Here is a 57,156-nt window from a genome sequence, read left to right as displayed (position 1 = left end):
GACGATCCTGGTCGACAACGCGTCCGACCAGGAGCTGCCCGCCCTGCCCGGCGTCGACGTGGTCCGCCTGGACGCGAACCGCGGCGCGGCCGCCCGCAACGTGGGCGTGGAACGGGCCCGCACCCGTTATGTGGCTTTCGCCGACGACGACTCGTACTGGACGCCCGGCTCCCTCGCCCGCGCCGCCGCCATCATGGACGCCCATCCCCGGGTGGCCCTGCTGGCGGCGCGGGTGCTGGTCGGGCCGGAGGGCCGGCTCGACCCGGTGTCGGCCGAGATGGCCGCGAGCCCGCTCGGGCGGGGGAGCGCCGGGCCGTCCGTCCTCGGCTTCCTCGCCTGCTCGGTGATCGTGCGGCGGGACGCTTTCCTGGCCGCCGGCGGCTTCGAGCCGAGACTCTTCGTGTACGGCGAGGAGGCGCTGCTGGCCATGGACCTCGCCGCCGCCGGGTACGAGCTGTCGTACGCCGCCGAGCTCACCGTGCGGCATCTGCCACAACCGGCGGGCCGGGACAACGGCGCGCGGGCCCGGCGGGAGACGCGCAACCGGATGTTGACCGCGGTGCTGCGCCGCCCGCTTCCCGTGGTCGGGCGGACGCTGCTCACCGCCGTACGGCAAAGCCCTCGATCGGTCTTGGACGTGACCCGGGACCTGCCCTGGGCGCTCAACCACCGAAGGCCGCTCCCGCCGGAGGTGGAAGCGGCCTTGCGGAAGCTGTAGCTACCAGCCCGACGGCGGCGCCTCGATGTGCACCGCCTTGGTCGCCGTCATCTCGTCGAGCAGCTCCGGGCCGTAGCCGAAGCCCTGCCCGCTCCCGCGCCGGGGATGCGCGGCGCCGCCCGGAGCCCCGCCGAAGACCGCGTTGACCTTGACCGTGCCGGCCGGCAGCGTGCGCCAGGCCTGCTGGGCGTGGCTCATCGAGCTGGTCAGCACGGTGGCCGCCAGGCCGTAGGGGGAGTCGGCGGCGCGGCGCAGCCCCTCGTCGAACGAGTCGACGACCATGACCGGCGCCACCGGGCCGAACGTCTCCTCGCGCATCACCGCCATGTCGTCGGTGCAGTCGGCGAGCACGGTCGGTGGGTAGTAGGCGCCGGGGCCGGCGGGGACGGCGCCTCCGCGTACGGCCCGGGCCCCGTCCTTGACCGCCTGTTGCACCTGCTCGTCGACCGCGTCGCGCATCCGGCGGTCGACCATGGGCCCGATCCGGGTGGCCCACGAGTCGGCCTCGGTGGCCAGGCAGTCGAGGAAGGCGGAGGCGACGTCGCGGTGCGCGTAGACGCGTTCGACGGCCACGCAGATCTGGCCCGAGTTGACGAAGGCGCCCAGCGCGACCTGCTGCGCCGCCCAGGCCGGGTCGACGTCGGCGTCCACGATCACCGGGTCCTTGCCGCCGTTCTCCAGCAGCGCCTTGGCGCCGGTGCGGGCGCAGGCGGCGGCGATCGACCGGCCGGTGGCGGTCGAGCCGACCTGGGCCACGACGTCCACACCGGAGGCGGCCAGGGCGGCGCCGACCGAGCCGTCGCCGTTGACCAGGTTGAGCACGCCGGGCGGGAAGTGCGGGGCCAGCAGCTGGACCACCCGCCAGCCGGTGGCCGGGGTCCGCTCGCTGGGCTTGTGCACCACGGTGTTGCCGGTGACCAGGGCCGCGCCGAGCAGGCCGCAGGCGACCGCCACCGGGTCGTTCCACGGGGTGATCACCGCGACCACGCCGCGCGGGCCGTACGCCATCAGGTCGATCGCGCCGTCGTCGCCGGCCAGCGTGCGGCCGCGGTGGGTGGGGCCGAGCTCGGCGTACTGCCGCAGGGTGCCGACCCCGGCGCCGATCGACTCCCGGGCGCCGTCCACCGGCTTGCCCATCTCGGCGCTCATGATCTCGGCGAGCTCGTCCGCGCCCGACTCGAGGGCGGTCGCGGCGGCGTGCAGCGCGGCCGCGCGGGCCGCCGGAGCGGTGCTCGCCCAGCCTGGCGCGGCGTCGCGCGCGGCCTGCACGGCGGCCGTCACATCGCCTGGCGAACTGAGCGGGACGACGGTCACCGCGGTGCCGTCGGCGGGGTTCACGACGGTCAGCTTGTGGCCCGAACTGCCCGGTCCCCAGCTGCCCGCGACGTACTGCTCCACGTCATACATGAGCGGGCGTTTGCCCAGGTGCAACGGTCTCAAACCTCGTATCAGTGCAGGTGGGAGGCCACTTTTTATTTTTTGGAGAAGTCAATGATCATGGGAGTACTTCTCCCGAGCCGGGGTATCCGGCGCCACATGCGTGTCCTGGGAATCAACGCCATCTTCCACGATCCGGCCGCCGCGCTGATCGTCGACGGCCGCGTCGTGGCCGCCGCCGAGGAGGAGCGGTTCAGCCGGCGCAAGCACGGTAAGAGGCCCGTCCCGTTCGCCGCCTGGGAACTGCCCGAACTGGCCGCGGCCTGGTGTCTCGAGGAGGCCGGGCTGCGCCCGGACGACCTGGACGTCGTCGCCTACTCGTTCGACCCCGCACTGACCCGCGACCTCTCGTCGCTCGGCGTGAGCGACCCGTCCGACGCGATGCGCGTCGACTACGCCCGCCGGGCGCCGCAGTTCCTCGCCACCGCGCTGCCCGGCCTCGACCCCTCGCAGGTGACCTTCGTTGCGCACCACGTGGCCCACGCCGCCTCGGCCGGGCTGTCCGTGCCCGAGGACAGCGCGGTGCTCGTGCTGGACGGCCGCGGCGAGGTCGCCAGCCACCTGGCCGGCGCCTATCGCGGCGGCGAGCTGGAAATCCTCAAGAGCCAGGAGTTGCCCCACTCGCTCGGTCTGCTCTATGAGGACCTGACCCGCCACCTCGGGTTCCTGCACTCCAGCGACGAGTACAAGGTGATGGCGCTCGCCTCGTACGGGCGCCCCAAGTTCCTCGGTCTGCTCCGCGACCTCGTGCACGCCAACGACGACGGGGGCTTCACCGTCGAGCGCATCGACTGGGACGCGCTGGCCAAGGCGCGCACCGCCGACGGCGAGATGACCGAGGCCCACGCCGACCTGGCCTCCAGCGTCCAGACCAGGCTCGAGGAGGTCATGCTCGACCTGGCCAGATGGACGTACGAGGCGGCGGGCGGCCCGAAAACCCTGACCATGGCCGGCGGCACGGCGCTGAACTGCGTCGCGAACGCCCGGATCGCCGCCGAGGGCCCGTACGAGCGGGTGTGGGTGCAGCCGGCCGCCGGCGACTCCGGCACGGCGCTGGGCGCGGCTCTCGCCGTCGGCAAGAAGAACATCCCGTTCGGCTCGGCCGCGCTGGGCCGGGGCTGGAGCGACGAGGAGCTGGAGGCGGAGCTCAAGCGGGCCGCTCTGCCGTACACCCGGCCCGACTCGATCGCCGCCGAGGCCGCCCGCGTGCTGGCCGGCAACGGCATCGTCGCCTGGTACCAGGGCCGCAGCGAGTACGGCCCGCGCGCGCTCGGCCACCGCTCGCTGATCGCCCACCCCGGCGACAAGGACACCCAGACCCGGATGAACGACGTCAAGGGCCGCGAGCAGTTCCGGCCGATCGCGCCGATGGTCCGGGCCGAACGCTTCGCCGAGATCTTCGAGGGCGTCTACCCGAGCCCGTACATGCTCTTCGTCCACAAGGTGAAGCCGGAGTGGAAGGACCGCATCCCCGCGGTCACCCACGTCGACGGCACGGCCCGCGTGCAGACCGTCCACACCGACACCGAGCCGCTGGTGGCGTCGCTGCTGGCGGAGTTCGAAGAGCTCACGGGCCTGCCCGTGGTGGTGAACACGTCGCTCAACACGGCCGGCCGCCCGATGGTCGACACGCCGCGCGAGGCGATGGAGCTGTTCGGCTCGGCCCCGGTCGACCTGCTCGCGCTGGGCCCGTTCGCCGTGCACCGGGCGAAGGCGTTCGGCGCGTGATCTCCATAGTCGTGCCCACACTGGGCCGCCCCAGCCTGGCCGCCCTGCTCGCGGCCCTCGGGCCACTGCCGCCGGAGGTGGAGCTGGTCGTCGTCGACGACCGGCCCGCACCGCATCCGCCGCTGGCCGTGGACTTCCTGGACGCGAAGGTGGTAGCCGGACCCGCGCGCGGCCCGGCGGCCGCCCGCAACGCGGGTGTCCGCGCCGCCCACGGCGACTGGATCGCCTTCCTCGATGACGACGTATTGCCCGATTCGGACTGGATTATTCGCCTGCGTGAGGATCTGGAGGCGGCCGGCTCGGAGGTCGGGGGAGTGCAGGGCACGCTGCGCGTGCCGCTGCCGCCCGACCGCCGCCCGACGGACTGGGAGCGGGTCACGGCGGGCCTGGCCGACGGCGCTTGGATCACGGCCGACATGGCTTACCGGCGCGCCGCGCTGGCCGGGGCCGGCGGATTCGACGAGCGTCTGCCGCGAGCTTTCCGGGAGGACGCGGACCTCGCTTTCCGCGTACGCCGTGACGGCTGGACCCTGACCCGCGGCAACCGCCGGGTGACCCACCCGGTACGCCCGGAGAGCCCCTGGGTCAGCATCCGCACCCAGCGCGGTAACGCCGACGACGCCCTGCTTCGCCGCCTCTACGGCCCGGAGTGGCGCTCGCTGCTGGAGATCCCGCCGGGCCGCCGCTCCCGCCACGCCGCGGTGACCCTCGCGGGCACGGTCGCCCTGTCCGCCGCCGCGGCGGCCCTGCTCGGTTCCGGCCGCCCGTCGTGGGGGCGGGGAGTCTGGGCCGCTGCCGCGATCGGGGCGGGGCTGGGCTGGGCGGCGGGAACCGCGGAGTTCGCCGCCGCGCGGATCGCGCCCGGGCCGCGGACGCCGCGTGAGGTGGGGACGATGCTGGTGACCAGCGTGGTCATCCCGCCGGTGGCCGTCGTGCACTGGCTGCGCGGGGCGTGGCGGTGGCGGAAGGCGGAGCCACTTGTGCCGGCCGCGGCGCCTGTGGGGGCGAGCCGGTGACCGAGCTGTTCGACGCTGTGCTGTTCGACCGGGACGGCACGCTCGTCGTGGACGTGCCCTACAACGGCGATCCGTCACTGGTGGAGCCCATGCCGGGCGCCCGGGAGGCGGTCGACCGGCTGCGCGCGGCGGGCCTGCGCCTGGGCGTGGTCACCAACCAGTCGGGCCTGGCCCGGGGCCGGTTCACCGCCGGCCAGCTGGCCGCCGTGAACCGGCGGATCGACGAGCTCTTCGGTGGCTTCGACACCTGGCAGATCTGCCCGCACGACGACACCGCCGGCTGCGACTGCCGCAAGCCCGCTCCCGGCCTGGTCGTCGCGGCCGCCGAGGCGCTGGGCACGACCCCGGCCCGCTGCGTGGTCGTCGGCGACATCGGCCGGGACATGGGCGCCGCCCTGGCCGCCGGCGCCGCCGGCGTCCTGGTGCCGACCCCGGTCACCCTGCCGCCCGAGGTGGCCGCCGCTCCCGCGGTCGCCTCGACCCTTGGGGAAGCGGCCGAGCTGATCCTGAGCCGCGAAGCTCTGGTCACCCCGGCTCCGCGTTCCACGCCGGCCGGGACCGTGCTGGTCGTTCGCTCCGACTCCGCTGGGGATGTGCTGGTCACCGGGCCCGCGGTTCGGGCCGTGGCGCACGGGGCCCGGCGGGTCGTGATGCTCTGTGGGCCGCGGGGGCGGGCGGCCGCTGAACTGCTCCCGGGCGTGGATGAGATCGTCGAGTGGCGGCTGCCGTGGATCGACGCCGAGCCGCCGGCGGTCGAGGCCGAACAGATGGCCGCGCTCACCGCGCGGCTGCGGGACATCGGTGCGGACGAGGCGGTCGTCTTCACGTCGTTCCATCAGTCGGCGCTGCCGCTCGCGCTGTTGTTGCGGGTCGCCGGGGTCGGGCGGATCACGGCGATCAGCGACGACTACCCGGGATCCCTGCTCGACGTCCGGCACCGCGTGCCGCCGGGGATCCCCGAGGCCGAGCGGGCCCGCAGCGTCGCCGCGGCGGCCGGCTTCGGGCTGCCGCCGGGCGACGACGGCCGTCTGCGGGTGACCGGGGCCCGTCACCAGGACGGCGGCGAGTACGTCGTGGTCCACCCGGGAGCGAGCTGCGAGGCCCGGTCCGGCCCGCCCGAGACCCTGCGGCGGATCGTGGCCGCGCTGGCCGCCGACGGGCACCGCGTGCTGGTGACCGGTGGCTCCGGCGAGCGCGCGCTGGCCTCGTACGTCAGTGGGGGTGTGGGGGTTGAGGTAGGGCGGACCACCTTCCGGGAGATGGCCGATCTGCTGGCCCGGGCGAGCTGCCTGGTCGTCGGCAACACCGGGCCGGCGCATCTCGCGGCCGCGGTCGGTACGCCGGTGGTCAGCCTCTACGCGCCGACCGTCCCCTACGGACAGTGGGGGCCCTACCGGGTTCCGAACGTGCGGCTCGGCGACGCCGGTGCGCCCTGCCGCGACTCCCGGGCCACCGTCTGCCCGGTCGCCGGCCATCCCTGCCTGTCCGACATCGAGCCTCAGCAGGTGGTGGCGGCCGTCCGGCTGCTCGCCTCCGGGGCTCACGAGCGCACCGAGGTAGCAGCGTGAACATTCTGCTCTGGCACGTGCACGGATCCTGGACGACCTCGTTCGTCCACGGCAAACACCGCTACCTGATCCCGGTCAACGAGGCCCGCGACGCGATGGGCCGTGGCCGGGCACAGACCTTCGACTGGCCGGCCACCGTTCAGGAGCTGCCGCTGGAGGAGATCCGCGACGTCGACGTGGCGATCGTGCAGCGGCCCGAGGAACTCCAGTTCGTTCCGCGCGGGGTGCCGGTGATCTACGTGGAGCACAACACGCCCAAGGGCGACGTGCCGAACAGCCGGCATCCGATGGCCGACCGGGACGACCTCGTCGTCGCCCACGTCACCGACTTCAACGAGTTGTTCTGGGACACCGGGGGTACCCGGACCACGGTGATCGAGCACGGCATCGTCGAGCCGTCACCACGCTGGTCGGGCGAGGTCGAGCACCTGGCGATCGTGACCAACGAGCCGATCCGGCGGAACCGGGTCACCGGCACCGACCTGTTCCCGCGGTTCGCCGCGGTGGCGCCGCTGGACGTGTTCGGGATGGGCGTCGAGGGCCTGCGCGGGCCCCGGATCACCCCCTACGACGATCCGCCGCAGCACGTCATGCACGCGGAAGTCGCCCGACGGCGGATTTATCTACATCTCACTCGCTGGACGTCGCTGGGGCTCAGCCTCATCGAGGCCATGCAGATGGGCATGCCGGTCGTCGGGCTGGCCACCACCGAGGCGGTCGCCGCGGTGCCACCCGACGCCGGGGTGCTCGACACCCGCGTCAGCACGCTTGTCGAGGCCACGCACTGGCTGCTCGAGGACGCCGAGGCCGCCCGAAGCCTCGGAGCCCGGGCCCGCCAGGTCGCGCTGGCCCGCTACGGCCTGGACCGGTTCCTCGCGGACTGGGACCGGCTGCTGGAGGAGGAAACATGCGCATCGCGATGATCTCGGAGCACGCCAGTCCGCTCGCCGCCCTCGGCGGCATCGACGCCGGCGGGCAGAACGCGCACGTGGCCGAGCTCGCCGGCGCGCTCGCGGCCGACGGGCACGAGGTACGCGTCTACACCCGGCGCGACAGTCCCGACCTGCCCGCCGTGGTGCCGGTGGGCTCGCTGTTCGAGGTCGTGCACGTGCCGGCCGGCCCGGCCACCGCGCTGCCCAAGGACGAGCTGCTGCCGTACATGGGACAGTTCGCCGAACGGCTCGCCGCCGACTGGCGCGACGAGTGGCGGCCCGACGTGGCCCACGCGCACTTCTGGATGAGCGGGCTGGCCGCCGTCACCGCGGGGCGGGCCACCGATGTGCCGGTCGTGCAGACGTACCACGCGCTCGGCTCGGTCAAGCGGCGCCACCAGGGCGCGGCCGACACCAGCCCGCCCCGGCGGATCGCCTACGAGCGGGAGCTCGGCCGCGCGGTCGACCGGGTGATCGTGCAGTGCCAGGACGAGGTGCGGGAGCTGATCAGGCTCGGCGTGCCGCGGGCACGGATGTCGCTCGTGCCCTCGGGCGTCAACACCGACCGGTTCCGCCCGAACGGGCCGGCGATGCCGCGCGGCAAACGGCCGCGCATCCTCACCGTGGCCCGGCTGGTCGAGCGCAAGGGCGTCGAGGACCTGATCCGCGCGCTGCCCGGCGTGCCGCGGGCCGAACTCGTCGTGGTGGGCGGGCCCGCGCTGGACGAGCTCGACGCCGACCCGTACGCCCAAAAGCTGTTGACCCTGGCCGAGGACTGCCGGGTCGGTGACCGCGTGCGGCTGGCCGGCGCGGTCGCCGCCCACGAGATGCCGGCCTGGTACCGCTCGGCCGACGTGGTCGCGGCGACGCCCTGGTACGAGCCGTTCGGGCTGACCGTGCTGGAGGCGATGGCCTGCGGCGTGCCGGTGGTCGGCTCGGCCGTCGGCGGGCTCACCGACACCGTGGTCGACGGCGTCACCGGCGACCTGGTGCCGCCCCGCGACCCGGCCGGCCTCGCGGTCGCGCTGCGCAAACTGCTCGCCGACGACGTCCGGCGCATCTCCTACGCGGCGGCCTCGGTCGACCGCGCCGTGCACTCCTACGCCTGGCCCCGGATCGCCGGACGGCTCGCCGCCGTCTACGCGGACGCGGCCGGTGTCACCCCCGAAACCACCCGTGAGGCGGTTGCCTGATGACCCACGATCTCTCCCCGATCGACGCTCACCTGACCGCGCTGGCCACCTCGATCGTGCCCTTCCGGGCGGTCGCGGGCCGCCTGGCGCGGTGGGGCGGCCAGCTCGCCTGGCACCTCGGCCAGGGCGGCCGCCTGCTGGTCGCCGGCAACGGCGGCAGCGCGGCCGAGGCCCAGCACCTCGCGGCCGAACTGGTCGGCCGGCTCCGCGACGAGCGGATGCCGCTGTCGGCGATCGCCCTGACCCCGGACTCGTCGGCGGTCACCGCGATCGGCAACGACTACGGCTTCGAGGAGGTCTTCGCCCGGCAGGTCCGCGCCCACGGCCGCCCCGGCGACGTGCTGATCGCGATGTCGACCAGCGGCCGCAGCCCGAATCTGATCGCGGCGGTGCGGGCGGCCAAGGAGTGCGGCATGCGCACCTGGGCGATGACCGGCGAGGGCCCGAACCCGCTCGCCGACGCCAGCGACGAGGCGCTGCGCTGCCCGTCGCCGGACAGCCAGGTGGTCCAGGAGCTGCACCTGCTCTCGGTCCACCTGATGTGCGAGTACATCGACGCGACTCTGCCGGCGGTGGTACGCCCTTTCGCCGACACCCCGGAGATCATCGGCGAGCAGATGCGGGTGGGCGTATGAGCCCGCTGCTGGTCATCATCGGCGACACCCTGCTCGACAAGGACGTCGAGGGCAGCGTGACCCGGATCGCGCCGGACGCGCCGGCTCCCGTCCTGGACGAGCGCGAGGTCAGCGACCGCCCGGGCGGGGCGGGCCTGGCGGCTCTGCTGGCGGCCCGGCAGGGGCACGAGGTCGCGCTGGTCACGGCCCTCGCGGACGACGAGGGCGGCGCGCGGTTGAGCCGGCTTCTGGCCGAGGCCGGGGTACGGGTGTACGCGCTGCCGCTGCCCGGCGCGACACCGGAGAAGGTACGGCTGAGGGCCGACGGGCAGGTGCTGCTGCGCCTCGACCGGGGCGGCTCGCCGCAGGAGCCGGGGGAGGCGCCGGCGGCGGCGCTGGAGGTGCTCGGCTCGGCGGCGGCGATCCTGGTCAGCGACTACGGCCGCGGCATGGCCCGGCACCCGGCGATCCGGCGCGCCCTCGGCGAGGTGAAGGCGCCGATCGTGTGGGATCCGCATCCGAACGGCCCGGCCCCGGTGCCCAACGTCCGCCTGGTCACCCCCAATGCTTCCGAGGTACGCCGGATGAGCGGCGACGCCGGAGGCGGTTCCACCCTGACCGTCGCCCAGCGCGGCGGCCATCACCTGCGGCAGCTCTGGCGGGCCGGCGCGGTAGTGGTCACCTGCGGCGGCGACGGCGCCGTCCTGTGCCACTCGGGTCCGACACCGCTGGTCGTCCCGGCCCCGGAGGTGTCCGACGGCGACACGTGCGGCGCCGGCGACCGCTTCGCCGCCACCGCCGCCCTGGCGCTGGCCTCGGGCGCCCTGGTATCGGAGGCGGTACAGGAGGCGGTGGCCGCTGCTTCCTCGTATGTGGCCGGTGGAGGGGTCACCGCAGCGCTCGCGCCTACCCCCGAGTTGGTCGACAAGTCGGAAATGCCGGATAGGGTGGGCGCGGCGGAGGCCGGAAAGCTCATCGCCGCGGTGCGCGAACGAGGGGGCACGGTCGTGGCGACCGGGGGCTGCTTCGATCTGCTGCACATCGGTCACCTGGCCACGCTTCAGGCCGCGCGCAAGCTCGGTGACTGCCTGATCGTCTGCCTGAACAGCGACGACTCGGTACGGCGGCTCAAGGGGCCGGAGCGTCCGCTGACCAACGAGCGCGACCGCGGCCGGCTGCTCGCCGCCCTGGACTGTGTGGACGCCGTCGTCGTGTTCGACGAGCCGACGCCCGAGTCCGTGCTGTCGTGGCTGCGGCCCGACGTCTGGGTCAAGGGCGGCGACTACGCCGACGGCGGGCCCGAGCTTCCCGAGGCCGAACTGGTCAAGCGGTGGGGCGGCCAGACCGTCATCGTCCCCTATCTGGACGGTCGTTCCACCACCCGAACCATCGCCGCGGCCCGGTCCGCGACGTCACAGAGATGAGGAGACACATGGACGCCGTAATCGTCACGGGTGGATCGAGTGGGCTCGGCGCGGCGGTGGTCGACGCCGTGCTGAAGGCGGGCGGCCGCCCGTACGTCATCGACCGGCAGAAGCCCGCGGTGGACGTGCCGTGGATCGACTGCGACCTGGCCGACACCCGCGCCGCCGAGGCCGCCACCCGGCAGGCGATCGCCGAGGCCGGCGGGTCGCTCGACGGCGTGGTGACAGCGGCCGGGATGGACGTGCCGGGCGCCCTGGCCGACATCCCGGGCGAGGTCTGGGACCGGATCGTCACCATCGACCTGCTGTCCACGGCCGCCGTGATCCGGGCCGCGATCCCGGCGCTGAAGCAGTCGCACGGCGGCGTCGTCACCGTCTCGTCCACGCTGGGCGTCAAGGCGGTGAGCGACGCGACCGCGTACTGTGCCGCGAAGTTCGGCGTCGTCGGCTTCACCCGTGCCCTCTCGGCCGAACTGGCCGGGCAGGTGAACGTCACCCTGGTCATTCCGGGCGGCATGCGGACCAAGTTCTTCGACGAGCGCGACGAACAGTACAAGCCCGGCCCGGACGCGATCCTGAACGACCCGGCCAACGTCGCCAACGCGATCTTGTTCGCCCTGTCGCAGCCGGCCGGGTGCGCGGTGCGGGAACTGGTCATCGCCGCCGAGCAGGAGAGCTCGTACCCGTGATCCTCGCCCTGCGCGCCCTCGGCGTCGGCGACCTGGCGACCGCGGTGCCCGCCCTGCGCGGGCTCCGCGGCGCCTTCGGCGGGCGTCCGCTGGCGCTCGCCGCCCCCACCTGGCTGACCCCGTTGATCGAGCTGACCGGGGTGGTGGACGAGGTGATCCCGGCCGACGGCCTGGCCCCGTGGCGGTGGGAGCGCGACGCGCCCGAGGTCGCGGTCAACCTGCACGGCAGCGGCCCGGAATCGCACCGGCTGCTGCACATGACACAACCGGCCAAGCTGTGGGCGTTTGCCAGCGCCCCGGCCGGGCATCTCGACGGTCCCACCTGGAACGAGGAGGACCACGAGGTGCATCGCTGGTGCCGGCTGCTGCGCCACTACGGCGTGCCCGCCGACGAGACCGACCTGTCGCTCCGCGTGCCCGGCGCCGGCGTGGCCGGCGGCGCGACGATCATCCATCCGGGCGCGAAGTCGCCGTCCCGTCGCTGGCCGGCCGAGCGGTTCGCGGCGGTCGCGTCGGCGCTGACCGCGGCCGGTCACCGGGTGGTCGTCACCGGCTCCGAGTCCGAGCGTCCCCTGTGCGAACAGGTGGCGGAACGGGCCGGGCTCGGCGCGGCGGCGGTGCCGCGGACCGGGCTGGCCGAGCTGGCCGGGCTCGTGGCCAAAGCCCGGCTGCTGATCAGCGGCGACACCGGGATCGCGCATCTGGCGTCGGCCTACCGGACGCCGTCGGTGGTGCTGTTCGGGCCGATGTCGCCGAAACGCTGGGGGCCGCCCGACCGCCCGTACCACCGAAGCATCTGGCACGGTACGAGGAGCGAACCGGGCGACAGCATGAAACCGGGCGTGCATCCCGCCCTGCTCGCGGTGACACCGGCCGAGGTGCTCGATGCGGCTGCGGCGTTCTGACCTGAGCCGGCCCGGCTACGGGCGGCGGCGTGCGGGAAAGGGCTTCACGTACCTCGACACCGAGGGCGCGGTCCTGAAGGACGAGGACGAGATCGCGCGGATCAAGGCGCTGGTCATCCCGCCGGCCTGGAAGGACGTGTGGATCTCGCCGGACGCGCGCGGGCACATCCAGGCGACCGGGATCGACGCGGCCGGGCGCAAGCAGTACCGGTACCACGACGACTGGCGCACGGCCCGGGACGAGAAGAAGTTCGACCACGCGCTCGAGGTCGCGGCCCGGCTCCCGAAGATCAGGGACCGGCTGCGGTCCGACCTGACCGCGGGGCGCGGGCTGTGCCGGTCGCGGGTGCTGGCGACGATCGTGCGGCTGCTCGACATGAACATGTTCCGGATCGGGAGCGACCAGTACGCCGTACGGGAAGAGGATCCGTCCTTCGGGTTGTCCACCCTGAGGCCGGAGCACATCCGGACGAGCGGTGGCTGTGTGCTGATGGAGTTCACCGGCAAGTCGGGGGTCGAACACTCGGGCTCGGTGGACGACGGTGAAGTCTGCACGGTGCTGAAGGACCTCAAGCGCCGCCGCCGCGGTTCCGATCGCCTTTTCGCCTATTGGGAGGGCCGCAAGTGGCACGAGGTGCACGCTGACGAGATCAACGAGTACCTCCGCGAGATCAGTGGCGACCAGATGTCGGCGAAGGATTTCCGTACGTGGCACGGCACGGTCAAGGCGGCGGCCGAGCTGGCCGAGGTGGGGCCGCAGCCGACCGAGGCCAAGCGCAAGAAGGCCGTCTCGCACGCCATGAAGGAGGTGGCCGAGCTGCTGGGCAACACCCCCGCCGTGGCCCGCGCCTCCTACGTCGACCCGCGCGTGATCGAGGCCTACGAGGAGGGCGAGGTCGTCGACGCCCCCACCGAGGGCGAGGTCCGCAAGCTGCTCAGCTGAGCTTCGCCGTTTCCTCGGCGCCGGCCTCGGCCGTCCGGCGCAGGAAACCGGCGATGACCTCGAGCTGCTCCGGGCTGTAGGACCGGCAGATCTGCGGGGAAGAGCCTTCGGTGGGAGCATCGACGCTATGACCGTTATCGCCACGTTGACTGTGGAGCGGCCCGCCGGGGCGTGGCTCGACCGGGCCCGGGCCTTTCAGATCGTCGTCGACGGGGAGGTCAAGGGGGCCGTGCGCTGCGGGCGGGAGATCTCCCTGGCCCTGCCGCCGGGGACGCACACCGTGCGGGCACAGCTCGACTGGACCGGCAGTCCGGACTTTCCGGTCCATCTCGGACCGGGTGCGACCGTGCGGCTGCGGGTCGAGCCCCGTGGTGCTCGTCACGCCGTGGGGCGGAACTACCTGCGTCTGACCCGGGTGGCTTGATGAACTTTCGATGACCGTGTCGGAGTTCGGGCGCCGCCCGGCGTACGCTCGCCGTCGGGTTGGGGAGGGTGCCGATGACGGACGCGCCGGTGGTCGGCGATCTTGCCACGCCGGTGACGGTTGTCGACGCGGACGCCGAGGTCGGGGTGATCGAGGCGCTGCTGCGCGCCGACCCGGACTCCCTCGGTGTCGTCGCCTCCGACGCGGGGCGGCTGTACGTCCTCGAGCGGGCCTATCTCGAGACCGTCCTGGCCGGGCGGCTCGGCTACGGCCGTGCCCTGCTGTTCCGCCGCCGGGTGCGCCGGCTGCTCAAGGAGCCCGCCCTCGTCGTTCCCGCCGCCACCGCTCTGGACGACGCCGCCCGCGCCTGCCTGGCCCGGCCCGGCGCCGAGAAGGCCGGGCCGGTCGTCGTCGGCCTCCCGGACGGCGGCGTCGGCCTCGCCCCGGCCGGGCCGCTCATCGAGCATCTGAGCCGGCGCTACGAGACGCTGGCCCTGTACGACGCGCTCACCGGGCTCGGCAACCGCCGCCTGCTGGGCGAGGTCGCCGGCGCGCTGCTGGCCGCGCGGAAACCGATCGCGCTGCTGCTGATCGACCTCGACCGGTTCAAGGAGATCAACGACTCCCTCGGGCACGCCCGCGGCGACCAGCTGCTGCGTCAGGTGGCCGACGAGCTGAGCGCGTTCCCGGGGCACGCCGGCGCGTTCCGGCTCGGCGGCGACGAGTTCGTCCTGCTCCTCGACGATCTGGGGGACGGCTCCGGCACGTACCTGGAAGAAGTCGGCCGTCGTCTCCTGCGCGACATCCAGGGTCCCTTCCCGGTGGCCGGGGTGCCGATCACCGCCGAGGCGTCGCTGGGCATCGCGGCCGGCTGCCTCGACCTCGGTGACCTGCTGGCCGGCGCCGACTCCGCCATGTACGCGGCCAAGCGTCACCGCACGACCGTGGAGCACTGGCGTCCCGAGCTGGCCGCCGAGAGCGTCACCGACCTGCGGCTGCTGTCCGAGCTGCGCACGGCGATCGACCAGGGTCAGCTCGAGCTGCACTACCAGCCGCTGGTCGACGCCCGTACCGGCGCCGTCCGCTCGCTGGAGGCCCTGGTCCGCTGGCGTCATCCGCGGCAGGGGCTGCTGCTGCCGGGCCGGTTCGTGCCGGCCGCCGAACGTTCCGACGTCATCACCCCGCTGACCGACCGGATCCTCAGCGACGCGATCCGGCAGGCCGCCGGCTGGCACCGGGACGGCTGGCGGGTGCCGGTGGCGGTGAACCTGCCCGCGCCCGTGCTCGCCCAGGACCGGATCGTCGAGGTGATCGCGGGCCTGCTCGCCCAGCACGGCCTGCCCTCGCACGCGCTGATCGTCGAGGTCACCGAGAGCGCGGTGATGACCCGGCCCGAGCGCGGCGCCGAGCGGCTGCGCCTGATCCGCGAGCTCGGCGTCCGGGTCGCCATGGACGATTTCGGTACGGGATACACGTCGCTGGCGCTGCTGACCCGCTTGCCGCTCGACGAGCTGAAACTGGACCAGTCGTTCGTGCACCGGATCCACGACCCGCGCGACCGGGCCATCGTGGACGCGGTGGCCCGGATGGCCCGCGGCCTCGACCTGACGCTGGTGGCCGAGGGCGTCGAGGACCAGCCGACCGCCGACATCCTCGCCGAGGCCGGCTTCGACCTCTTGCAGGGCTACCACTTCGGCCGCCCGGTACCCCCGGAGAGGCTGGCCGCGGCCGCCGCCGCTTGACCCGCTCGCGGCTGGGTAGAAAACGGCCATGACGCCCCGGATCCTGGTCACCAACGACGACGGCGTCGAGGCGCCCGGCCTGCGCGCGCTGGCCCTGGCCGCCCGCGACGCCGGCTACGAGGTGGTGGTGGCCGCCCCGCGCGAGGAGGCCAGCGGGATGAGCGCGGCGCTGACCGCTGTCACCTCCGGCGGCCGGATCGTCCTGGAGAGACACGACTTTCAAGGGCTTGCGGTGTACGGGGTGACGGCCTCACCGGCGTACATCGTGGTCCTCGCCGATCTGGGGGTTTTCGGCGAACCGCCGGACCTGGTCCTGTCCGGCCCGAACCGGGGCGCGAACGCGGGCCGCGCCGTGCTGCACTCGGGCACGGTCGGCGCGGCCCTGACCGCGGCCAACGACCGGGTCCGCGCCATGGCGGTGTCGCTGGACGTGCTGAACCCGTCCGCCGTCGACGCCACGGCCAGCGGCGGCGCGACTGTGGTGGTGCCGGACGACTCGGTGCTGCACTGGGACACCGCCGCCCGCGTGGCGGCCGGCCTGCTCGCCTGGCTGTCCGCCGCGCCACCCGGCACGGTCCTCAACCTGAACGTGCCCGACCGCCCGTTCGACGAGGTCCGCGGCCTGCGGGAGGCGACGCTGGCGCCGTTCGGGCAGGCGCAGATGGCGCTGGCGGAGAACGGCGAGGGCTTCGTCCGTACGGCCGTCGAGAAGACCGGCGAGCCGCTGGTTCCCGGCTCGGACCTCGCGCTGCTGGCCGAGGGCTACGCGACGGTGACCGCGATCCGTCCCCCCAGCGAGGTCACCGGTGTCCGTCTGCCGGCGCAACGGCCGGCGTCGCGCTGAGTTCGCGAGCCCATGCGACGGCGACCGAGGGGTCGGGGCCGGTGCCGCTGTAGAGGCTGTCGATCAGCAGCCACAGGCGGTCGCCCAGCAGCGGTGCGGCCCCGGCGGCGGCGACCAGGTCGTCGACCTGCGCTCGGGTGTCGCGCAGGTAGCCGCGGGCGATTGCGGTCGCCTCGTCGCCGGCCTCGTCGTCCCGGGCGGGGAACTCGGCGAGATATCTGCGGAAGGCGCAGCCGCGGTACGCGTTCCCGCGTACCCACTGGGCCACCTCGCTCACCAGCGCGACCAGCCGCTCCCGAGGCTCGCCCGTCAGGGCGGCCGAGGTCGCCGCCTCGCGCTCCTCACGCGCTCGCACGAGATAGGCCGCCACCAGCGCCGATTTGCCGGGGAAGTGGCGGTAGAGCATGTTTTTCCCGCAACCGGCCGCCTGAATCACCTCGGCCAGGCCGACCGCGCGCACCCCGCGCACATAGAAGAGCTCGGCCGCCACCGCCAAGATCCGTTGACGCCCCGAGGGGTCTTCCGTCCGTGCCATCAGTGACGAGCTTATCCACACCGATGTGCTCCGGGCGCTGCTCGAACGCGCCGACGGCCTCGACCCGGCCGGCCTCGACGACGTCATCGGCGGGAGCAGCGGTTCGGCGCCATCGACTGGAAGGTCACCGCCGGCAACTCCAGCCCCGTCAACGACGGCGCCGCCGCCCTCCTGCTGACCGGCATCATCCCCGCCACCGCGAAGGTCCTGGCCCGGGCCGGCCTGACGATGAAGGACATCGACGCGTACGAGGTGAACGAGGCCTTCGCCCCGGTCGTGCTGGCCGGGCAGGCCGAAACCGGCGCCGACCCGGCAAAGGTCAATGTGGACGGAGTGCCTGGATTGGCGCATTCGCGCACTCGCTGTTGCCCGTTCCGCTTCGCGGCCCGGACTGCGCTAAATGGACTCGGCGCGACGAAAGGGTCAACCGGGCGGGCGCGATGATGGCGGCCGATCGGTAGTGGTCGTGTCGGGGCGCGCGCCCACGGGTGTGGTGCGGTAAGACTGGCGGCATGCTTGTCTCTTTTCCGCGGCTGGTGGGGCGGACGCAAGGGTTCGGCCTCGGGCGGCCGCGGCGGTTCACCATCGGGCCCGACGGGAAGCGGGTGCTCTTTCTGCGCAGCCTCGGCGGGGAGGATCCGGTGCTGCGGCTGTGGAGCCTCGAGCTCGACGGCGAGCGGGAGCTGCTTCTCGCCGATCCGGTCGCGCCGGCCGGGCAGGCTCCGTCGGCGCGGGAGCGGGCGCGGCGGGAGCGGGCCCGGGACCGGTCGGCGGGGATCTCGGACTACAGCGCCGATCGGGCCGTACGGCGGGTGGCGTTCACCGCGGATCAGAAACTGTTCGTGGTGGACGTGGAAACCGGCGCGGTCACGGCGTTGCCGGCGCGGGCGCCGGTGGAGGACGCGACGATCAGCCCGGACGGTACGGCGGTGGCGTACGTGCACGAGGGCGAGCTGCGGCTCGTCGGCACCGACGGTGCCGGGGACCACTCGGTGGCGACGCCGGAGAAGGCCGAGGTGACGTACGGGCTGGCCGAACACGTGGCCGGCGAGTCGATGGAGCGGACGCGCGGCTTCTGGTGGGCGCCGGACAGCGGCCGGCTCGCCGTGGCGCGGGTCGACAACGAGCCGGTCGAGGTCTGGTATCTGAGCGACCCCAGCCATCCGCGGGAACCGCCGACCGCGCACCGCTATCCGCGCGCCGGCACCGACAACGCCGTGGTGACGCTGCACGTCTACGACACGTCGGGCGGCCGTACGGACGTCACCGCCGAGTACGAATACCTCGTCGACGTCGTCTGGGACGAGCACGGGCTGCTCGCGGTCACCCAGAACAGGCCGCAGACCGTCATGCGCGTGCTCGAGGTCGACCCGGCGACCGGCGCCACCAGCACGATCGCCGAGGAGCAGGACGACGCCTGGACGCAGATCGTGCCGGGGGTGCCCCGGCGCACGGCCGCCGGGGAACTGGTCTGGACCTCCGACCGCGACGACACCCGGCACCTGACCGTCGCCGGTGAACCGGTCACGCCGCCGGGGCTGCAGGTGGCCGAGCTGCTGTCCGTCGACGGGGACACGCTGCTGTTCGCCGCGACCGAGGAGCCCACCGAGCAACACCTCTGGACCTGGTCCCGGGCCGGCGGTCTCGACCAGATCACCGCGGGCAAGGGCGTGCACACCGGCTGCCGGTCCGGCGGCAGCACGGTGATCCGGTCGTACCGGCTCGACGGGGAGGACACCCGCTTCGGCCCCCGGACCATCACCGATCTGGCGGCGAGCTCACCCGTCGTACCCAAAGTGTCTCTGCTCCGCTGCGGAAAGCGTGAGTTGCGGACGGCCGTCCTGTTCCCCGCCGTGTGGCAGCGCGGTGAGCGGCTGCCGGTCCTGATGGACCCGTACGGCGGCACGGCCATGCAGCGCGCCGTCGCCCACCGGGGCAGCTTCTACGTCTCGCAGTGGTTCGCCGACCAGGGGTTCGCGGTGATCGTCGCCGACGGCCGGGGCACGCCGGGGCGCGGGCCGCGCTGGGAGAAGGAGGCCCACGGCGACAACTCCGGCAAGCTGGTCGAGGACCAGGTCGACGCGCTGCACACGGTGGCCGCGCTCTACCCGGAACTCGACCTCGGGCGGGTCGGCATCCGCGGCTGGTCGGCCGGCGGCACCCTGGCCGCGCTGGCCGTGCTGCGCCGGCCGGACGTCTTCCACGCGGCGGTCGCGGGGGCGCCGGTCACCGACGAGTTCCTGTACGACACCCACTGGCAGGAGCGGTACCTGGGCGACCCGCGGGTCGACCCCGGCCCGTACACAAGCGCCTCGGTCCTGACCGACGCGGCGAAACTCGAACGGCCGCTGATGCTGATCCACGGCCTGGCCGACGACAACGTCTACCCGGTGCACACGATGCGCTTCTCCGCGGCGCTGCTGGCCGCCGGGAAGCCGCACACCGTGCTTCCGCTTCCCGGCGCCGGCCACATGGCGTCCGGCGCCGACCTGCTCACACCGCAACTGCGCTTCTTGCAGGAGGCACTGCGACGCTGACCAGCACGCCGGTGGCCAGCGCCACGACCGCGTTGACGGTGATCGCCCACGTGGTGCCGCCCTGGGCGAGCACCGCGGCCATGACGGGCGTGCCGACGGTGATGCCGATCTGCTGGCTCATCGTGGCCAGCCCGGTCGCCAGCCCCTGATCGGCGGCGGGCAGCGCGTTCGTCACGGTCACCAGGAACGCGACGATCGCGACCAGGTTCGCGACGCCGCCGGCGAAGGTGAGCGCCAGCAGCCACGACCGGCCGGGGCCGAGCAGCACCAGAGGCAGGGTGGCGGCCGCCTGCACGAGAAGGCCGCCGGTGAGCGCGCCGCGCGCCCCGAACCGGGCGATGAGGCGCGGGGCGACAACGCCGCCCAGGACGGTGCCCGCGCCGAGCACGGCGAACGTCAGCCCGGCCCGCAACGGCGAATACCCGAGCACATCCTGCAGGTAGAGCGTCAGCACGAAGACCAGGGACGTCTCGGTCGCGAAGGCCAGCAGGCCGGCCAGGTTCCCCCAGCCGGCACCCCGCGACCGCAGCACCCGCACGGGCACGAGCGGTTCCGCCACGCGCCTTTCGATCAACCAGAAAACGCCGAGGAGGAGTACGCCGACGAGCACCCACCCGTACACGAGCGCGAGCAGCCCGCCGGTGACGGCGACGGCGCCCGGCACGTCGACGCGGCGGCGCCGCTCACGGCGTACATCCGCATCAAGCAGGACCGGCGCGGTCGCCAGGACCACCGCGGCGACCGCGACGTTCAGGAAGAAAGCCCACCGCCAGCTCAGCAGCCCGGTGAGAACGCCGCCCAGCACGGCGCCGGTGGTGAAACCGGCGGCCATCAGCGCGCCGTTGAGGCCGAGCGCCTTGTCCCGCGCCGGGCCGGCCGGGAAGAGCGTGGTCAGCAGCGCGAGCGCGGCCGGGGTGACGGCGGCGGTGGCCAGACCCTGCACGGCCCGGGCGGCGAGCAGCACCTCGGCCGACTGGGCGAGCCCGCCGGCGAGCGACGAGACGCCGAGGGCGGCCATGCCGATCAGGAACATCCGCCGCCGCCCGACCAGATCGGCGACCCGGCCGAACAGCAGGGTGAACCCGGCCGCGCCGAGCGCGAACACCGTCGTCACCCACTGAAGGTCACCGGCAACGCGCCCGCCTCACCCCGTCCGAGGCCGGGCTGATCTCGTACGGGGCCAGACGGGTGCCCGGGCTCAGACGGGAGGAACTGGCCCAGCTGGCCGGCGTGCCGGCCGTCCTGCTCGACCGCCGCACATCCGTCCTGGCCTGGAACCCGCTGGGCCGTGCCCTGCTGGCCTTCCACGAGCCGGCGCCCGCGGTGAACCTGGCGCGGCTGCTCTTTCTCGACCCGCGCTCCCGTGACCTGTACCGCGACTGGCACACCGAGGCGTGCCGGGCCGTCGCCTCCCTCCGCCTGGTCGCCGGCCGCAACTCCGGCGACCGCGCCCTGGCCGAGCTGATCGGCGACCTCTGCATCCGCAGCGCCGACTTCGCCGGCATCTGGGCCCACCACCCGATCGCCGAGTGCGTGACCGGCCGCAAGTTCCTGCACCACCCCCTGGTCGGCGACCTGGACCTGGACTTCGAGGTCCTGCAGTCGGCCGACGGCCAGCGCCTGATCACCTACATGGCCGCCCCCGAAAGCTCCACCGCCGCCGCACTGCGCCGCCTGGCCGCGGCCGCCTGATCCGCCAGCCGGCCGTTCTCCAGCGTCATCACCCGGTCGACCCGGTCGAGCCCTTCGGTGCGGTGGGTGAGCACCAGCACGGTCCGCCCCCGCCCGGCGTCGAGCAGGTCGGCCATCACGGCCTCGGCCACGTCGACATCCAGCCCTTCGGTGGGCTCGTCCAGGATCAGCAGCCCCGGCTCGGCCAGCAGCGCCCGCGCCGTGGCGAACCGCCGCACCTGCCCACCCGACATGGTGCTGCCCCCACTGCCGAGCCAGGTGTCGAGCCCGTCGGCCAGCCCGTCGAGCCACGCCCCGAGCCGAACCCGCTCGAGAACGGCCCGCAGCTCCTCATCAGTGGCGCCGGGCTTGGCCAGCCGCAGATTCTCCCGAACGCTGGACGCGAACACATGGTCGGTCTCATCCCCGACGAGCACGATCCGCCCCCGCACGTCCGCTTCCGCCAGCTCCCGCAGATCACCGCCGCCCTCGAGAGCGATCACCCCCGCCCGCGGATCGAGAAGCCGCCCCACAACCGCCGCCAGCGTCGACTTCCCCGACCCGGACCGCCCGAGCACGGCAACCTTCGCCCCGGCCGCCAGTTCGAGATCGAGCCCATCGAGCACAGCTTCCCGCTCCGGATCCCACCCGGCCACAATCCCTTGCAGCCGTACGCCGAACGCCCCGCCCCCCAGCGGCCCAGTCTCGGCACCCCGGGCGTCGCGCCCGGGGAACGTGGCCGCGGGCGGTTCAGCCACCAGCGCGGCAAGCCGTCCCTCAGCGCCGGCAGCGCGACGGCGCGCCACGGCGGCGTCGGGCAGGGTCATGACCTGTTCGCCAAGGACGACCATGCCCAGCAGAAGGACTGCGGCCCACTCGTGGCTGAGACCCCCGAGCGCGAACGCGGTGCCCACCACCGCGACACCCCACCCGAGATGCCCAAGCGCGGCCGCCCACCCAGCGGCACGCGCCGCCTGCTCCTCAAGCCGCGCAAGCTCCCGGCTGCGCCGCTCGGGAACGCCGTACGATCCGGTCAGTTCCTCGACTCCCTCCACGGTCTCCACCACCGCGTCGCGAAGCCGGGCCCGGGCCTCCCCGGTGGCCGCTTCGCTGCGGGCGGCCTGCCGGGCCGCCACCATCGGCGCCACGACATCGGCGATCACCAGCCCGGCCGCGAGCGGCACCGCGACGCCCGGCGACAGAAGCAGCGCCGCCAGCGACGCGACAGCGATCGTCACCGCGGCCGCCCAGGCCGGCAGGCGCCCCCGGAGCAGCCCGTCGACCCGAGCGTCCACGTCGTCGACAACCTTGGTGAGCAGATCCCCACGCCGCCGAAGCCGCGCCCCGGGAACCCGCGGAACCAGCGCCGCGTACACCCGAGACCGCCACACCCCAAGCCGAGCGAACGCGACATCATGCGCGACAAGCCGCTCAAGATACCGAAGAAGCGGCCGGGCAACCGCACTCCCGCGCACCAGCACCACAGCCGTCGAAAGCGACAACACCGGCGGCAACGACGAGGCCCGCACCAGCAGCCAGGCCGCCGCCCCGGTAAGCACGATCCCGGCCAGCGAAGACCCACTCCCGAGCACAACGGCCACCCACGACCGCCGCCAAACCGCCCAGCCCTCCCGTGGCGCGCCGTCGACCCCAACCAGCGGCGCGCCGTCGACCCCAACTCGCGGCGCGCCGTCGGCCCCAACTCGCGCCGCGCCGTCGGCCCCGGCCCCGGGCGAGCCACTGAGCGGGGACCGTGGCGAGTCGCCGGCGCCTGACTGTGGCGCGCCGTCGGCCCCGGGCTCCGGCGAGCCATTTGCTCCGGACTGCGGCGGTCTGCTGCTCTCGGTGAGAGCCGGGGAGTCTGTGACTGGGGGCGTCACGGTGGTGATGCGGTCGGCGGCGGCTAGCAGGGCCGGGCGGTGGGCTACCACGAGGACGGCGCTGCCTCGGTGGGCGGCGGTGCGGAGCTGTTCGATGACCAGTTGTTCGGTGGTGGTGTCGAGGTGGGCGGTGGGCTCGTCGAGGAGCAGCGTGACCGGCTCCGCGCCGGCGCGGAGCAGCAGGGCGGCCAGTGCCAGCCGGTGCCGCTGGCCGGCCGAGACGCCCGCGCCCCGCTCGCCCAGGGCGGTGGCCGGGGACAGGTCCAGGCCCACCGTCCGGAGGGCGCCGGTGATGTCGGCAGCGGGGGTGCCGGCCGGGAACAGGTCGGCCACCGTGCGGGCGTGCGGCAGCGTCACGCGTTGCGGAAGGTAGAGCGCGTTGTCCGCGACCGCCACCCCCGCGTGGGGTGTCTGCAGGCCGGCGAGCACTCGCAGGGCCGTCGTCTTGCCCGCACCCGATGGGCCCCGCAGCGCGACGATCTCGCCCGCGCGGACGGTCAGCTCGTCCAGTGTCAGCGCGTCCCGGGTCGCGCCGGGGTAGCGGACCCGCAAGCCGAAAGCGCCCACGCCGGGGGAGTGCGGTTTCGGCGCGTGTGGCGGCGTGGGGCTGTCCGTGGTGGACGTCAGGATCTCGTCGACGTCGGTGATGACGGCTGTGGCGTCGGTGGCGGCGTGGTACTTGGCGGCCATCTCGCGCAGCGGGCGGTACGCCTCGGGGGCCAGCAGGATGACCAGCAGGGCCGGGCCCAGGGGCAGGTTGCCGGCGGCGACGCGGAGGCCGGCCTCGACGGCGATCAGGCCGACCGAGAGGGTGCCGACCAGGTCGAGGGCCGTCGAGGAGAGGAAGGCGACTCGGAGGACGCGCAGGGTGGCCGAGCGGTGCTTGTCGGTGAGGTCGGCGACCACGGCGGTCTGGCGTTCGGCGCGGCCGAAGACGCGCAGGGCCGGTAGGCCGCGCACCACGTCGAGGAAGTGGCCGGCCAGGCGGGCGTCGGCCTGCCAGCGCTGGCGGGCGCGGGCCTGGGTGGCCCAGCCGATCAGGGCGCCCAGGACGGGGATCAGGGGGAGGGTGACCAGGGCGACGATCGCCGACGCGGGGTCGACCAGGGCCATGGTGACGATGACCAGCGGGGGCAGCGCGACGCCGAGGACCAGGGACGGCAGGTAGCCGCTGAACCACGGGCGCAGCGCGTCGAGGCCGGTGCTCAGCACCGCGGTGAGCCGGCCCGCGCCGAACGACGCCACCCAGGCCGGGCCGCGGCGCAGGACCGCGGTGAGCATCGAGCGGCGCAGTTCGTCGGTGACCCGGGCGGCGGTTCGCTGGGCCACCACCTGCTCGCCCCAGGAGAAGGCGGCCCGGGCGGCGAACGCGCCGGCCAGCAGGCCGGTGGCCCACCGGTGGTCGCCCGCCACCAGCAGGGTGAGCGCCACGGCGACGGCCAGCGTCGCCGCGGCCTGGCCGGCGCCGAGCAGCGCGAGCAGGGCGATGCCGGCCCGGCTGGTGCGGGCGTGACGCACCAGCCGGGGGTCCAGCGGGCCGCGGGCTGACGCGGACCGCTTCGGCGCGGCGGGAACAAGAACGGGAGGCTGTGGGGCGGTGGTCATGAGGGAACCCGTTCGCTGGCGACTCGGCGGCGGAAGACCACATAGGAGAAGGCCTGGTATGCGAGGACGCCCGGCAGGATGAGCACACCGGCCCAGGTGATCAGCTCCAGGGCCTGCGGGGTGGCGGCGGCCGCGTCCCGGGTCAGGGACCACTGCGGGTCGAGGGTGCTGCGCAGCACGACGTCGCCGTGGGTGGTGAAGACGGCGACCACGGCACCGGCCACCGACAGCGCGGTGGTGGTGAAGGCCAGGGCCTCGCGGCCGGAGCGGGCCAGCATGCCGGCGAGCAGGCTGAGGGCCGCGGCGGCCAGGGCCAGGCGGGACCCCGTACCGAAACCGGCGACGAGAAGCGCGACCGCGCCGCCCGTGCCCAGCCACCGGGCCAGCGTGCGCGCCCGATGGCGCACCGGGCCGCTGGTGCGCAGGCCGAGGAAGGTGGCGCCCAGCATCAGCGCCGCGAACAGGGCGGCCAGTGCGCCGAGCCCGGCCTCGGGCGACCAGATCGGGCCGAGGGTGCGGGAGAGGCCGCCGCCCGTGACCGAGCCGTCGGCGCCGAGGGCCAGGCCCCTGACGAACGTGGCCAGCAGCGCGCCCCACACCAGCACGATGCCGAGCGAGCTGAGCGCCAGCGCGATGTCGGCCCGAAGGCGGTACGCCGGTCCGTCGCCCTTGCCGCGGAACTCGAGGGCGACGCCGCGGACCGCGAGCAGGAGCAACAGGACGACCATCGGCAGGTAGAGGCCGGAGAGCAGGGCCGAGTACCAGGCGGGGAACGCGGCGAACGTGACACCGATCGCCGCGACCAGCCAGACCTCGTTGCCGTCCCAGAACGGGCCGATCGTGCGGACCGCGGCGCCGCGCTCGTGGTCGTCGCGGCCGAGCAGCGGGCCGAGCAGGCCCACGCCGAAGTCGAAGCCCTCCAGCACGAAGAAGAGCACCCAGGCGAGCACGACGACGGCGAACCAGAAGGTGATCATGTCAGTCCCTCAGTAGACGGGTGCGGGTTCGGCGGTCTCGGCGACGGCGGCCGGTTCGGCGGCGAGGGGCTGCCGCGCGAGGTGGCGTACCAGGCGGAACCAGACGACCGCGAGGATCCCGTAGACGACGGTGAACCCGGCCAGCGAGGCGATCACCTCCGAGCTGGTCAGCCCGGGGGAGATGCCGTCGGCGACCTTCGAGATGCCGAAGGCGATCCACGGCTGCCGCGCGGTCTCGGTGAAGATCCAGCCGAAGGTGTTGGCGACGGCGGGCAGGATCGGGATCAACGGCAGCCATCGGGTCAGCCAGCGTGGGGCGTCGCGGTGCTTGCGGGTACGCCACAGGTAGAACGCGGCCACGGCCGCGGCCAGCATGCCGGCGCCGATCATCACGCGGAACGACCAGAACGCCACCGGGATCATGGGCACGTACGAGCCGGGGCCGTACTGGGCCGCGTACTGGGCCTGAAGGTCGTTGATGCCCTGCACCGTCGCGTTCGGGTTGCCCTTGGCCAGGATGGAGAGCAGCCAGGGGATGTCGAGCGAGAAGTTCGGGAACGGCGAGCCCAGCGTGAAGATCGAGAACGGCGCGCCCTTGGTGGTCTCGTACAGCGCCTCGGCCGCGGCCATCTTCATCGGCTGCACCTCGGTCATGACCTTGCCGAGGTGGTCGCCGGTCAGCGCGGTCAGCGCCCCGCCGGCCAGCGTCATCCAGGCGCCGAGGCGAGCCATGATCCGGAATGTGCCGTCGGCCGCGAGCCGCCAGACGCCCAGGGCCAGCAGCAGCGCCCCGCCCACCATGATCGCGCCGGCCAGGGTGTGCGGGAAGGCGGCCAGGTTGACCTTGTTGAGCAGCAGGTCGGTGAACGATGTCAGACGCGCCCGCCCGGTCACCGGGTCCAGCGCGTACGCCACCGGGTGTTGCATGAAGGAGTTGGCGGCCAGAATGATGAACGCCGACAGCACGGTGCCGATCGCGACGATGACGATGGTGGCCGTGTGCACGAGGCGGGGCAGGCGGTCCCACCCGAAATACCAGAGCGCGAGGAACGTCGCCTCCAGGAAGAACGCGAGCATCCCCTCGATGGCCAGGGTCGGCCCGAAGACGTCGCCGTAGAACTTGGCGAAGCTGCTCCAGCCCAGGCCGAACTGGAATTCCTGCACGAGGCCGGTGACCACGCCGACCGCGAACGTGACGATCAGGATCTTGCCGACGAACTTGGTGAGATGCAGATAGTCCTCGCGCTTGGTGCGCAGCCAGGCGATCTGCAGGCCGGCGGCGGCCGCGGCCAGGCTGATCGACAGCGGCACGAAGAAGTAGTGATAGATCGTCACCACCGCGAACTGGAGCCGGGTCAGGTCCAGTACGTCCATGGGAATGCCCCCTCTACGACGTCTCGTAGTAGATACTACGTCGCGTAGTACGACACTGCGCAGTAGGCCTGTGTAAGATGGCATACATGGCTCTCGGGGACCTGGAACGCGAGGTCATGCGGCAGTTGTGGGACGCGGGTGAGCCGCTCACCGTGCGGCAGGTGCACGAGCGCCTCCAGCGGGAGCGCGACCTCGCCTACACGACCGTGATGACCGTGCTCAACCGTCTGACGAAAAAGCGCGTCGTCGTTCAGCAGAACGACGACCGGGCCTACAAGTACGCGCCCGCGCAGTCCCGCGAGGAGATGACGGCCGGCCTCATGCTCGACGCGCTCACCGCCAGCGGCGACCAGGACGCCGCGCTGGCCTATTTCATGGGTCAGTTGTCACCCGATGCCCTCAAGGCGGCAATCGAAGCAGTCACGAAGAAATGACGGCTTGCCGGTCTCGGTCCGGGCGGTGGGTGGGGCGGTCGGCGGGGTGACGGCGCTTCTGCTCGGCGCGCTCGGCCTGACCCTGTCGCTGGTCGTCCCGGGTGCGCTGGCCCGCGCGCGCTGGCCCGACCGGGCCCCGGTGGCGGCCGTCCTGCTCTGGCAGTCGATCACCCTGAGCGCCGTGCTGTCCGCCCTCGGCGTGGTCCTCTCGGCGCCGTACGAGGTGACCCGGGCCGCCGGCTCCGGCAAGCCGGTCGCCGCCACCGCGCTGATCGGCGCCCTGGTCGTGGCCGGCGTCATCATCCTGCGGCTCATCGTCTCGCTGGTCCGGGTCACCCGGCGCTCGCGGGTGCGCCGGGCCCGCCACCGCGAGCTCGTCGACCTGCTCGACCGGGCCGAACAGCATCGCGAGCTGGGCCCCGACAACCTGCGCGTGCTCGACGGGGCGCTGCCGCTGGCGTACTGCGTGCCCGGCCGCGAGCCGCGGGTCGTGCTGAGCAACGGCGTGCTCCAGGTGCTCGACCGGGAACAGGTCGACGCGGTCCTCGCCCACGAGCAGACCCATCTGCGCCACCGGCACGAGGTGGTGATGGAGTCGTTCACCGCCTTCTACCGCGCCGTGCCGCAGCCGTTGCGCAGCCGGGCGCCCCTCGACGCCGTACATCTGCTGCTGGAAATGATCTCGGACGACGTGGCCCGGCGGAAGGCCGGCGCCGAGCCGTTGCGGGCCGCCCTCGAGCGGTTGACCGACGCCGTCCCCCTGGCGGAGGACGCGCGGGCCGACCCGACGGGTGACGCGAGGCGCCGGAGGCTGGCCCGGCTGGCCAAGCCGCACACCGTGTCCGTCGGCCTGAACGTGGCCGCCGCGCTCGCCGCCGCTGGTCTGCTGGTATTACCCACCGTGATTCTCGTGGTGCCCTGGCTTGACCGTGCGCTGGACCACTGGCCCCTCTAGTTACTCTGTGTATGCCTTTCGGAGCAAACAGTTTCCCGTACGCGGCGGCTTCAGTTCTCCACATGATCCGGAGTACGGTGGTCCCCGGTTCGGCAGCCCCCCATCGTCCACCCGGCCGATCTGACGGACCACCGCCTAATCGTCGTGTGGGCGAACCGGGGACCCGAGTGGTTGGGGTGAAGCCGCGATGCCTCGCGGCCGGACGCGTCTTCCCGTCCGAACCCGTCAGCTAACCCGGTCGGCGGCTCGAGGGAAGAAAGGACGTCACACCCAACGTGAAACGGATTGGGGCGCGCGGCCGCGCCGCAGTTCTGCGTGGACTCGTCTGCGCACTCGCGACGGTCGGGGTCGTTGTCACCGGACCAGCCGTCGCGCACGCCACACCCTCGCCCTCCACGGTCGAGGCCCAGATCGACAAGCAGTGGAACGACCTCGAGCCGGTCATCGAGCAGTACAACGACGTGCACAACCAGCTGCTCAAGAACCGCGCTCAGCAGAAGAAGCTCGCCGCCCAGCTCAACCCGCTCCAGGTGCAGGTCGACCTGGCGATGGCCCAGGTGCAAGGCCTGGCCGTCGACGCGTACAAGCAGGGTGCGCCGAACGCCCTCGATGCCATGATCATCAGTGGCTCGCCGACCGGGCTGACCGACAAGCTGACCTATCTCGATCAGCTGGCTCGTCATCAGCAGGAGCAGATCAAGGGCGTGGCGGCGCTGCGCGACAAGCTCACCGCCACCAAGTCCGACCTGGATATCGTGACCAAGTCCGTCGCCGCGCGCGACAAGGACCTGTCCACCCGCAAGAAGGCGATCGAAACCAAGATCACCGCGCTGCAGAAACTGCGGATCCAGGCGTACGGCTCGGCGGACGCCTCGGACGGGCCCCTGCGGTTGGGCGCCTGTCCGGTCACGTACACCAATGACAAGGGCGGGCGTGCGGCTCAGCGCGCGTGCGACCTGATCGGCAAGCCGTACGTCTTCGGGTCGGCAGGACCGAACACGTACGACTGCTCCGGTCTGACCCAGGAGGCCTGGGGCAGCGTCGGTGTCCACCTCGACCACTACACGAAAGACCAGTGGAACGAGGGCAAGGCGGTGTCGCGGGACGAGTTGCAACCGGGTGACCTGGTCTTCTTCTTCCCCGGAAGCCTCCATCACGTCGGCCTCTACATCGGCGGCGGCAAGATGGTCCACGCTCCGCACACGGGTGACCACGTGCGGATGGCGGAGATCGACCGGATGCCCATCGCGGGCTTCCGGCGGCCAGGCTGATTGCTGATTTCGTCCGGAACGAGGCCGTCGGGGCATATGTCCCGGCGGCCTCGTCTTTTGATGATGGCCACACGCTCACCCGAGGCAACCACGGGCATAATTCGGTGTCATGAGCGACTCCCCCTTGATCGACAGTCTCACCGCGGCCGTGGAGGCCCGCCCGGACGACCTGCCGTTGCGGCTGCACCTGGCCGAGTTGCTGGTGGCGGCCGGACGTGGGGGAGAGGCGATCGCTCACGCCGCCCAGGTCCTGGCCCGCGAGCCCGGCAACGCGACCGCCCAGAAGCTGATGGGAACGGCCCTGTCGCCGTCCGTGCCCCCGCCCGCCGCCACCTTCGACTGGGATGCCAGGGAGCAGGAGTTCGGTGACGTGGTGCCGCCGCGCTTCACCCGCGCCGACGGCGAACCGGACCCGGTCCAGGGCCACGCCGACCGCGCCTTCGACATCGAGACCTCGAAGGTCACGCTGGCCGACGTCGGCGGCATGGAGGAGGTCAAGAAGCGCCTCGAGATCTCCTTCCTCGGCCCGATGCGCAACCCCAAGCTGCGCAGCCTGTTCGGCAAGAGCCTGCGCGGCGGCCTGCTGCTCTACGGACCGCCCGGCTGCGGCAAGACCTTCCTGGCCCGCGCGGTGGCCGGCGAGATGGGCGCCTCGTTCATCTCCCTGTCGATCACCGACGTGCTCAACATGTGGGTGGGCAGCTCGGAGCGCAACCTGCACGACCTGTTCGACTCGGCCCGCGGCCACGCCCCCTGCGTCCTGTTCCTCGACGAGATCGACGCGCTGGGCCACAAACGCAGCCAGCTCAACTCGTCGTCCATGCGCACCGTCGTCAACCAGCTGCTGACCGAGCTCGACGGGGTCGACGGCAACAACGACGGCGTCTTCGTGCTGGCCGCGACCAACGCGCCCTGGGACATCGATTCGGCCCTGCGACGACCGGGGCGGCTTGACCGTACGGTCCTGGTGCTGCCGCCGGACAGGCCCGCCCGGGCCGCGATCCTCCAGTACCACCTGCGCGACCGCCCGGTGGCCGGCATCGACCTGGGCCGCGTGGCCGACGCCACCGACCACTACTCGGGTGCCGACCTGGCCCACGTGTGCGAGACGGCGGCCGAGTTCGCCATGCGCGACTCCATCGCCACCGGCGAGATCCGCATGATCAATCAGGACGACATGCTCGCCGCCGTCCGCGAGGTCCGCCCGTCGACGGACGGCTGGTTCGCCACGGCCCGCAACGTGGCCATGTTCGCCAACGAATCCGGCGAGTACGACGACCTGGCCGCGTACCTCAAGAAGCGCAAGATCCGTTGATCGGCTCACCGCTGGATGTCGCGCGTTGAGTGAGCGGAACGACGCCTACTGGCGTGCGCATCGGCTGGCCCAGGTGGGCCGCTACGACGAGGCGGAGAAACAGGCGCGGTCCGGCCTTGCCGCGAGCCCGGGCGACGCGCGGCTGCTGACGCTGCTCGCCTCGGTGTTGCGGCTGCGGCGCGACTACGCGGGCGCCCTCGCCACGGCCGACGCCGCGGTGGCCGCGTCGCCGCTGTTCGCCGACGCCCACGCCGAGCGGGCCGAGAACCTCATAGTCATGATCCGGTCCCGGGACGCGGTGTCCGCGGCGGCCGAGGCCGTCCGCCTGGCACCGGCCGAGCCGACCGGCCACTTCGTGCTCGCCCGGGCCCTGGCCTCGGCCAAGGACTACCCGCGGGCCCGGGCCGCCGCCGCCCACGGCCGCTCCCTCGATCCCCACTCCGTCGAGGGCCTGCTGACCGTGGCCGACGTGGAACGCGACGCCGGCAACCGGGACGCCGCCCTGGCCGCCGCCCGAGCCGCCCTGGCCATCGCGCCCGGCAACCCGTACGGCCGCTGGCTCATCGCCATGCTCGACGCCGAACGCCTGCGCGTCCGCCGCTCGATGCGCGCCCTGCGCGACGTGGCCCGCGACAACCCGGCCCGAGCCGACGTCGTCTCGATGACCTGGCCGATCCGCGGCGTCCTGAACGGCCTGCGCCGCGGCCTGGCCGCCAGCGCGGCCCTGGTCTGCGCCCTGCAACTGATCGCCCTCTGGTGGTGGCCCACGGCCGGCCCGTTCGGCCGCGTCATGGCCGGGGTCCTGGCCGCGGTGATGGCCGGTTTCGCGGCCCGCATCCTGATTCCCGCCGGCCGCCTCCCGTGGCGGTGCCTGCGCCTGCTGCCCCGCCTGATGCGCCGCGCCGACCTGACGGCCCTGGCCCTGACGGCGGTCGCGGTGACATTGCTTTTCCTGTACGCGGCGACGTCCTGGTGGCCGCTTCCCCTGCTGGCCTTGGCCGCGACCCCGTTCCTGTGGCTGCTGAGCCTGGCCGAACTGCTCGGGGCCGGCCTGGACGACCCGGGCATGCGCCACGCCCTGACCGACTTGGCAGCCGAGTTCCGCGACTGGTGGCACACCACGAAGAGGGAGCTGCGCGACGCCTGGACCAACCCCACTACTCGGCCCGAACAGCAACCTCCGTCCGGCAACGCCGGCCCCGGGTCTCACCCTCAGCCCTCGTCTCAGCCGTCTCCTCGGCCTTCGTCTCAGCCCTCGTCTCAGCCGTCTCCTCGGCCTTCGCCTCAGCCCTCGCCTCAGCCCGAACGGCGACCTCCGTACGACGCCGGGACCTCGCAGCCCTTCTCGCCTTGGAATGAGCGGCGACCTCCGGACGACGAACCGCCCGGCTGATCGCTTACTTCGGCTCGGTGCTGGTGGCGGCGGTCGCGGGGAGCGGGTCGGGCCCGCTGTCAGTGGTCTGCGGCAGGCGCCGGTCGAGGAACCACAGGATCGCGGCGAACACGGCGGCCATGACAGCGACCATCAGCATGTTCCGGACGGCGGTGGGATAGCCGATCGTCGTGGCGTCGGCGAAGGGGTACGGGAACCAGTCGGTGGTCGCGCCGTGCGCCAGCGTGTAACCGATCCACGCGGCCGGCCACAGGAACGCCCAGGCGATCGTCCGCGGGTCGATCCGCGGACGGGGCCCGAAGACCACCCATCCGGCCAGCGCCGCCCACGGCGCGATGTAGTGGAATCCCAGGTTCGACCACCAGCCGGCGCCGTGCGGGTCCGCCGTGCCGGCCAGGATGGTGGCGTACACGATGCCGGTCACGATGATCCCGAGCAGCGCGTCGAGCCGCAGAACCCGCCAGACCCGCCCGTCGCGGCCCGGGTCGATCATCAGGCTGCCGGCGGCGATCAGCACCAGGACGTTGCTCTGGATCGTGAAGTAGCTGAACAGCCGGACGAACCGCGTGACCGCCGGCGCGTCGTCCCCTTGGGCGCTGAGCACGATCTGAATGATCAGGGAGGTCAGCACCACGGCGAAGAGCAGACCGTGCCAGACCCGGGAAGCCGTGCGAACGCGATTCACGTCCGGTAGTAAACCCGTGATCAACACCGGACGAAAGAGGCCGGCCACGGTGATGGCCGGCCTCGTCGTACGCGCAATGTCAGGACTTCGTGGTGGCGCTGGTCTCCTGGCCCGGGCGGCGGCCGGCTTTGGCGTACGCGAGAAGCGCCAGGATCAGGGCGATCACCCCGGCGATGAGGCCCGCGATGCCGAAGGCGTCGGGCCCGTCGGAGCTGTCGTCGGCGTCGGCGGCGGCCACCGGGCTGGCGGTCGCGGTCGGCGCGGCGGCGGCCGTGTCGGTCGCGCCGGCCGCGGCGAGCTTCAGCACGGGCGCCGGGTGTTCCGCCTCGGAGCCGTCGGTGGTGGGCTCGTCGATCCAGCGGACGACCGTGTTGTCGGAGTAGTACTGAAGGGCCTTGAAGACCATCTGGCCGGACTCGGGCAGCGGCCCGAGCGACACGTCGAACTCCTGGAACTGTCCCGGCTTGACCTCCGAGCCCGCCTTGGCGGTCCAGGTGATCTTCGAGATCGACTCGGTGATCTGCGCGCCGTGCGCCTCGAGCGGCTTGGCCAGCTTGGAGACCGTGGTGGCCACATCCCACCCGGTGATCGGCTTGACCGAGACCGAGGCCACCGGGTTGTCGGCAGGCAGGTTCACCTCGACCTTGTTCGTGGAGGCGGTGTCGGACTCGTTCGGCACCCGGAAGGTCACCTTGGTGTATCCACCCGCGGTCGCCGTGTCGGGGTTCACCGTGACGTGGGCGGAGGCCGGCGCGGCGAGCGCCAGGGTGAGGCCGGCGACCGTGGCGGCCACCAGGGCCGAGCGCTTGAGCAGGGACATCGAAGTCGTCAACCTTCCGCATGGGGGACAGCCCGTTGCCGGGCATCGCGCGTTGGTCGTCCCTCCGTCCCCGATAGTTCCCGCTGTTCCTAAAATTTCTTCACCGAACGGCGGGCAGCCGTACGTCCACCCGCAGCCCCGGTGAGGCGTCACTCAAGGTCACCGTGCCGCCGTGGCGGCGGGCCAGTTCGCGCACGATGGCCAGGCCGAGACCGGAACCGCCCGCGTCACGGGCGCGGGCGTCGTCGAGCCGGGTGAACCGGTCGAACACCCGCTCCCGGTCGGCTTCGGGAATGCCCGGTCCGTCGTCGGTCACGGTGATCCAGCGGTACGCGGCGTCCGCGCGCACCTCGACGCAGATCCGCGATTTCGCGTGCCGCACGGCATTGTCCAGCAGGTTCGCCACCACACGGCCGAGCGCGTCGGGCTCCCCGGCGATCGTGACCGGCGCCGAGGGACGCACGTAACCCACTGTGGGGTAGCGAGCCGCCACGTCACCGACCACCGCGCCCAGGTCGACCTCGCGGAACGGGGCCGCCACGACCCGCCCCGGCGCCGCGTCGTCCGCCCGGGCGAGCAGCAGCATGTCGTCGACGAGCCGGCTGAGCCGGTCGACGTCGGTGAGCAGGTCCTCCGACAGCGCGTGCCAGTCGGTGTCGGGCAGACGTTGCGAGACCTCCAATTCCGTACGCATGTTGGTCAGCGGGCTGCGAAGCTCGTGAGCCGCGTCGGCCACGAACGCCCGCTGCCGGGCCTGCGCCGCGTCGAGCCGGTGCAGCATGCCGTTCAGCGTCACCGCGAGCCGGTGGATCTCGTCGCGGGACTCGGGCACCGGCAGCCGGCCGGCCCGCGTACCCCCGGTGATCTCCTCGGCGCCCGAGCGCAGCGCGTCGACCGGGCTGAGCGCCGCCCCGAGCACCCGCCACAGCACCAGCCAGAGGGCTCCCACCAGCAACGGGAACATGATGAGCAGGGTCACGCGCAGGATGTGTACGCCCTGCGTCAGGTCGTTCGTGGACCGCGCGACCAGTACGCGCACCGGATCGGTGGGCGGCCCGGCGGTGACCATCACGACCCGGGCGTCGCCCTCCAGGCCGATCCGGCTCCCGGGAATCTCCCGCACGCTGCCGTCGCCCATGCCGCGCAGCTCGTCGGAATGCAGCATGGGTATGAGCCGGTCGGCGCCGGCCGAGATCGACAGGACCCGGCCGTCCGCGTCGATGACCTGCACCTGCATGGCCGCGTTGACCGGGATCGGCTCGGTCAGCTGCCCCTGGTCGACCAGCTTGGCCACGCCCCGCGCCGTCTCGAGCGCCTCGCCGTTCACCGCCCGCAGCAGCCCGAAGTTCAGCACGAAGACGAGCAGCACGCCGCCCGCGGCCAGACCGGCGGTCAGCGCCAGGACGGAGGTGAGCACCAGCCGGGCGCGCAGGCTGAGCTCGCGCGGCCGGCGCATCAGTCCCCCGTCACGGCCGCGAGCCGGTAGCCCGCCCCGCGCACGGTCTCGAGCCGGTCGCGCCCGATCTTGCGGCGCAGGTAGCCGACGTAGACCTCGACCGCGTTGGGAGCGGTCTCCACGGCGGCGTCCCAGACGTGGTCGAGCAGCTCGATCTTGCTGACCACCTCGCCCGGGCGGCGCATGAGGTACTCCAGCAGGGCGAACTCGCGGGCCGTCAGCGTCACCTCGGCACCGGCGACCATGACCCGGCGCTCGGCCGGATCGAGCTCGACGTCGCCGTGGGCGAGCACCGTCGGCCGCTCGTGGACACCACGCCGCAGCAGCGCGCGCAACCGCGCGAGCAGCACGACGTAGGAGAAGGGCTTGGTCAGGTAGTCGTCCGCGCCGCAGTCGAGCCCGTCCGCCTGGTCGTACTCCCCGTCCTTGGCCGACAGCATCAACACCGGCACCCAGTTGCCCTCGGCCCGCAGTTGACGGACGACCCGATAGCCGCTGAGCCGCGGCAGCATCACGTCGAGGATCATCGCGTCGTACCCGCCATGACGCGCCATCTCGAGCCCGTCCTGCCCGTCACCGGACACGTCCACCGCGAAGCCCTCGGCCTGCAGCCCGCGCTGTAACGCGGCCGCGAGCCGCGCCTCATCTTCCACCACCAGCAACCGCACCCCCTTACCTTGGCATGGGAGGGGCAACCCCTAGGGGCGGCTCTCAGCCCGGTCACAGCGGCCACGGCGCACTCTTGTGGCAGATCAACGGGAGGTGGACATCGTGTCCGTGTTCAGATCGAGGCCGGCTCTTCGCTGGCTCGTACCATCCGCCGCGGCGGTGGTCGTGATCGGGGGCGGCGCAGCGGCGGGAACGATCGTCGCGAGCGCGGACCCCTCGCTGCCCGACCGCAGCGCGGCCGAACTGCTCGTCGACCTGCAGAACGCCAAGGTCGACGGCCTGTCCGGCACCATCGTGCAGAGCGCCGACCTGGGGCTGCCCAAGATTGCCGGGCTCACCGCCGACTCGGGCGGCGCCGACCTGGTCAACCTGGTCGCGGGCAGCAACACCGCCCGCGTCTGGTACGCCGGTGAGGACAAGGCTCGCTTGGCGGTGATGAGCACGCTCGGCGAGACCGACGTCATCCGCAACGGCACCGACGTCTGGCTCTGGCAGAGCAAGGCCAAGACGGCCACGCACCTCACCCTGCCCGCGGGCGAGGACAAGAAGCCCGCTTCGCTGCCGACGGGGATCCCCTCGACGCCGCAGGACGCGGCCGAGGCGGCGCTCGACGCGATCGACCCGACCACAGCGGTCTCGACCACCGGCGCGGCCAAGGTGGCCGGCCGCGACGCCTACGAGCTGGTGCTCAGCCCGAAGGCGACCGAGTCGCTGATCGGGCAGGTGCGCCTGGCGATCGACGCGGAGAAGAAGATCCCGCTGCGGGTCGACGTCTACGCCAAGGACGCGGTCAACCCGGCCGTTCGGGTGGCGTTCCAGCAGATCAGTTTCGACACGCCCGACAACCAGCAGTTCGCCTTCAACCCGCCGCCGGGCACGAAGGTCAACGACACGGACGCGGGCAAGCTCGAGACCGAGCTGGAGAAGGAGCACAAGGCCGCCGAGGCCCGGAAGCCGGGCGGGATGAAGCCGCCGGCCGGGGCCGAGCAGCCGAGGGTGATCGGTGAGGGCTGGGCGTCGGTGGTGACGGCGAAGCTGCCGAAGTCCGCCGGTGACGAGGCCAAGCAGCTCGACAGCGTGATCGACATGCTGCCGAAGGTGAGCGGGAGCTGGGGCAGTGGTCATCTCTTCTCCGGTTCTCTCTTCAGCGTGCTGGTGACCGACGACGGCCGGGTCTTCGCCGGCGCGGTGGCCCCGGAGACGCTGTACAAGGCCGCTGCCAAATAGTTCTAGAACTCTCCGCCGAGTTATGCAACACTTCGGCGGAGAGTTCTACAACTTTTGGAGGCGTGCCTCATGACAAGCACGACGTCTACCTTGATGACGGAACCGGCTGCCGGTCGCTTCGGCGACTTCGGCGGCCGGTTCGTCCCCGAGTCGCTGGTGCCGGCGTGCGCCGCGCTGGCCGGCGCCTTTCGGGAAGCCTGGGCCGACCCGGCCTTCCGGGCCGAGCTCGACGAGCTGCTCGCCGTCTACGCCGGCCGGCCCACCCCGCTCACCCCGGCCCGTAACCTCTCGAGCCAGCTCGGCATCGAGCTGCTGCTCAAGCGCGAAGACCTGGCGCACACCGGCTCTCACAAAATCAACAACGTGCTGGGCCAGGCACTGCTCGCCCGCCGGATGGGCAAGACCCGTCTGATCGCCGAGACGGGCGCCGGTCAGCACGGCGTCGCCACCGCCACGGCGGCCGCGCTGCTCGGCCTCGACGCGACCGTGTACATGGGTGAGCGCGACATCGAGCGCCAGCAGCTCAACGTCCTGCGGATGACGACCCTCGGAGCCGAGGTCGTCCCGGTCACCAGCGGCAGCCGCACCCTCAAGGACGCGACGAACGAGGCCATGCGCGCGTGGGTGTCCGACGTGGACCGCGCGCACTTCCTTCTGGGCTCGGTCGGTGGCCCCCACCCGTACCCGTGGATGGTTCGTGAGCTGCAGCGCGTGATCGGCGCCGAGGCCCGGCAGCAGAGCGGCACAGTCCCCGACGTGGTGGTGGCCTGCGTCGGCGGCGGTTCGAACGCGGCCGGCACGTTCGCCGGGTTCGTCGACACGAGTGCGCGGCTGATCGGCGTGGAGGCGGCCGGCGGCGCGGCGATGACCGGCGGCTCGCCCGGCGTCGTGCACGGCGCCCGCTCGATGGTGCTCCAGGACGGTGACGGTCAGGTCGCCGAGGCGAAATCGATAGCGGCCGGTCTCGACTATCCCGGCATCGGGCCCGAGCACGCGCATCTCGGCGCGATCGGCCGCGCGGAGTACCGGACGGTCACCGATGCCGAGGTGGTCGACGCGGTCCGCCGCCTGGCCCGCTCCGAGGGCATCATCTGCGCGCTCGAGTCGGCCCACGCGGTCGCCTGGGTGCTGCGCTCGGCGGGCACGCCCGACCTGCCGACCGGCTCGCGGGTGGTTCTCACGCTGTCCGGCCGTGGTGACAAAGACATGACGACCCTGCTCGGGGGTGTGGCATGACAGCCCTGGTTCCGTACGTCACCGGCGGCATCACCGAGGACTGGACCGACTACGTGGTGGCCTACCAGGAAGCGGGCGCGACGGCCATCGAGATCGGCCTGCCCTTCGCCGACCCCATGCTCGACGGCGTCACCATCCAGCAGGCCTCCGACCGGGCCCTCTCGCGCGGCACGACAGTGACGTCGATTCTCGACGACCTCAAGCGTGTACGCGGCCGGGTGCGCGTGCCGCTGATCGTCATGACGTACGCGAACCTGGTGTTCCACCGCTCCGCGACCGCCTTCTGCCGCGAGCTCGCCGAGGCCGGCGTGAGCGGGCTGATCGTTCCCGACCTGCCCGTGGACGAGGCGGCGCCGGTGGCCCGGGCCGCCGCCGACGCCGGCATCGACCTGATTCCGCTGGTCGCGCCGGTGACCCCCGACGACCGGCTGGCCGAGATCGTGGCGCTCGGCGACAGCTACATCTACGCGGTCAGCGTGATGGGCACTACCGGCGAGCGGACCACCCTCGGCGACTCCGCCGGCCGGCTCGCGGCGCGGGTCAAGGCGGTCACCGATCGGCCGGTGCTCATCGGATTCGGCGTCTCGTCGCCGGCCCAGGCCGCCGAGGCGGGGCGCGCCGGGGACGGGGTGGTGGTGGCGTCCGCGCTGATGCGTAGGGTTCTTGACGGGGCCACGGCGGCGGAACTAAGGGAGACCGTCGCCAGCCTCGCCGCAGCTCTGGAGGACTCCACTGACTACGCGCATGCCGAAGTATCAGGTGATCGCCGATGACCTGACCACGAAGATCCGCGACGGCGAGCTGCCGCCGGGCGCCGCGCTGCCTCCGCAGCGTGAGCTCAGCGCCTCGTACGGGGTGACGCTCGCGACGCTGCGCCAGGCTCTGCAGCGCCTGGAGAACGACGGGTTGCTGTCGCAGCAGGCCGGCCGGGGGACGTTCGTGACGGAGCAGCGTCCGACGTACCTGCTTCATTCGATGCGGGGCTTCGAGGAGGACCTGCGCGAGCAGGGCCAGACAGTGGCCACGTACGTGCTGAATCAGGACACCGCACACCCGCCGGCCTGGGCCGAGACGCTGCTGGACTACGGCTTCCCCGTGGTGCGCCTGGAACGCCTGCGGCTACTGGCCGGCCGGCCGGTCGTCCACCAGCTGTCCTACGTCCGCAACCTGGAACTGGCCGGCGCTGATCTGAGCGAGAAGTCGCTGTACGCCGTGCTGGCCGCCTACGGCGTCACCGTCTCCAGAGCGAGCGAGGTGATCCGGCCTGGCGTTCTCGACGACGAGACGGCCGAACTTCTGCACCAGCCGCCCGGCACCCCGGTGTTCCTCTCGGAGCGCGTGACCTACGACCCCGACGGCGTCGCCGTCGTGGTCGACCGGGCGACCATCCTCGGTACGGCCCTGGAGATCCGAACCGATCGAGCCCTGACCGGCTTCTCCATGCAGTGGACCCGCCCGCCCACTTGATCGATGCCCTTAGGTTAGGGGAGGTGAGGAAACCGTCTGATGACGCTGTCCAGCAGTATGCGGCAACGACCGACAACCTGACCTCCCGGATAGCCATTCACGCGTACGGAACCAACCCGCAGGGCTGGTTCGCGTGGCTGGGAGAGCGGCTGCCGACCGGCGGCGACGTGCTGGAGGTGGGCGCGGGAACCGGAGAGCTGTGGCGGCATCTCGATCCACGGCGTCCGGGGTTGCGGCTGACGCTCACTGACTTCTCGGCGACGATGTGCGAGCGACTGCGCGACCTGGCCCGAGCAGAGGCGGCTCCGGCAGAGGTGGCTCCGGCAGAGACGGCTCCGGCAGAGGTGGCCCAGGTGGAGGCGGCCCGGGTGGAGGCAGCCCGGGTGGAGGCGGCCCGGATCGAGGTGCGGCAGTGCGATGCGACGGATCTGCCGTTCGCGGACGGGCTGTTCGACGCGGTCATCGCCAACCACATGCTGTATCACGTCGACGATCCGGATGCGGCGCTGCGCGAGTTCGCGCGAGTGCTGCGCCCGGGCGGACGGCTCTTCGTGGCCACCAACGGCCGGGAGCACATGGCGGAGCTGTTCGCTGTCGCGGCGGCGGTGGGCAAGCCGGACGTGAACGGCTCCGCGGCGCGCAGCAACTTCCCGGCCGAGGACGCGCCGGAGGCTGTGGGGCGGCACTTCCACGACGTCGCCAGTGAGGCGTATCCGAGCGACCTGGTCGTTCCGGTTGCCGAGCCGGTGGTCGCCTACCTGGCCAGCCTCTCCGGCGAGTCGGTCACCGCTGAACAGTTGGCGGCGGCCCGTGCCCTCGTCCAGGAGCGGATCGACGCGGAGGGCCACTTCCGCGTTCACAAGCACACTGAGCTGATCACCGCGACCCGCTGAGCCACGCCGCCCGCAGATTGCGCCGCGACTCGCCGACCGGCCGATCAGGGCGCGGCGGAACGGGCAGGCCGGCCACGGCGCCGGTCGGGTGTGGTGCCGGTCGGCTACGGCGCCGGTCGGGTGTGGGGCCGGTCGGCTACGGCGCCGGTCGGGTGTGGGGCCGGTCGGCTACGGCGCCGGTCGGGTGTGGTGCCGGTCGGCTACGGCGCCGGTCGGGTGTGGGGCCGGTCGGGTGTGGGGATGGCCGGATGCGGCGGTGGTTGGCCGACGCGGGGCTGGCCGGGTGCGGCGGTGAACGGGTCGGGGGTGGCTTGGCTGCGAGGGGGGAGGAGGCGCGGGGGTGGCCGGGTGCGGGGGTCGAGGTTGAGGGCTGGGGCTAGGAGGCGTAGCGGCGTTCGGCTCGGGCTCGGGCCTTGGCGGCCTCTTCCTCGCGGTTCTTGGGTGGGGCGGTGGTGACCAGTTCGCCCAGCAGTTCGGCGGTGACTGCTGTCACGGCGGCGACGGCGCGGTCGAAAGCGGCCTGGTTCGCCTGGGACGGGCGGGTGGAGCCGGCTACCTTGCGCACGTACTGCAGGGCGGCGGCATGGATCTCGTCGGGGGTGGCGGGCGGGTCGAAGTTGTGCAGCTGGTGGATGTTGCGGCACATCTGCGGGGTCCTTCCGGGAAGCGACGGGCGGCCACTGGTCAACCTACGCCGGGGGTCCGACAGGAATGGTCCGGACCGGGCCGATGGTCTTCGTGCGCCAGGACCTGACAGCAGTGTGGGCTGGGCCGATGGTCGGTCTGCGCCGAGGGTGTGGCAGCGATGGTTCCGGCTCATGGTCGGCTTGCGCCGAGGGCGTGACAGGGGATGGTGCCCTCTGGGTCGATGGACGGCCCACGACAGGGGGCGGCGGGAACGGTTCGGGGTGGGCCGAAGTGTGCGGGGCCTAGCGTCGAAGCATGACGGATTTTCACGGGCTGCATCGGGTCGGGCGGCCGCTTCTGTTGCCTAACGCGTGGGACGCGGCTTCGGTTTTTGCGCTGGCCGAGGTGGGGTTTGAGGCGGTGGGCACGACCAGCCTGGGTGTCGCGGCGGCGCAGGGGGTGCCGGATGGAGCCGGGCTGGCCCGGGAGCGGACGCTTGAGCTCGTGCGGCGGGTTCGGGGGCTGCGGGTGCCGTTGACCGTTGACGTGGAGAGTGCGGGGGTGGACTTCGCGGCGGAACTCTACGAAGCGGGGGCGGCCGGGATCAACGTCGAGGATGGGCGGGGCGAGGCGGGGCTGGCCGCCGTCGCGGAGCAGGCGGAGCTCATCGCGGCCATCAAGGAGCGGGTTCCCCGGCTCTTCGTGAACGCCCGGATCGACACCTACTGGCTCGGGACGGGGCAGGCGGACACCCGGAAGCGGGCCGAGGCCTATCTGAAGGCCGGGGCGGACGGGATCTTCGTGCCGGGGATCCGGGCCGACGACGAGATTCGGGCGCTGCCGGGGCCGCTCAATGTGCTGCTGCTTCCGGGAATGACGGTTGGGGGCCTCGCGCGGCTGAACGTGGCGCGGATCAGCATGGGGTCGCTGCTGTACCGGGCCGCGCTCGACGCGGCACTTGTCACGGCCGCCGCCATTCAGGCCGGGGCGCCGGCGCCGGACGGCGTGCGGTCCTACGCGGAGACGGACCGCCTGGCGACGTACCCCTAGGAAAGTAAAATCGGACCATGGCGCACTGGTACGAGTCGTCGATCGACCGGCAGCTTCGGGAGGCGGCCGAGCGGGGCGAGTTCGACAACCTCGCCGGCAGCGGCAAACCGTTCGCCGACAAGGGGCAGGAGTATGACGACGACTGGTGGGTCAAGGACTGGCTGCGGCGTGAGGGGGCCGGCGCGGGTGTCGTACCGCCGACCCTGGCCCTTCGCCGTGAGACCGAGGACCTTGAGACGATCGTCGACCGGCTCCGGACCGAGCGGGAGGTTCGTGAGCGCGTGGACGGGCTGAACGAGCGGATCCGCAAGGCGAACGTGGGCCTGATGGACGGGCCGCCGGTGATCCTGAGGCCCTTCGACCCCGATGCCGTGGTGGCGGGCTGGCGGCAGCGGCGGGCGGACCGCTAGGCCGTTTCCCTGATGTCCAGCGGGGCCGCGGTCAGCGTGTCGCAGCGGACGTACGCCAGCTGGATCGTCACGTCCGTGAACCACAGCACCGGCAGCGTCAGCGGCGGCGGCTGCTCCGGCGTGAACGTCACCGGGATCAGGCCGAACAGTTTGCCCTGGAACTTCGGGGTGTAGAAGCGCACGTTCTTGTCGGTGACCAGCTCGTTGCTCTTGATCACCGTCTTGGCCGTGCCGGTCTCGTCGATGGTCAGGGTGAAGGGCTTGTTCACCGCCTTGTCCATGCTGAACTTCAGCGCCTTGAAGCTTCCTTTCCTGGTGGGGATGTCGACCACCCCGTCGTACGTCGAGTCGTACATGGTCAGGGAGCCGACCTCCATGACGCCGGGCTTCTCCGACACCTGCGGGATGTCGTCGGCGCCGGCCACCTTGCCCATCACGCGCGGGCCGAGGCAGGGGATCTCCTCGACGCTGGGTGACGCCGCCGGCTTGGTGGTCGCGGCGGCCGACGAGGCGGCGGCGGTGGTCGCGGGCGGGGTGGTGGCCGCGGCCGGCGGTGCCGTCGTGGTGGGCGCGGCAGTGGCCGGCGGCGTGGTGGCCGCGGGCGGCGGCGTGGTGGTGGCGGCGGGCGTGGTGGGCGCGATGCTCGACCCCGACGGCTCCGGCGACGTGCTCGGGGTGGAGTCGTCGCCGATCCCGAGCAGGTTGCCGAGGCCGTCGAAGAAGCCCTCGACGCCGTCCGCGACCGGGTTGCTGTCGGCCGGCGGGGAGGTGGTGGCCGGCGGCAGGGCGGGACTCTCGGGGGCACTGGTCCCGCCCGCCGCCGGCTGGCTGGTGACCGTCGGGGTGACGGTTGGGCTGGCGCCGCCCGGGGCGGCCGGCGCCGAGGTGGCCGGATCGGGGGAGGCCGTCGTGGGGGTGACCGTGGCCGACGAGGCCGGCGCCGATGAGAACGACCGTGAGGGGAGGCCTTCCGGGCAGGTCACCGCCTTGGCCGGCGCGTTGCCGCCGGCGATCAGGACGCCGGCGGTCACGGCCACGACCAGCAGGATCACGCTCAGCGCGCGCGGGTGCATGCCGCCGCGCGGCTCCTCCGGCGGCATCCCGGGGATGATCGCGGTGTCGCCGCTGTCGGCGGGCCGCAGGATCGGACGCGTCGGCCGGTCGTCATGCCCGGCGATCTCATCGTCAAAAGAGGGCGGGTCATCGAAGGCGGAGGTGTCCAACGCGGAGGTGTCCGACGCGGAGGTGTCCGACGCGGAGGGCTCGGGGGAGTCGGACACCACCGGCTTGACCCGCGGCGGGCCCCAGGCGATCACCAGGGCGCCACCGACGATGCCGAGCAGCATGCCGATGAGGAAGCCGCCGAGGTTGAGCCCGATGAACGAGTAGAGCGCGGTCAGCAAGCCGATGATGCCGTAGAACAGCCGCTGCCCGGGTGTGGCCCAGCTCAGGACGCCGGCCAGTATCAGCATCAGCGGGAGCACGTAGGAGAGGAAGCCCTGCGGGCCGAGGTGGAGCTCGAGGTCACCCAGGCTCATGTTGGCGCTCAGGAACATCTCTATGCCGGACAACAGCAGGAAGAGCCCGCCCCAGAACGGCCGGCTGCGCCGCCACCGCCGGAACCCGCCCCGAACGTCGTCTGTTGCCACCGTATGCAGCCCTCTCCAGAAAAAGGTCGAAGCATGACCGGGGGCCCGCGGACAGTGCCTTCCGCGAGCCCCCGGCTCAGATCACTGTCAGAAACATTCCTTGCCGGACTGAGCGAAGAACAGCTTGAGGCTCATGCCGGTCAGACGGAAGGTCGACGCCGAGGTCATGTACGCCTGCTGGCGCAGACCGTCGATCTCGACCCGCTGGGCCTGCTGGCCGAAACCGCCGACGTCGCCGTGCTCCTTCGTCTCGCCGGGACCCTCGTCGGCGTCGAGCGTCGAGGCGTCCTGGCCGATGTCGATGTTCGTGAACTTGGCGTCGCCGCTCAGCTCCGACATACCGATGAGCAGGTCGTCCGCCACCACCGGCCGCTGGGCGTCCTTGCCGGCCTCGATCCGGAGCACCACGGGACCGGCCGCCACCGACTGGCAGAGGTTGGTGATCTTCGCGGAGTCGATGCCCGACATGGCCGCGACGACGAACTTCTGCCCGGTCTGCTGCTGCACCGTCTCGGTCGGCAGCTTGCTGCTGTATTGGGTGAAGCCCGTCCCGTCGAGCCGGTCGGCCGAGAGCTTGAACTGCGGGCCCGCCACCGAGAAGCTGGCGGCCAGCGCACCCTGAGCGAGGGCGACGACCAGACCACCGGCGACCACGGTGGGCACGCCCACCGCTACGGCGAAGCGGCGCCAGTTGGTGCGTCCGTACGCCGGATCGCCTTGCGCATCCTTCACGGATCCTCCTTGTGGATTCCAGACGGCACAAGCGGGGCGCACCGACGGGTTGTCCAGCGCTGCGCAGAGAGGTCCGTCGATGCCGTCGGTTAACGTGCGGGAAATGTTGCCGCTGAGGTCAGCGAGTTACAAGAGGCTTGGCTACTAGTCAGTAACCAAGCTCACTGGATCGTGATAACTCTGCGTGACAAGATTGAGAACGACGCGCATCAATTCGGACGAATCTCCGGCGGAAAAGCCTTGTGACCGTAACCACACGTATATGACGTGCCGAAAATTACGGATCGGTAACAAAACCCAGGTTGTTCTCAGGAATCGGTGTTACCGGTTGATCGACAGACCAGGAGGAGACCGCCGATGACCGAGAAGAAACGCGCCTTGGGCCGACTGGGGGGCGTTCTTGTGCTCATCGGCGCCCTCGTCGGGGTGGCCGCCATCCCGCTCGGCGTGGTGCTGGGCGCGGGCGCACACTGGCAGAACAGTCAGGCCGACGAGCTGCCGGCCCAGCTGCTCAGCCCGTCCGCGTCGCAGGTGACCCGCATCTACGCCAACGACGGCAAGACGCTGATCACCACCTTCTACGACGAGGACCGGCACGACGTCACGCTGGCCCAGATCGCCCCGGTGATGCAGAACGCGATCGTCGCGGCCGAGGACACCCGCTTCTACGAGCACGGCGGCGTCGACCCCAAGGGCCTCGCCCGCGCCTTCGTCAAGGACGCGAGCAGCGGTGAGGCCGCGCAGGGCGCCTCGACGCTGACCATGCAGCTCGTGCGCAACGTCCTCAAGGAGGACCCGACGCTGACCCCGTCCGAGCGCGCGTCGGCGACCGAGGACACCCCGGCCCGCAAGCTGCGCGAGATCGAGTACGCGATCCAGCTCGAGACCAAGCTGAGCAAGAAGCAGATCCTGCAGAACTACCTGAACCTGGTCTATTTCGGCAACGGGGCGTACGGGATCGAGGCGGCCTCCCGCCGCATCTTCAACACCACCCCGGCCAAGCTCGACCTGGCCCGGTCGGCGCTGATCGCCGGCATCGTGCAGTCGCCGGACGCCGACAACCCGGTCGGCGGCTCCAAGGCCAAGGCCCGCGAGCGGCAGCTGTACGTCCTGGCCGCCATGGTGAAGGCCGGCATGATCACCCAGGCCCAGAGCGACGCGGCGGCCAGGGAGAAGCTGACCTACTCGGGCACGACCCCGCCCAACGGCTGCGTCGACGCCGGCGGCGAGACCGACGGCTGGGGCTTCTTCTGTGACTACGTGCAGCGCTGGTGGGACGAGCAGCCACAGTTCGGCCGGACCGTCGCCGAGCGCGACGACGCCCTGCGCCGCGGTGGCTACAGCATCGTGACCACGCTCGACCCGGACATTCAGAAGAAGGCGGCCGCCGAGTCGCGCTCAGTCTACGGGCTGAAGAACTCCAAGACGCTGCCGATCGCCGTGGTCCAGCCCGGCACCGGCAAGGTGCTCGCGCTGGCCGTCAACCGGCACTACGGCAGCGCGGTGGCCACCACCGACACCGTGAACCCACTGGTCAGCGGGGGTAAGAGCCTGTACGGATATCCGTCCGGCTCGACCTTCAAGCTGTTCACCATGCTGGCCGCCCTGGAGAAGGGGCTGCCGCTGAACACCGGCTACGAGACGAAGTCGCCACTGGTCACCGAGTGGACCGACTACGGGCCGGGCAACTGCGACGGCAAGTACTGCCCGGGCAACGACAACCCGGCCTGGATGGACGGCTACCGCACCATGTGGGACGGGTTCGGCCGCTCGGTCAACACGTACTTCGTGCGTCTCGAGGAGCAGGTCGGCCCGGCCGCCGTGGTCGAGATGGCCCAGCGCCTGGGCATCAGCTTCGCCAACCCGGCCGACAAGAAGCAGGCCCAGAGCAGCGCCGACTCGTGGGGCTCGTTCACCCTGGGCGTCGTCGACACCACCCCGCTCGAGCTCGCCGCGGCCTATGCGACAGTGGCGGCCGAAGGAACGTACTGCTCCCCGGTCCCGGTCTCCTCGATCACCAACTCGGACGGTACGAAGGTGGCGGTCCCGGCCGGCTGCAAGAAGGTTCTGGACCCCGAGGTGGCCCGGGCGGCGACCGACGCCGCGCGCTGCCCGGTCGGGCAGCAGAGCTCGTACGGCAAATGCGACGGCGGCACCGGCAAGCAGGTCGCCGGCATTTTCGATGGCATTCAGGTGGCCGGCAAGACGGGCAGCACCGAGGACAACCGCACCGAGACCTTCGTCGGGTTCACGCCCACGGTGGCCGCCGCCGGCATCGCCAACGACCCGGTCAACCCTTCCGACCACGTCGGCTCGGGCGTCGAGGCCGAGGTGGTCACCGCCGTCGCGAAGACGCTGAAGTACGCCGTGGGGGATGAGTCCCGGGACTTCACCCCGCCCAGCAGCGCCATCGCCTTCGGGGGATAGACCCTCATAAAGCGGACAATGACTCAGGTAAGGGCGGTTGCCTGCCGACAAGAACCAAGTGAGGACCGCCCACGAGCAGCGGCGCCTGGCGGCGCTGCACGAGTACGGCCTGCTCGACGCGCCGGCCGGCGACGAGCTCGAGGCCGTCGTCCGGGTGGCCGCCACGCTGGCCGGGGTTCCCACCGCCACCCTCAACCTGATCGACGAGAACCGGCAGTGCCAGCTCACCACCACCGGTTTCGAGGGCAGTGACACCGCCCGTGCCGACTCGATGTGCGCCATCCGGTTCGAGACGGGCGAATTCACCTATCTGCCCGACGCCCGGGCCGACCCGGCGTACGCGGAAAACCCGTGGGTGACCGGGAAGCTGGCCGACGTCCGGTTCTACGTGTCGGTTCCGCTGATGACCCCGCAGGGGTACGCGCTGGGCTCGCTCTGCGTCTTCCACAACGAGGTGCACGAGCTGAACCCCGGGCAGATGGACCGGCTGCGCGACCTGGCCCAGGTGATCCTGGCCCTGTTCGAGCGCCGCCGGCAGGCCCGGGTGGTGCTGGCCCAGCACGCCGAGCTGGAACGCGCGCACGCCGAACGGGCCGCCACGATCGCCGAGCTGAGCCGCTCCAACACCGAGCTGGAGCAGTTCGCCGGGGTGGTCAGCCACGACCTGGCCGCCCCGCTCAGCGTGGTCAGCGGCTATCTGGAGCTGCTGGGGGAGCGAATCCGCGGCACCGATCCGCAGTCGGAGAAATGGATCGCCGCGGGCACCCGGGCCGTCGGCCGCATGCAACGGCTGATCACGTCGCTGCTCACGTACGCCCGGGCCGGCAACGCGCCCTACCAGCCCGAGCCGGTTCCCCTCGGCGACCTGGTCGAGCTGGCCCTGACCGACCTGCGGGGCAGCATCGCGGGCGCGACGGTGGCGGTCCGCGACGACCTTCCGGTGATCGAGGGCGACCCCCTTCTCGTACGCCAGTTGTTGCAGAACCTCATTGGCAACGCCCTGAAGTACCGCCGTCCCGACCGGCCGTGCCGCATCGAGATCACCGCGGTGCCGCTGGAGCACAACTGCTGGCGGGTCGACGTGGCCGACAACGGCCGCGGCATCCCCCCGGCGCAGCGCGACCGGGTCTTCGAGATGTTCGCCCAGGTCGACCCGTCGGCCGGTACCGGCTACGGCGTCGGGCTCTCCACCTGTCAGCGGATCGTCGACCGGCACGGCGGCGAGATCCACGCCGAACAGACTCCGGGTGGCGGCACCACGGTCTGGTTCACCCTGCCCGCGCCGGGACGGCCGGCGTGAGGGTCGACCGGGGGATGTTCTCGTCGCTGCGCATCCGCGTGGCGGGCGGCTTCGCGGGCCTGCTCGCCCTCTTCCTGCTGCTGATCAGCGGGCAGTTCGTGGTCGGTGAGCGGCTGCGGGTCGAGCACATCGCCCACGCCGAGCAGCTGGACCTGCTCCACGACACCAACCAGGCCGTGATGCAGCAGATGACCAATGCCGAGACCGGCGTACGCGGTTTCCAGCTGACCGGCGACGGTGCTTTCCTTCAGCCGTACGACAGTGGGCGCTCGGCCGCGTTCGAAGCGCTGGGGGACCTCGCCGCCATCGTCGACGACCCCGAGGTCAGCCGGCTGCTGCAGAGCGAACGCGAGGCCGCCGAGAACTGGCTGTACGGGTACGCGATCCCGATCGTCAACGCGGGGGAGGCCGACACCGACGCCGACCGGCTGGCCCGGGGCAAGGAGCTGTTCGACCGGCTGCGGACGGCCAACTCCGACGTCACGGCCGCGATCGACGCGTACGGCGACTCCCTGGCCCGCGACGAGCGCGCCGACACCCGGGCCGCCACCCTGCTGTTCGGCTCGCTGGCCGTGGTCGTCGTGCTGGCCGGGATGGGCCTGGCCCTGCTGCACCAGCGACACCTGCTGGGCCCGCTCGAGGACATCCGGAACACCCTGCGCCGGCTCGCCGGCGGCGACCTCACGGCGCGGGCCAGGCCGGTCGGGCCGGGCGAGCTCAAGGCCGTGGCCGGCTCGGTGAACGACCTGGCCGCCGAGACCGAGCGGCTGATCAACGCCGAACGGGCCCGGGCCGCCCGCAGCGAGCTGCGCCAGGCCGTCGCGGCCGAACTGCGCTCGGAGGGCGACCCCAAGGAGACCGCCTGGCGGATGGCGATGCTGGTCGGCAACGCGATGGGGGCCGACGCCGTGCACGGCCGGGTGACGCTGCAGCCCGGCGAGCACTTCGAGGTGCACTGGCCGCCGAACGCGGCCACCCTCGACCCGATGGTGGCCGACGAGCTGAAGAACACCCCGCCCGGGCAGACGATCACCCCGGCCACGCTGCCCGGCGGGCTCGCGGTGCCGCTCAGCGGCGACTCCGGCTGCCCGCCCGGCATGATGTGCGTGGTCCGGCCGGGCGGACCGGAGTGGACCCCGGAGGAGCGGCGGCTGCTGGCCGCGCTCGCCCGGGAGATCGACCACAACGTGCACCAGTTCCGGCTCCAGCTGCGCCAGGCCCGGCTGATCAGCGAGCTGCGGGTGCTCGACGAGCAGAAGGACGTCTTCGTCTCGACCGTCACCCACGAGCTGCGCACGCCGCTGACCAGCATCCTCGGCTACACCGAGATGCTGGTGGAGGACGAGGACGACAGTTTCAGCCCGATCCAGAAGCGGGGGCTGGACGCGATCCTGCGCAACGCCAACCGCCTCCAGGAGACCGTGACCGACCTGCTGCTGCTGGACCGCTCGAACGAGCGGGTGGGCGCCCAGGCGGTGCCGGTCGACGTGGCCGGCGTGGTCGACGGCCTCTACGACAGCCTGGGGACGGCGGCCCGGGCCAAGGACCTGCGCTGGGACGTGACCACCGAGCCGGCCTGGGTGCTCGGCGACGCCGGCCAGCTCGAGCGGGCGCTGCGCAACCTCCTGGAAAATTCGATCAAGTTCACCGACCCGGGCGGTCGCCTCGAATGCCGGGTGGGCACCGCCGGTGACCGCGTCGTCATCGAGATCACCGACACCGGCATCGGCATTCCGGCCGACGACCTGCCGGGCCTGTTCACCCCGTTCCACCGGGCGTCGAACGCCATGCACCAGGCGGTGCAGGGCTCCGGTCTGGGCCTGGCCATCGTGCGCAACATCGTCAGCGAGCATGGGGGGACGGTCACCGCCCGCTCCGAGCTGGGTCAGGGCAGCACGTTCACGATCACACTGCCGTTGAGTCAGCAGCCTCTCGCAGAGCCGACCAGATCCGGTCACGGGTGAAAGGCAATTGCGTCAGCCGTACGCCGGTGGCGTCGCGAAGCGCGTTGGCCAGCGCCGGGGCGACCGGGTTGAACGGGCTCTCACTCATCGACTTGGCGCCCAGCGGCCCGATGGCGTCGTCGGTGCCGGCGAAGAGAACTTCGGTGCGCGGCACATCGGCGTACGTCGGAAGGTGATATTGCCGGAACCCGGCGGTGGTGACCCGCCCATCACCGTCGATGTCGACATGCTCGGCGAGGGCGGCCCCCAGCGCCTGGGCGACGCCACCCTCGATCTGCCCGCGCAGCTGAAGCGGGTTCATCACGGTCCCGGCATCAGCACTGTGTACGCTGCGCAGGATCCGCAGCTCCCCGGTGGCGGGATCGACGGCGACCCGGAACCAGTGCGCGTTGAAAGCCACCGACCGGGGGCTGCCACCCCAATGCCCCTCGGCGCGGGTGACCCCGGACCCGGCATCCAGCTCGGCCCGCAGAGCCCGCGCCGCGCGCAACACGGCCTTTCCGGCCACCACGACCCCGGTCGACCCGAAGGCCCCGGTGTCATGCCGCACCACATCGGTATCGGCCTGTCGCAACACGATCCGCTCCGGCGTCACCCCGAGCGCGTCAGCCGCGATCTGGCAGTGCACAGTCGAACTGCCGTTACCGAACTCGGCCGTACCCACCCCAACCTCGAACCGCCCATCCTCAAGCAGCGCCACGGTCGCGTCGGCGTAGTGCCCACCGGGCGGCCCAGCCGCGATCATCGCAATGGCCATGCCCTCCCCAACCAGCCACCCTTCCGGCACACCCTCCACACCAAGCCGTCCGTGCGCGCCTCCCTCCCCACCAAGCCGCCCCTGTGCGGCTCCCTCCACTACGAGGCGTACCTGTGCGGTTCCCTCCGCACCGACTCTTCCGTCCGAGGCTTCCTCCGCGCCGATTCGTCGGTCCGCGGCGCCTTCCGCGCTGAGCGGCCTGTTCGGCACGCCCTCCGCGCCGAGCCGTACCGCATCCTCGGCCGCGAGCCGACCGCGCGCCGCGTCCTCCACTGCAAGCGGCTCGCGCGCTGCGTCCTCCACTGCAAGCGGCTCGCGCGCCGCGTCCTCTACTGCAAGCGGCTCGCGCGCCGCGTCCTCTACTGCAAGCGGCTCGCGCGCCGCGTCCTCTACTGCAAGCGGCTCGCGCGCCGCGTCCTCCACCGCGAGCAGCCCGAGCGCCGCGTCCTCCACCGCGAGCAGCCCGAGCGCCGCATCGTTCACCGCAAGCCGCCCGGCAGGCGAAATGTCGGGAAAATCGGACGGATCTGCGAGGGTGAGGCCTGGGTCGTCCGAGCTGGGGTCGTGCGGGCTGGGCTGCTGCGAGTTGGGGTCGTGCGGGCTGGGGTCGTGCGGGCCGGGTTCTTGCGAAATCAGGCCGTCTGAGCCTGGGCCGTCCGAGTGCACGTCGGTCGGGTGGGGGCCGCCGGGTGGGGTGGGGCGGCTGGCGTCGCGCATGTGCTGGAGGCACTGGTCCAGGCCGTAGCTGGCGATCGTCAAGTCGTCGGCGTGGTCGCCGGGGGCGGTGAGGTCGTCTCCCGGGCGGACGACGTTCAGGGCTCGCATCTCGATCGGGTCGATGGTCAGGCGGCGGGCCAGTTCGTCCAGGGCCGACTCCACCGCGAACGACACCTGGCCCAGGCCGTAGCCGCGGAACGCGCCCGCCGGGACCGTGTTCGTGTAGACCGACCAGGCGTCGGTGCGCATGTTCGGGCAGCGGTAGACCGCTATCGACTCGTGGCAGCCGTGGTACATGACCGAGGGGCCGTGGTTTCCGTACGCGCCGGTGTTCGTGACGACCTCGAGCTGCAGCGCCGTGAGGGTGCCGTCCGCTCGGGCCCCGGCCCTGACCTTGACCTCGAAGGGGTGGCGGGTGGTCGCGCTCGTGAACTGCTCGGCGCGCGTGAACTCCAGTTTCACCGGGCGTTCCAGCCGCAGCACGGCCAGCGCCACCAGGTCTTCGGCCAGCATCTCCTGTTTGCCGCCGAAGCCGCCGCCGACCCGGCCCGCGATCACCCGGACCTTGTCGGGTGGCAGGTCGAACAGATCGGCCACCGCTCGGCGGGTCAGGAACGGGGTCTGCGTGCTCGAGCGGATCACCAGACGGCCGTCGTCGTCGAGCCAGCCGACCGCCCCGTGCGTCTCCAGGCTGGCGTGCTGCACCCGCGGCGTACGGAAAGTCTCCTCGTAGATCTCGTCGGCCGCGGCGAACCCGGCCTCCACGTCGCCGAGCGCGGCGTGCAGTTCGCCCACGACGTTGCCGCCCGGGTGGATGAGCGGGGCGCCGGGCGCCATCGCCTCCGCCGGGGTGAGCACGTGGGGGAGCACCTCGTAGTCCACCGCCAGGGCCCGGCACCCCTGTTCCGCCGCCGCCTCCGAGGTGGCCACGACCGCGGCGACCCGCTGGCCGGCGAAACGCACCACGTCGTCCAGCACCCGCGTGTCGGCCGGGTCCTCGGTGACGTTCTCGTGCCGGGCCGTCGAGAACAGCTTTCCGGGGTCGTCGGCCGATGTCAGCACCAGCTCGACGCCCGGCACGGCCAGCGCCGCCTCGGTGCGCACCGCCAGCACGCGGGCGTGCGCGTGCGGCGAGCGCACCACCTTCAGGTGCAGCACCCCGGGCACGTCCAGGTCGAAGGTGTACCGGGCCCGGCCGGTCACCACCTCGGGGCCGGCCGGTGCGCCCAGGTTCGCGCCGACCGCCTTGCCCTCGGCCGGCTCGCACGTGTTCACCACGCCGGTCATCGCGTCGGCGATCGCGCGATAGCCCGTACACCGGCAGAGGTTGCCTTTGAGAGCTCTCGGCAGGTCGTCGCGCTGGTCGCCGGTGAGGGCGGCCGCGGTCATGATGTAACCGGCCGTGCAGAACCCGCACTGGAATCCCTGCGCGTCCAGGAAGGCCCGCTGGGCCGGGTGATCGTCGAGGCCCTCGATGGTGGTGACGTCGCGGCCCACGGCCCGGAAGGCCGGGTAGACGCAGGAGTGCACCGGCCGGCCGTCGACGTGGACCGTGCAGGCGCCGCAGTCGCCGGTGTCGCAGCCCTTCTTGACGCCGAAGCAGCCTTGTTCGCGAAGGTACGTGCGCAAGCACTGACCCGGGCGTGGCGTCCCGTCGTGGTCGGCACCGTTGATTCTCATGGCCGCAGCTCCCGGCGGATCTGCTCGGCGTAGAGCCGGGTCATGTGGCGCCGCCAGGCCGGCAGACCGTGCACGTCGTCGAGGTAGGCGTCGTCCGGGATCCGCTCGGCGAGGGCCACCTGCATCTGCTCGTCGCTCGGCGCCTGCGGGAAGACCAGGACGAACGGGCGCCGGGTGGCGGCGGTCACGGTCAGCGTGAGGCCGCCGCCGGCGTCCCCGCGCCCGATCAGCAACACTCCGGACCGTCCGTGTGCGTGCAAGGAGCCTTGGCGGTACGCGGTCTCGCCCGCGAGCGCTTGGGCGGGCAGGTGGACCGACCGGAGGAGCTCGCCGTCGCGCAGCACGGTGGTTCCCTCGCCGGTGACGAAGTCTTTGACCGCGACCGTCCGCTCGCCGTCGGGGCCCTGCACCAGGCAGGTCCCGTCGAGCGCGGCCCCCATCGCGATCATCGGCCCGGCCGGCAGCGCGGCGCAGAGGTTGCCACCGACCGTCGCCACGTTCCAGATCTTGAAGGAGGCCAGGAACGCGTGGCAGCACTTCTCGACGATGTCGCGCCCGCTCGCCGCGAGCTCGGCGATCGTGCAGGTGGCCGCGATGTCGAGGCCGTCGGGGGTCTCGGTGAGCGCGGGCCAGCCGGCGGCGGTCAGGTCGAGCAGCCGGGTCAGGTGCGGGCGCGGCTCGGCGAACAGGGCCGTCCCGCCGCCGAGCCAGGCGTCACCCGGGCGCCACTGGCCCACCTCGGCGGGGCTGATCACTTCGGCGACAGTGTTCAGATCCACGTTCGTACGCTACGCGCATCCTGTTTCCGTTCCGGACCTCTCACGTCAACATCAATGTCGTTCCCACGGAGGCCAGCAGCCACGCCGCGTACAGCAGAAGCGGGCGTCGCGGCACCTCGATCTCGGGCGGCGGGGGCAGCGGGCTCAACGCCAGCGACCTGGTCCGCGAGTCCCGCAGGGCGGCCACGAGCTGGTCCGCCGTCCGCTGCGGCGCCGTCGGGGCCGGCTTCCGGCGGGCCTTCACGTCCGGCCGGACCAGGGTCTTCGTGGGCGCCGGGCCGGTTTTCGGGCGCGGCCACGGCGGCGGGACCGGCACTGTCATCACCGATTCGCCGGCCGTCAGCACGATGCTGTTGCCGTCGTCGTAGACGATCGCGCTGTCGGTGGCCCACGGCTGACGGTCGCGGCCGCGGAAACCCACCGCCGCGATCCCGCCCGCGTGCCAGCGCAACCGGGGCCGCAGCTGGGAGCGCCAGCCGAACTCGAAGCCGGCCCCGGCCGCGACCGCGACCAGCGCCGCGGTCGCCGCGTGCGGGAAGCCGGCCAGGTAGCCCAGCTCGCCCACGGTCAGGGCGGAACCGAGCCCGATCATGACGGTGGTGGTCCACGCGCGGGCCGGGGCGATCCGGTGTTCCCGCGGCTGGAAGGCGTCGGCGTCCCGGTCGGCCGGCCGCAGCGCCTCCGGGTCGACGAGCTGTTCCTCGTCGTCCTCGATCTCCCGCGGCAGCCCGTGCACCACGTCGTAGGGCACGGTGATGACGTCGCCGACCGGGCCGACCGGCACGTGCAGCCGGTCGCCCACCTCGAGCGCGCACCATTCGCCGGGGCGCGGATGCCCGTAGAGCACCCCGGCCACCGTGTGCACGTCCTCGTCGGGGTCCCACGGTTCCGGCTCGGCCACGTCGAAGGCGAGTTCGAGGGCCGTCTGGTCGTCCTCGGCGGGCACCAGGACGTGTACGTAGCCCTCCTGTTCGACGGCCCGCACGGCGTGCACCGGCTGCGGATGGTTGAACAGGTTGCGCAGCGCGCCCTGATGCCGGACCGCCCGGCCGAGCAGGGCGCAGCCCAGTCCGAAGGCGGCGATCGTCCCGGCCAGCCACGGCACCGCCGTCTCGTCGGCCGACACCCACACCACGCCGGCGGCCGACACGATCAGCAGCGCGAACCCGGCGACCTCGGCCGGCGCCGCGACGTGCGGCAGCTCGTAGGGCGCGGGCGGCCGGCGGTGCGGCACCGGCAGCGGCGCCGGGGGCCGGTCGCGCTGGGCGACGGCCACGCCGATGAGGGCGTACGCCCAGACGATCAGAACCGCGCCGAATCCCGTGGCCAGGGGCGTCCACAGCACCGCACCCAGCAGGGCCGCCCACGCGGCGGCGGGCCGATGGGCGTACACCATGAGAGCCGGCGCCAGAAGCACCCCGAGTCCCAGCCACCTCGCCGCCGGCGCGGGGTCGGAGACCCCGCCGAACACTCCGAAGAGCAGCAGAAAAGCCAGGAGCCCGGCGGCCGGTACGAAGCTCTCCACGCGCAGCAGCACACGCATGTCCCCATGGTCGGCGACGCCGTGCCCCGACCAGGCCCGTTTGCGGATCCGGCAACTTTTCTTGGGGCCGCGGACCCCACCCGGCGATGCTGGCCGCCATGAGGACGCGCCGAGCGAAGGACGCCGGACCCGGCTGGACCGGCACCGACGAGAACAGCACTCTGCGGGGATTCCTGGACTACTTACGGAGCTCGATCGTCGCCAAGGTCGCCGACGCGCCCGAGCCGCAGGCCCGCACCGCGGGGGTGCCCTCCGGCACCAGTCTTCTGGGTCTGATCAAGCATTTGACGTACGTCGAGCGGTTCTACTTCCTCGGCGAGCCGATCACGAACCTGCGCCGCACCATGAAGCCGGGCCGCGACGAGACGGCCGACAGCCTGCTCGACGGTTACCGGCGGGCGGTCGAGGAGGCGAACGACGTCATCGCCACCTGGGACGACCTCACGCTCGACGCTCCCCGGCCGCCCGGGCGGGGACTGCCGCCTTCACGCCGGTGGGTGCTGACCCACATGATCGAGGAGACGGCCCGGCACGCCGGTCACGCCGACATCCTGCGCGAGCAGATCGACGGCGCGACCGGGCGATGACCGGACTTACGGGCCGCTGACCAGGCTGGTGACCTGGTGGCCGCTGTTGACGGCGGCACCCGTGGTGTTGATGACGTTGGTGATGGTGCCGGTGCCGCCGAGGGAGACCGTCACCATGTCGCGGAACTTCACTCCGGACTTGACGGGCACCTCGAACGCGCGGGCGTTGACCACCGACGGGTTGACGTTGAAATAGCAGTAACTGCCCAGGCCGTACGCCTCGTGGGTGTTCACCGAGTCGGCCACCTTGTAGGCGGCCCAGCCGCGGGTCGAGCCGTTCATGTAGGCCGCCTGGTTCGGCGGGTCGTACGGCATCTCGTTCTGGTAGAAGTACGTGCGGCCGGCCTCGCCGTTCCA

49 protein-coding genes, 1 pseudogene and 1 riboswitch (2 of these 51 cut by a window edge) are annotated in these 57,156 nt (G+C 72.4%); of the genes and pseudogenes, 33 read left to right on the top strand and 17 right to left on the bottom strand.

The genetic code is table 11. The features are described from left to right. Positions 1-718 carry the 3' portion of a glycosyltransferase gene (locus ACGFJ7_RS33250; protein ID WP_360253696.1) on the top strand. It extends 113 nt beyond the left edge of the window, so the window shows 718 of its 831 coding nt (coding positions 114-831); the start codon falls outside the window, past its left edge; its stop codon occupies positions 716-718. On the opposite strand, the gene ACGFJ7_RS33245 is transcribed toward ACGFJ7_RS33250, so the two are convergent. Continuing rightward, a complete protein-coding gene (locus tag ACGFJ7_RS33245; RefSeq protein ID WP_392645704.1) occupies positions 719-2,125 on the bottom strand; it encodes an aldehyde dehydrogenase family protein in 1,407 nt (468 codons plus the stop codon). 129 nt (positions 2,126-2,254) lie between these two features. Between ACGFJ7_RS33245 and ACGFJ7_RS33240 the strand changes: the two genes are divergently transcribed. From ACGFJ7_RS33240 to surE, 13 genes are all read left to right on the top strand, one after another. Next, complete coding sequence (locus tag ACGFJ7_RS33240; RefSeq protein WP_360253692.1) at positions 2,255-3,883, top strand: carbamoyltransferase C-terminal domain-containing protein; 1,629 nt, start codon at positions 2,255-2,257, stop codon at positions 3,881-3,883. Continuing rightward, positions 3,880-4,899, top strand: coding sequence for a glycosyltransferase family 2 protein (locus ACGFJ7_RS33235; protein WP_392645702.1), 1,020 nt, complete (start codon positions 3,880-3,882; stop codon positions 4,897-4,899). The genes ACGFJ7_RS33240 and ACGFJ7_RS33235 overlap by 4 nt, the downstream gene beginning before the upstream one ends. Continuing rightward, positions 4,896-6,467 carry an HAD-IIIA family hydrolase gene (locus ACGFJ7_RS33230; protein WP_392645700.1) on the top strand — a complete coding sequence of 524 codons (1,572 nt, stop codon included), beginning with the start codon at positions 4,896-4,898 and terminating at the stop codon, positions 6,465-6,467. The genes ACGFJ7_RS33235 and ACGFJ7_RS33230 overlap by 4 nt, the downstream gene beginning before the upstream one ends. Beyond that, on the top strand, positions 6,464-7,390 hold the full coding sequence (locus tag ACGFJ7_RS33225) for a glycosyltransferase family 1 protein (RefSeq protein WP_360253686.1): 927 nt from the start codon (positions 6,464-6,466) through the stop codon (positions 7,388-7,390). Before ACGFJ7_RS33230 ends, ACGFJ7_RS33225 begins: the two co-directional genes overlap by 4 nt. Further along, positions 7,375-8,592, top strand: a complete 1,218-nt coding sequence (locus ACGFJ7_RS33220; RefSeq protein ID WP_360253684.1) for a glycosyltransferase — start codon at positions 7,375-7,377, stop codon at positions 8,590-8,592. The genes ACGFJ7_RS33225 and ACGFJ7_RS33220 overlap by 16 nt, the downstream gene beginning before the upstream one ends. Beyond that, a complete protein-coding gene (locus tag ACGFJ7_RS33215; RefSeq protein WP_360253682.1) occupies positions 8,592-9,227 on the top strand; it encodes an SIS domain-containing protein in 636 nt (211 codons plus the stop codon). The genes ACGFJ7_RS33220 and ACGFJ7_RS33215 overlap by 1 nt, the downstream gene beginning before the upstream one ends. Continuing rightward, positions 9,224-10,630 (top strand): PfkB family carbohydrate kinase, encoded by a 1,407-nt coding sequence (locus ACGFJ7_RS33210; protein WP_392645697.1) that lies wholly within the window; start codon positions 9,224-9,226, stop codon positions 10,628-10,630. Before ACGFJ7_RS33215 ends, ACGFJ7_RS33210 begins: the two co-directional genes overlap by 4 nt. An 8-nt stretch (positions 10,631-10,638) precedes the next feature. Further along, a complete protein-coding gene (locus ACGFJ7_RS33205; protein ID WP_360253678.1) occupies positions 10,639-11,319 on the top strand; it encodes an SDR family oxidoreductase in 681 nt (226 codons plus the stop codon). Then, the gene (locus ACGFJ7_RS33200) at positions 11,316-12,224 is read left to right on the top strand and encodes a glycosyltransferase family 9 protein (protein ID WP_392645696.1); all 909 of its coding nucleotides are present in this window, start codon (positions 11,316-11,318) and stop codon (positions 12,222-12,224) included. Before ACGFJ7_RS33205 ends, ACGFJ7_RS33200 begins: the two co-directional genes overlap by 4 nt. Beyond that, entirely contained in the window at positions 12,205-13,167 is a 963-nt protein-coding gene (locus ACGFJ7_RS33195; RefSeq protein ID WP_392645695.1) for a DNA topoisomerase IB, read from the top strand. Before ACGFJ7_RS33200 ends, ACGFJ7_RS33195 begins: the two co-directional genes overlap by 20 nt. A gap of 127 nt (positions 13,168-13,294) precedes the next feature. After that, complete coding sequence (locus ACGFJ7_RS33190; protein WP_360253672.1) at positions 13,295-13,591, top strand: hypothetical protein; 297 nt, start codon at positions 13,295-13,297, stop codon at positions 13,589-13,591. 74 nt (positions 13,592-13,665) lie between these two features. Further along, entirely contained in the window at positions 13,666-15,333 is a 1,668-nt protein-coding gene (locus tag ACGFJ7_RS33185; RefSeq protein WP_392645693.1) for a putative bifunctional diguanylate cyclase/phosphodiesterase, read from the top strand. A gap of 28 nt (positions 15,334-15,361) precedes the next feature. Continuing rightward, positions 15,362-16,177 carry a 5'/3'-nucleotidase SurE gene (gene surE, locus ACGFJ7_RS33180; protein WP_392645691.1) on the top strand — a complete coding sequence of 272 codons (816 nt, stop codon included), beginning with the start codon at positions 15,362-15,364 and terminating at the stop codon, positions 16,175-16,177. On the opposite strand, the gene ACGFJ7_RS33175 is transcribed toward surE, so the two are convergent. Then, positions 16,134-16,712: a TetR/AcrR family transcriptional regulator gene (locus tag ACGFJ7_RS33175; protein WP_392645689.1), complete on the bottom strand. Its 579-nt coding sequence runs from the start codon at positions 16,710-16,712 to the stop codon at positions 16,134-16,136. The two genes, surE and ACGFJ7_RS33175, sit on opposite strands and share 44 nt — an antisense overlap. Positions 16,713-16,826: 114 nt before the next feature. Here ACGFJ7_RS33175 and ACGFJ7_RS33170 point away from each other — a divergent pair. Beyond that, positions 16,827-17,045: pseudogene (locus ACGFJ7_RS33170) on the top strand (steroid 3-ketoacyl-CoA thiolase); the annotation flags it as partial. Positions 17,046-17,224: 179 nt separating this feature from the next. Next, on the top strand, positions 17,225-19,249 hold the full coding sequence (locus ACGFJ7_RS33165) for a prolyl oligopeptidase family serine peptidase (RefSeq protein ID WP_392645687.1): 2,025 nt from the start codon (positions 17,225-17,227) through the stop codon (positions 19,247-19,249). On the opposite strand, the gene ACGFJ7_RS33160 is transcribed toward ACGFJ7_RS33165, so the two are convergent. Further along, complete coding sequence (locus ACGFJ7_RS33160; protein ID WP_392645685.1) at positions 19,206-20,363, bottom strand: MFS transporter; 1,158 nt, start codon at positions 20,361-20,363, stop codon at positions 19,206-19,208. The two genes, ACGFJ7_RS33165 and ACGFJ7_RS33160, sit on opposite strands and share 44 nt — an antisense overlap. 74 nt (positions 20,364-20,437) lie before the next feature. On the opposite strand from ACGFJ7_RS33160, the gene ACGFJ7_RS33155 reads away from it, so the two are divergent. Then, positions 20,438-20,941, top strand: coding sequence for a hypothetical protein (locus ACGFJ7_RS33155; protein WP_392645683.1), 504 nt, complete (start codon positions 20,438-20,440; stop codon positions 20,939-20,941). On the opposite strand, the gene cydC is transcribed toward ACGFJ7_RS33155, so the two are convergent. Genes cydC through ACGFJ7_RS33140 form a run of 3 tightly spaced genes read right to left on the bottom strand, consistent with a single transcriptional unit; the run spans position 20,878 to position 26,756 of the window. After that, positions 20,878-24,405 (bottom strand): thiol reductant ABC exporter subunit CydC, encoded by a 3,528-nt coding sequence (gene cydC / locus ACGFJ7_RS33150; RefSeq protein WP_392645682.1) that lies wholly within the window; start codon positions 24,403-24,405, stop codon positions 20,878-20,880. The two genes, ACGFJ7_RS33155 and cydC, sit on opposite strands and share 64 nt — an antisense overlap. Continuing rightward, positions 24,402-25,382, bottom strand: coding sequence for a cytochrome d ubiquinol oxidase subunit II (gene cydB / locus ACGFJ7_RS33145; RefSeq protein ID WP_392645681.1), 981 nt, complete (start codon positions 25,380-25,382; stop codon positions 24,402-24,404). Before cydB ends, cydC begins: the two co-directional genes overlap by 4 nt. Before the next feature lie 9 nt (positions 25,383-25,391). Next, positions 25,392-26,756: a cytochrome ubiquinol oxidase subunit I gene (locus ACGFJ7_RS33140; protein ID WP_392645680.1), complete on the bottom strand. Its 1,365-nt coding sequence runs from the start codon at positions 26,754-26,756 to the stop codon at positions 25,392-25,394. An 86-nt stretch (positions 26,757-26,842) separates the two neighbouring features. On the opposite strand from ACGFJ7_RS33140, the gene ACGFJ7_RS33135 reads away from it, so the two are divergent. The 5 genes from ACGFJ7_RS33135 to ACGFJ7_RS33115 all read left to right on the top strand — a co-directional run bounded on the left by ACGFJ7_RS33135 (position 26,843) and on the right by ACGFJ7_RS33115 (position 32,124). Further along, positions 26,843-27,190, top strand: coding sequence for a BlaI/MecI/CopY family transcriptional regulator (locus tag ACGFJ7_RS33135; protein WP_392645678.1), 348 nt, complete (start codon positions 26,843-26,845; stop codon positions 27,188-27,190). A 4-nt stretch (positions 27,191-27,194) separates the two neighbouring features. Beyond that, positions 27,195-28,145: a M56 family metallopeptidase gene (locus ACGFJ7_RS33130; protein ID WP_392645676.1), complete on the top strand. Its 951-nt coding sequence runs from the start codon at positions 27,195-27,197 to the stop codon at positions 28,143-28,145. Between the two features lie 122 nt (positions 28,146-28,267). Continuing rightward, a riboswitch (cyclic di-AMP (ydaO/yuaA leader) is annotated at positions 28,268-28,405 on the top strand. 15 nt (positions 28,406-28,420) lie between these two features. Next, complete coding sequence (locus ACGFJ7_RS33125) at positions 28,421-29,416, top strand: NlpC/P60 family protein (protein ID WP_360253649.1); 996 nt, start codon at positions 28,421-28,423, stop codon at positions 29,414-29,416. Between the two features lie 109 nt (positions 29,417-29,525). Further along, positions 29,526-30,731, top strand: a complete 1,206-nt coding sequence (locus ACGFJ7_RS33120) for an AAA family ATPase (RefSeq protein ID WP_360253647.1) — start codon at positions 29,526-29,528, stop codon at positions 30,729-30,731. 25 nt (positions 30,732-30,756) lie between these two features. Beyond that, positions 30,757-32,124 carry a tetratricopeptide repeat protein gene (locus ACGFJ7_RS33115; protein WP_360253645.1) on the top strand — a complete coding sequence of 456 codons (1,368 nt, stop codon included), beginning with the start codon at positions 30,757-30,759 and terminating at the stop codon, positions 32,122-32,124. A 4-nt stretch (positions 32,125-32,128) separates the two neighbouring features. Here ACGFJ7_RS33115 and ACGFJ7_RS33110 read toward each other — a convergent pair whose 3' ends face one another. The 4 genes from ACGFJ7_RS33110 to ACGFJ7_RS33095 form a co-directional block, all read right to left on the bottom strand. Then, positions 32,129-32,809 (bottom strand): Pr6Pr family membrane protein, encoded by a 681-nt coding sequence (locus ACGFJ7_RS33110; RefSeq protein WP_360253643.1) that lies wholly within the window; start codon positions 32,807-32,809, stop codon positions 32,129-32,131. 79 nt (positions 32,810-32,888) lie between these two features. Beyond that, the gene (locus tag ACGFJ7_RS33105; protein ID WP_360253641.1) at positions 32,889-33,629 is read right to left on the bottom strand and encodes a YcnI family protein; all 741 of its coding nucleotides are present in this window, start codon (positions 33,627-33,629) and stop codon (positions 32,889-32,891) included. A gap of 100 nt (positions 33,630-33,729) precedes the next feature. Further along, positions 33,730-35,085, bottom strand: coding sequence for an ATP-binding protein (locus tag ACGFJ7_RS33100; RefSeq protein WP_360253639.1), 1,356 nt, complete (start codon positions 35,083-35,085; stop codon positions 33,730-33,732). Beyond that, on the bottom strand, positions 35,085-35,753 hold the full coding sequence (locus tag ACGFJ7_RS33095) for a response regulator transcription factor (RefSeq protein ID WP_360253637.1): 669 nt from the start codon (positions 35,751-35,753) through the stop codon (positions 35,085-35,087). Before ACGFJ7_RS33095 ends, ACGFJ7_RS33100 begins: the two co-directional genes overlap by 1 nt. A 103-nt stretch (positions 35,754-35,856) precedes the next feature. On the opposite strand from ACGFJ7_RS33095, the gene ACGFJ7_RS33090 reads away from it, so the two are divergent. The 5 genes from ACGFJ7_RS33090 (at position 35,857) to ACGFJ7_RS33070 (ending at position 40,577) form a co-directional block, all read left to right on the top strand. Continuing rightward, the gene (locus ACGFJ7_RS33090) at positions 35,857-36,981 is read left to right on the top strand and encodes a sigma-E factor regulatory protein RseB domain-containing protein (protein WP_360253635.1); all 1,125 of its coding nucleotides are present in this window, start codon (positions 35,857-35,859) and stop codon (positions 36,979-36,981) included. A gap of 93 nt (positions 36,982-37,074) precedes the next feature. Then, positions 37,075-38,217: a tryptophan synthase subunit beta gene (gene trpB / locus ACGFJ7_RS33085; RefSeq protein WP_360253633.1), complete on the top strand. Its 1,143-nt coding sequence runs from the start codon at positions 37,075-37,077 to the stop codon at positions 38,215-38,217. Further along, entirely contained in the window at positions 38,214-38,990 is a 777-nt protein-coding gene (gene trpA / locus ACGFJ7_RS33080; protein WP_392645673.1) for a tryptophan synthase subunit alpha, read from the top strand. The genes trpB and trpA overlap by 4 nt, the downstream gene beginning before the upstream one ends. Further along, complete coding sequence (locus tag ACGFJ7_RS33075; RefSeq protein ID WP_392645671.1) at positions 38,962-39,684, top strand: GntR family transcriptional regulator; 723 nt, start codon at positions 38,962-38,964, stop codon at positions 39,682-39,684. The genes trpA and ACGFJ7_RS33075 overlap by 29 nt, the downstream gene beginning before the upstream one ends. Beyond that, positions 39,681-40,577: a class I SAM-dependent methyltransferase gene (locus ACGFJ7_RS33070; RefSeq protein WP_392645670.1), complete on the top strand. Its 897-nt coding sequence runs from the start codon at positions 39,681-39,683 to the stop codon at positions 40,575-40,577. Before ACGFJ7_RS33075 ends, ACGFJ7_RS33070 begins: the two co-directional genes overlap by 4 nt. 376 nt (positions 40,578-40,953) lie before the next feature. On the opposite strand, the gene ACGFJ7_RS33065 is transcribed toward ACGFJ7_RS33070, so the two are convergent. After that, positions 40,954-41,223 carry a DUF2277 domain-containing protein gene (locus ACGFJ7_RS33065; RefSeq protein WP_392645668.1) on the bottom strand — a complete coding sequence of 90 codons (270 nt, stop codon included), beginning with the start codon at positions 41,221-41,223 and terminating at the stop codon, positions 40,954-40,956. Between the two features lie 296 nt (positions 41,224-41,519). On the opposite strand from ACGFJ7_RS33065, the gene ACGFJ7_RS33060 reads away from it, so the two are divergent. Further along, entirely contained in the window at positions 41,520-42,254 is a 735-nt protein-coding gene (locus ACGFJ7_RS33060; protein ID WP_392645667.1) for an isocitrate lyase/phosphoenolpyruvate mutase family protein, read from the top strand. A gap of 17 nt (positions 42,255-42,271) precedes the next feature. Continuing rightward, the gene (locus ACGFJ7_RS33055) at positions 42,272-42,664 is read left to right on the top strand and encodes a DUF1992 domain-containing protein (RefSeq protein ID WP_360253620.1); all 393 of its coding nucleotides are present in this window, start codon (positions 42,272-42,274) and stop codon (positions 42,662-42,664) included. On the opposite strand, the gene ACGFJ7_RS33050 is transcribed toward ACGFJ7_RS33055, so the two are convergent. Further along, on the bottom strand, positions 42,661-44,313 hold the full coding sequence (locus ACGFJ7_RS33050; protein WP_392645665.1) for a DUF6114 domain-containing protein: 1,653 nt from the start codon (positions 44,311-44,313) through the stop codon (positions 42,661-42,663). The genes ACGFJ7_RS33055 and ACGFJ7_RS33050 overlap by 4 nt on opposite strands. An 87-nt stretch (positions 44,314-44,400) precedes the next feature. Next, positions 44,401-45,045: a DUF6230 family protein gene (locus ACGFJ7_RS33045; protein ID WP_360253613.1), complete on the bottom strand. Its 645-nt coding sequence runs from the start codon at positions 45,043-45,045 to the stop codon at positions 44,401-44,403. Positions 45,046-45,402: 357 nt separating this feature from the next. On the opposite strand from ACGFJ7_RS33045, the gene ACGFJ7_RS33040 reads away from it, so the two are divergent. From ACGFJ7_RS33040 to ACGFJ7_RS33030, 3 genes are read left to right on the top strand one after another with little or no spacing between them, the layout of a single operon-like run. Further along, complete coding sequence (locus ACGFJ7_RS33040; RefSeq protein ID WP_392645663.1) at positions 45,403-47,472, top strand: transglycosylase domain-containing protein; 2,070 nt, start codon at positions 45,403-45,405, stop codon at positions 47,470-47,472. Positions 47,473-47,530: 58 nt separating this feature from the next. Then, positions 47,531-48,772 (top strand): ATP-binding protein, encoded by a 1,242-nt coding sequence (locus ACGFJ7_RS33035; protein WP_392645661.1) that lies wholly within the window; start codon positions 47,531-47,533, stop codon positions 48,770-48,772. Further along, entirely contained in the window at positions 48,769-50,736 is a 1,968-nt protein-coding gene (locus ACGFJ7_RS33030) for an ATP-binding protein (RefSeq protein ID WP_392645659.1), read from the top strand. The genes ACGFJ7_RS33035 and ACGFJ7_RS33030 overlap by 4 nt, the downstream gene beginning before the upstream one ends. Here ACGFJ7_RS33030 and ACGFJ7_RS33025 read toward each other — a convergent pair. Genes ACGFJ7_RS33025 through ACGFJ7_RS33015 form a run of 3 tightly spaced genes read right to left on the bottom strand, consistent with a single transcriptional unit; the run spans position 50,678 to position 56,212 of the window. Then, positions 50,678-53,890, bottom strand: coding sequence for a molybdopterin cofactor-binding domain-containing protein (locus tag ACGFJ7_RS33025; protein WP_392645658.1), 3,213 nt, complete (start codon positions 53,888-53,890; stop codon positions 50,678-50,680). The genes ACGFJ7_RS33030 and ACGFJ7_RS33025 overlap by 59 nt on opposite strands. After that, positions 53,887-54,669, bottom strand: coding sequence for an FAD binding domain-containing protein (locus tag ACGFJ7_RS33020; RefSeq protein ID WP_392645657.1), 783 nt, complete (start codon positions 54,667-54,669; stop codon positions 53,887-53,889). The genes ACGFJ7_RS33025 and ACGFJ7_RS33020 overlap by 4 nt, the downstream gene beginning before the upstream one ends. Before the next feature lie 40 nt (positions 54,670-54,709). Then, complete coding sequence (locus ACGFJ7_RS33015; protein ID WP_360253601.1) at positions 54,710-56,212, bottom strand: hypothetical protein; 1,503 nt, start codon at positions 56,210-56,212, stop codon at positions 54,710-54,712. Positions 56,213-56,310: 98 nt separating this feature from the next. On the opposite strand from ACGFJ7_RS33015, the gene ACGFJ7_RS33010 reads away from it, so the two are divergent. Continuing rightward, complete coding sequence (locus ACGFJ7_RS33010) at positions 56,311-56,799, top strand: DinB family protein (protein WP_360253599.1); 489 nt, start codon at positions 56,311-56,313, stop codon at positions 56,797-56,799. 6 nt (positions 56,800-56,805) lie between these two features. Here ACGFJ7_RS33010 and ACGFJ7_RS33005 read toward each other — a convergent pair whose 3' ends face one another. Continuing rightward, positions 56,806-57,156: the 3' portion of a ricin-type beta-trefoil lectin domain protein gene (locus ACGFJ7_RS33005; protein WP_392645654.1), read on the bottom strand. The gene runs 1,812 nt beyond the window's last position; only the last 351 of its 2,163 coding nucleotides appear in the window; its start codon lies beyond the right edge, outside the window; it ends in the stop codon at positions 56,806-56,808.

This window comes from Actinoplanes sp. NPDC048988, from assembly GCF_043197815.1.
Classification (GTDB): Bacteria; Actinomycetota; Actinomycetes; order Mycobacteriales; family Micromonosporaceae; genus Actinoplanes.
The sequence above is the reverse complement of the archived record's forward strand: the minus strand, read 5'-3'. Positions and strand labels throughout refer to the sequence as shown.

Excerpts from the sequence above, each read along its gene's own strand:
- ACGFJ7_RS33245 (WP_392645704.1), bottom strand. The coding sequence starts at position 2,125 with ATGTATGACGTGGAGCAGTACGTCGCGGGCAGCTGGGGACCGGGCAGT.
- ACGFJ7_RS33240 (WP_360253692.1), top strand. The coding sequence starts at position 2,255 with ATGCGTGTCCTGGGAATCAACGCCATCTTCCACGATCCGGCCGCCGCG.
- ACGFJ7_RS33220 (WP_360253684.1), top strand. The coding sequence starts at position 7,375 with ATGCGCATCGCGATGATCTCGGAGCACGCCAGTCCGCTCGCCGCCCTC.
- ACGFJ7_RS33215 (WP_360253682.1), top strand. The coding sequence starts at position 8,592 with ATGACCCACGATCTCTCCCCGATCGACGCTCACCTGACCGCGCTGGCC.
- ACGFJ7_RS33210 (WP_392645697.1), top strand. The coding sequence starts at position 9,224 with ATGAGCCCGCTGCTGGTCATCATCGGCGACACCCTGCTCGACAAGGAC.
- ACGFJ7_RS33205 (WP_360253678.1), top strand. The coding sequence starts at position 10,639 with ATGGACGCCGTAATCGTCACGGGTGGATCGAGTGGGCTCGGCGCGGCG.
- ACGFJ7_RS33195 (WP_392645695.1), top strand. The coding sequence starts at position 12,205 with ATGCGGCTGCGGCGTTCTGACCTGAGCCGGCCCGGCTACGGGCGGCGG.
- ACGFJ7_RS33190 (WP_360253672.1), top strand. The coding sequence starts at position 13,295 with ATGACCGTTATCGCCACGTTGACTGTGGAGCGGCCCGCCGGGGCGTGG.
- ACGFJ7_RS33185 (WP_392645693.1), top strand. The coding sequence starts at position 13,666 with ATGACGGACGCGCCGGTGGTCGGCGATCTTGCCACGCCGGTGACGGTT.
- surE (WP_392645691.1), top strand. The coding sequence starts at position 15,362 with ATGACGCCCCGGATCCTGGTCACCAACGACGACGGCGTCGAGGCGCCC.
- ACGFJ7_RS33175 (WP_392645689.1), bottom strand. The coding sequence starts at position 16,712 with ATGGCACGGACGGAAGACCCCTCGGGGCGTCAACGGATCTTGGCGGTG.
- ACGFJ7_RS33165 (WP_392645687.1), top strand. The coding sequence starts at position 17,225 with ATGCTTGTCTCTTTTCCGCGGCTGGTGGGGCGGACGCAAGGGTTCGGC.
- cydC (WP_392645682.1), bottom strand. The coding sequence starts at position 24,405 with ATGACCACCGCCCCACAGCCTCCCGTTCTTGTTCCCGCCGCGCCGAAG.
- cydB (WP_392645681.1), bottom strand. The coding sequence starts at position 25,382 with ATGATCACCTTCTGGTTCGCCGTCGTCGTGCTCGCCTGGGTGCTCTTC.
- ACGFJ7_RS33140 (WP_392645680.1), bottom strand. The coding sequence starts at position 26,756 with ATGGACGTACTGGACCTGACCCGGCTCCAGTTCGCGGTGGTGACGATC.
- ACGFJ7_RS33135 (WP_392645678.1), top strand. The coding sequence starts at position 26,843 with ATGGCTCTCGGGGACCTGGAACGCGAGGTCATGCGGCAGTTGTGGGAC.
- ACGFJ7_RS33120 (WP_360253647.1), top strand. The coding sequence starts at position 29,526 with ATGAGCGACTCCCCCTTGATCGACAGTCTCACCGCGGCCGTGGAGGCC.
- ACGFJ7_RS33105 (WP_360253641.1), bottom strand. The coding sequence starts at position 33,629 with ATGTCCCTGCTCAAGCGCTCGGCCCTGGTGGCCGCCACGGTCGCCGGC.
- ACGFJ7_RS33100 (WP_360253639.1), bottom strand. The coding sequence starts at position 35,085 with ATGCGCCGGCCGCGCGAGCTCAGCCTGCGCGCCCGGCTGGTGCTCACC.
- trpB (WP_360253633.1), top strand. The coding sequence starts at position 37,075 with ATGACGGAACCGGCTGCCGGTCGCTTCGGCGACTTCGGCGGCCGGTTC.
- trpA (WP_392645673.1), top strand. The coding sequence starts at position 38,214 with ATGACAGCCCTGGTTCCGTACGTCACCGGCGGCATCACCGAGGACTGG.
- ACGFJ7_RS33075 (WP_392645671.1), top strand. The coding sequence starts at position 38,962 with ATGCCGAAGTATCAGGTGATCGCCGATGACCTGACCACGAAGATCCGC.
- ACGFJ7_RS33065 (WP_392645668.1), bottom strand. The coding sequence starts at position 41,223 with ATGTGCCGCAACATCCACCAGCTGCACAACTTCGACCCGCCCGCCACC.
- ACGFJ7_RS33060 (WP_392645667.1), top strand. The coding sequence starts at position 41,520 with ATGACGGATTTTCACGGGCTGCATCGGGTCGGGCGGCCGCTTCTGTTG.
- ACGFJ7_RS33055 (WP_360253620.1), top strand. The coding sequence starts at position 42,272 with ATGGCGCACTGGTACGAGTCGTCGATCGACCGGCAGCTTCGGGAGGCG.
- ACGFJ7_RS33040 (WP_392645663.1), top strand. The coding sequence starts at position 45,403 with ATGACCGAGAAGAAACGCGCCTTGGGCCGACTGGGGGGCGTTCTTGTG.
- ACGFJ7_RS33025 (WP_392645658.1), bottom strand. The coding sequence starts at position 53,890 with ATGAGAATCAACGGTGCCGACCACGACGGGACGCCACGCCCGGGTCAG.
- ACGFJ7_RS33015 (WP_360253601.1), bottom strand. The coding sequence starts at position 56,212 with ATGCGTGTGCTGCTGCGCGTGGAGAGCTTCGTACCGGCCGCCGGGCTC.
- ACGFJ7_RS33010 (WP_360253599.1), top strand. The coding sequence starts at position 56,311 with ATGAGGACGCGCCGAGCGAAGGACGCCGGACCCGGCTGGACCGGCACC.